This window comes from Pseudomonas sp. HMWF021, assembly GCF_003061005.1.
Classification (GTDB): Bacteria; Pseudomonadota; Gammaproteobacteria; order Pseudomonadales; family Pseudomonadaceae; genus Aquipseudomonas.
On record NZ_QAIK01000180.1, the window covers coordinates 1 to 43,508 of the forward strand.

General features: G+C 60.3%; 42 protein-coding genes. 27 read left to right on the forward strand and 15 right to left on the reverse strand.

Translation table 11 applies throughout. The features are described from left to right. The 8 genes from DBR18_RS25690 to DBR18_RS25725 form a co-directional block, all read left to right on the forward strand. A partial coding sequence (locus tag DBR18_RS25690) for an acyclic terpene utilization AtuA family protein (protein WP_146188798.1) occupies positions 1–885 on the forward strand: 885 nt, incomplete at its 5' end. 12 nt (positions 886–897) lie between these two features. Further along, positions 898–1,767 carry an SDR family oxidoreductase gene (locus DBR18_RS25695; protein WP_108592417.1) on the forward strand — a complete coding sequence of 290 codons (870 nt, stop codon included), beginning with the start codon at positions 898–900 and terminating at the stop codon, positions 1,765–1,767. Between the two features lie 3 nt (positions 1,768–1,770). Beyond that, complete coding sequence (atuC, locus tag DBR18_RS25700; RefSeq protein ID WP_108592418.1) at positions 1,771–3,387, forward strand: geranyl-CoA carboxylase subunit beta; 1,617 nt, start codon at positions 1,771–1,773, stop codon at positions 3,385–3,387. Positions 3,388–3,417: 30 nt separating this feature from the next. Further along, positions 3,418–4,575, forward strand: coding sequence for a citronellyl-CoA dehydrogenase (atuD, locus tag DBR18_RS25705; RefSeq protein ID WP_108592419.1), 1,158 nt, complete (start codon positions 3,418–3,420; stop codon positions 4,573–4,575). Beyond that, positions 4,572–5,369: an enoyl-CoA hydratase/isomerase family protein gene (locus DBR18_RS25710; protein ID WP_108592420.1), complete on the forward strand. Its 798-nt coding sequence runs from the start codon at positions 4,572–4,574 to the stop codon at positions 5,367–5,369. Before atuD ends, DBR18_RS25710 begins: the two co-directional genes overlap by 4 nt. Before the next feature lie 109 nt (positions 5,370–5,478). Then, the gene (locus DBR18_RS25715) at positions 5,479–7,440 is read left to right on the forward strand and encodes an acetyl/propionyl/methylcrotonyl-CoA carboxylase subunit alpha (protein ID WP_108592421.1); all 1,962 of its coding nucleotides are present in this window, start codon (positions 5,479–5,481) and stop codon (positions 7,438–7,440) included. 70 nt (positions 7,441–7,510) lie between these two features. Next, a complete protein-coding gene (locus tag DBR18_RS25720) occupies positions 7,511–8,053 on the forward strand; it encodes an exonuclease domain-containing protein (RefSeq protein ID WP_108592422.1) in 543 nt (180 codons plus the stop codon). A 114-nt stretch (positions 8,054–8,167) separates the two neighbouring features. Beyond that, positions 8,168–8,452, forward strand: a complete 285-nt coding sequence (locus tag DBR18_RS25725) for a pyrimidine/purine nucleoside phosphorylase (protein WP_097088279.1) — start codon at positions 8,168–8,170, stop codon at positions 8,450–8,452. 71 nt (positions 8,453–8,523) lie between these two features. Here the strand turns inward: DBR18_RS25725 and DBR18_RS25730 are convergent, their stop codons facing one another. Further along, complete coding sequence (locus tag DBR18_RS25730; protein ID WP_108592423.1) at positions 8,524–9,330, reverse strand: MOSC domain-containing protein; 807 nt, start codon at positions 9,328–9,330, stop codon at positions 8,524–8,526. A 191-nt stretch (positions 9,331–9,521) separates the two neighbouring features. After that, complete coding sequence (locus tag DBR18_RS25735) at positions 9,522–10,457, reverse strand: chemotaxis protein CheV (RefSeq protein WP_025113180.1); 936 nt, start codon at positions 10,455–10,457, stop codon at positions 9,522–9,524. Positions 10,458–10,910: 453 nt separating this feature from the next. On the opposite strand from DBR18_RS25735, the gene DBR18_RS25740 reads away from it, so the two are divergent. The 3 genes from DBR18_RS25740 (at position 10,911) to DBR18_RS25750 (ending at position 13,421) form a co-directional block, all read left to right on the forward strand. Then, positions 10,911–11,381, forward strand: a complete 471-nt coding sequence (locus DBR18_RS25740; protein WP_108592424.1) for a hypothetical protein — start codon at positions 10,911–10,913, stop codon at positions 11,379–11,381. Positions 11,382–11,871: 490 nt separating this feature from the next. Next, positions 11,872–12,765: a sensor histidine kinase gene (locus DBR18_RS25745; protein ID WP_108592425.1), complete on the forward strand. Its 894-nt coding sequence runs from the start codon at positions 11,872–11,874 to the stop codon at positions 12,763–12,765. Continuing rightward, positions 12,762–13,421, forward strand: coding sequence for a response regulator transcription factor (locus DBR18_RS25750; RefSeq protein WP_108592426.1), 660 nt, complete (start codon positions 12,762–12,764; stop codon positions 13,419–13,421). The genes DBR18_RS25745 and DBR18_RS25750 overlap by 4 nt, the downstream gene beginning before the upstream one ends. Here the strand turns inward: DBR18_RS25750 and yegS are convergent. Then, positions 13,405–14,322 carry a lipid kinase YegS gene (yegS, locus tag DBR18_RS25755; protein WP_108592427.1) on the reverse strand — a complete coding sequence of 306 codons (918 nt, stop codon included), beginning with the start codon at positions 14,320–14,322 and terminating at the stop codon, positions 13,405–13,407. The genes DBR18_RS25750 and yegS overlap by 17 nt on opposite strands. A 306-nt stretch (positions 14,323–14,628) precedes the next feature. Here yegS and DBR18_RS28455 point away from each other — a divergent pair, with 306 nt between their 5' ends. Continuing rightward, positions 14,629–14,937, forward strand: a complete 309-nt coding sequence (locus DBR18_RS28455; protein WP_177482439.1) for a hypothetical protein — start codon at positions 14,629–14,631, stop codon at positions 14,935–14,937. Between the two features lie 53 nt (positions 14,938–14,990). Here the strand turns inward: DBR18_RS28455 and glp are convergent, their stop codons facing one another. Both glp and moaB read right to left on the reverse strand, forming a co-directional pair. Further along, positions 14,991–16,178, reverse strand: a complete 1,188-nt coding sequence (gene glp, locus DBR18_RS25765; RefSeq protein WP_177482442.1) for a gephyrin-like molybdotransferase Glp — start codon at positions 16,176–16,178, stop codon at positions 14,991–14,993. Positions 16,179–16,200: 22 nt separating this feature from the next. Further along, positions 16,201–16,740, reverse strand: a complete 540-nt coding sequence (gene moaB, locus DBR18_RS25770; RefSeq protein ID WP_108592429.1) for a molybdenum cofactor biosynthesis protein B — start codon at positions 16,738–16,740, stop codon at positions 16,201–16,203. Positions 16,741–16,822: 82 nt separating this feature from the next. Between moaB and mobA the strand changes: the two genes are divergently transcribed. Together mobA and DBR18_RS25780 are read left to right on the forward strand one after the other, a co-directional pair. Then, positions 16,823–17,425, forward strand: coding sequence for a molybdenum cofactor guanylyltransferase MobA (gene mobA / locus DBR18_RS25775; RefSeq protein WP_108592430.1), 603 nt, complete (start codon positions 16,823–16,825; stop codon positions 17,423–17,425). A gap of 78 nt (positions 17,426–17,503) precedes the next feature. Further along, positions 17,504–17,725, forward strand: coding sequence for a YgdI/YgdR family lipoprotein (locus tag DBR18_RS25780; RefSeq protein WP_003226722.1), 222 nt, complete (start codon positions 17,504–17,506; stop codon positions 17,723–17,725). Between the two features lie 76 nt (positions 17,726–17,801). On the opposite strand, the gene DBR18_RS25785 is transcribed toward DBR18_RS25780, so the two are convergent. The 3 genes from DBR18_RS25785 to DBR18_RS25795 form a co-directional block, all read right to left on the reverse strand. Beyond that, positions 17,802–18,692, reverse strand: coding sequence for a pseudouridine synthase (locus DBR18_RS25785; RefSeq protein ID WP_108592515.1), 891 nt, complete (start codon positions 18,690–18,692; stop codon positions 17,802–17,804). A gap of 81 nt (positions 18,693–18,773) precedes the next feature. Then, positions 18,774–19,091: a transcriptional regulator gene (locus DBR18_RS25790; protein WP_108592431.1), complete on the reverse strand. Its 318-nt coding sequence runs from the start codon at positions 19,089–19,091 to the stop codon at positions 18,774–18,776. 145 nt (positions 19,092–19,236) lie between these two features. Then, a complete protein-coding gene (locus DBR18_RS25795) occupies positions 19,237–19,473 on the reverse strand; it encodes a glutaredoxin family protein (RefSeq protein WP_108592432.1) in 237 nt (78 codons plus the stop codon). A 201-nt stretch (positions 19,474–19,674) separates the two neighbouring features. Between DBR18_RS25795 and DBR18_RS25800 the strand changes: the two genes are divergently transcribed. Further along, positions 19,675–21,387 carry a monovalent cation:proton antiporter-2 (CPA2) family protein gene (locus DBR18_RS25800; RefSeq protein ID WP_108592433.1) on the forward strand — a complete coding sequence of 571 codons (1,713 nt, stop codon included), beginning with the start codon at positions 19,675–19,677 and terminating at the stop codon, positions 21,385–21,387. On the opposite strand, the gene DBR18_RS25805 is transcribed toward DBR18_RS25800, so the two are convergent. Then, on the reverse strand, positions 21,384–22,592 hold the full coding sequence (locus tag DBR18_RS25805) for an ammonium transporter (RefSeq protein ID WP_108592434.1): 1,209 nt from the start codon (positions 22,590–22,592) through the stop codon (positions 21,384–21,386). The two genes, DBR18_RS25800 and DBR18_RS25805, sit on opposite strands and share 4 nt — an antisense overlap. Positions 22,593–22,897: 305 nt before the next feature. Here DBR18_RS25805 and DBR18_RS25810 point away from each other — a divergent pair, with 305 nt between their 5' ends. From DBR18_RS25810 to DBR18_RS25845, 8 genes are all read left to right on the forward strand, one after another. Continuing rightward, complete coding sequence (locus DBR18_RS25810; protein ID WP_108592435.1) at positions 22,898–23,212, forward strand: YqjD family protein; 315 nt, start codon at positions 22,898–22,900, stop codon at positions 23,210–23,212. Positions 23,213–23,214: 2 nt separating this feature from the next. Next, complete coding sequence (locus DBR18_RS25815) at positions 23,215–23,601, forward strand: phage holin family protein (protein ID WP_108592436.1); 387 nt, start codon at positions 23,215–23,217, stop codon at positions 23,599–23,601. After that, the gene (locus tag DBR18_RS25820) at positions 23,598–23,936 is read left to right on the forward strand and encodes a hypothetical protein (RefSeq protein WP_108592437.1); all 339 of its coding nucleotides are present in this window, start codon (positions 23,598–23,600) and stop codon (positions 23,934–23,936) included. The genes DBR18_RS25815 and DBR18_RS25820 overlap by 4 nt, the downstream gene beginning before the upstream one ends. Before the next feature lie 124 nt (positions 23,937–24,060). Then, positions 24,061–25,224, forward strand: coding sequence for an EAL domain-containing protein (locus tag DBR18_RS25825; RefSeq protein ID WP_108592438.1), 1,164 nt, complete (start codon positions 24,061–24,063; stop codon positions 25,222–25,224). Positions 25,225–25,292: 68 nt separating this feature from the next. Then, a complete protein-coding gene (locus tag DBR18_RS25830) occupies positions 25,293–26,621 on the forward strand; it encodes a deoxyguanosinetriphosphate triphosphohydrolase (RefSeq protein WP_108592439.1) in 1,329 nt (442 codons plus the stop codon). Between the two features lie 350 nt (positions 26,622–26,971). Next, a complete protein-coding gene (locus DBR18_RS25835) occupies positions 26,972–27,598 on the forward strand; it encodes a response regulator transcription factor (RefSeq protein ID WP_108592440.1) in 627 nt (208 codons plus the stop codon). Positions 27,599–27,606: 8 nt separating this feature from the next. Next, positions 27,607–31,245, forward strand: coding sequence for a transporter substrate-binding domain-containing protein (locus DBR18_RS25840; RefSeq protein WP_108592441.1), 3,639 nt, complete (start codon positions 27,607–27,609; stop codon positions 31,243–31,245). A gap of 46 nt (positions 31,246–31,291) precedes the next feature. Then, positions 31,292–34,237, forward strand: coding sequence for an HD domain-containing phosphohydrolase (locus DBR18_RS25845; protein WP_108592442.1), 2,946 nt, complete (start codon positions 31,292–31,294; stop codon positions 34,235–34,237). Here DBR18_RS25845 and DBR18_RS25850 read toward each other — a convergent pair whose 3' ends face one another. Together DBR18_RS25850 and DBR18_RS25855 are read right to left on the reverse strand one after the other, a co-directional pair. After that, positions 34,238–34,720 (reverse strand): GAF domain-containing protein, encoded by a 483-nt coding sequence (locus DBR18_RS25850; RefSeq protein WP_108592443.1) that lies wholly within the window; start codon positions 34,718–34,720, stop codon positions 34,238–34,240. Then, on the reverse strand, positions 34,717–35,607 hold the full coding sequence (locus tag DBR18_RS25855; protein ID WP_108592444.1) for an ATP-binding protein: 891 nt from the start codon (positions 35,605–35,607) through the stop codon (positions 34,717–34,719). The genes DBR18_RS25850 and DBR18_RS25855 overlap by 4 nt, the downstream gene beginning before the upstream one ends. Positions 35,608–35,773: 166 nt before the next feature. On the opposite strand from DBR18_RS25855, the gene DBR18_RS25860 reads away from it, so the two are divergent. Continuing rightward, positions 35,774–38,095, forward strand: coding sequence for a response regulator (locus DBR18_RS25860; RefSeq protein ID WP_108592445.1), 2,322 nt, complete (start codon positions 35,774–35,776; stop codon positions 38,093–38,095). Here the strand turns inward: DBR18_RS25860 and DBR18_RS25865 are convergent. From DBR18_RS25865 to msrB, 3 genes are all read right to left on the reverse strand, one after another. Then, the gene (locus DBR18_RS25865) at positions 38,079–38,540 is read right to left on the reverse strand and encodes a MarR family winged helix-turn-helix transcriptional regulator (RefSeq protein WP_108592446.1); all 462 of its coding nucleotides are present in this window, start codon (positions 38,538–38,540) and stop codon (positions 38,079–38,081) included. The two genes, DBR18_RS25860 and DBR18_RS25865, sit on opposite strands and share 17 nt — an antisense overlap. Then, a complete protein-coding gene (locus DBR18_RS25870; protein WP_095137311.1) occupies positions 38,537–39,022 on the reverse strand; it encodes a glutathione peroxidase in 486 nt (161 codons plus the stop codon). Before DBR18_RS25870 ends, DBR18_RS25865 begins: the two co-directional genes overlap by 4 nt. A gap of 206 nt (positions 39,023–39,228) precedes the next feature. Beyond that, positions 39,229–39,624, reverse strand: a complete 396-nt coding sequence (msrB, locus tag DBR18_RS25875; protein ID WP_108592447.1) for a peptide-methionine (R)-S-oxide reductase MsrB — start codon at positions 39,622–39,624, stop codon at positions 39,229–39,231. A 223-nt stretch (positions 39,625–39,847) separates the two neighbouring features. Between msrB and DBR18_RS25880 the strand changes: the two genes are divergently transcribed. After that, a complete protein-coding gene (locus DBR18_RS25880) occupies positions 39,848–41,059 on the forward strand; it encodes a pyridoxal phosphate-dependent aminotransferase (protein ID WP_108592448.1) in 1,212 nt (403 codons plus the stop codon). 303 nt (positions 41,060–41,362) lie between these two features. After that, entirely contained in the window at positions 41,363–42,250 is an 888-nt protein-coding gene (gene htpX, locus DBR18_RS25885; protein ID WP_041069582.1) for a protease HtpX, read from the forward strand. Positions 42,251–42,449: 199 nt separating this feature from the next. On the opposite strand, the gene DBR18_RS25890 is transcribed toward htpX, so the two are convergent. After that, the gene (locus DBR18_RS25890) at positions 42,450–43,097 is read right to left on the reverse strand and encodes a thiopurine S-methyltransferase (protein WP_108592449.1); all 648 of its coding nucleotides are present in this window, start codon (positions 43,095–43,097) and stop codon (positions 42,450–42,452) included. A gap of 104 nt (positions 43,098–43,201) precedes the next feature. On the opposite strand from DBR18_RS25890, the gene DBR18_RS30005 reads away from it, so the two are divergent. Continuing rightward, a partial coding sequence (locus DBR18_RS30005) for a dioxygenase (protein ID WP_371921161.1) occupies positions 43,202–43,508 on the forward strand: 307 nt, incomplete at its 3' end.

Here is a 43,508-nt window from a genome sequence, read left to right on the forward strand (position 1 = left end):
AGCGCGGCGCTGGTGCATGAATTCGGCTGGGCGTGGCACGACTACGACAAACTGGCCCAGGCCGCGCTGGCCGGGCACATCATCGAATGCGGCGCGCAGTGCGTCAGTCAGGCAATCATCGACAAGACCTCGGAAATGTTCAGCCAACGCAACTGGCCACCCTACAGCGAAGTCAACATCGAACTGCTCGGCAGCGAAGCCACCTACGGCCCGCACGGCCAGCGTCGCGACAGCCGCGAGGTGGTGATCAAACTCGCCGTGCGCCATCCACAGAAACAAGCATTGATCCTGTTCTCCCGGGAAATCGCCCAGGCCGCCACCGGCATGGCGCCGGGGCTGACCGGCATCGTCGGCGGGCGGCCGACGGTGTATCCCTTGATCCGCCTGTTCTCGTTCCTGATCGATAAAACCGCCTGCACCCTGCAAGTCGCCATGGCCGGCGAACAACATCCCTGCGCCCTGCCCGCGCACACCCCGCTCGACAGCCACGACCTGCCAACCCCCGAGCAGCCCCCCAAGCCCCAGGGCCGCGCCGACGCCAGTGTGCCGCTGGTCAAACTGGCGGTGGCGCGCTCCGGTGACAAGGGCAACCACAGCAACATCGGCGTCCTGCCGCGTCGGCCCGACTACCTGCCGTGGATCGCCGAAGCGCTGACCCCGGCGGTGATCGTCGACTGGATGCGCCATGTGCTCGATCCAATTCACGGTCGGGTCGAACGCTGGTATCTGCCCGGCACCCACAGCCTGAATTTCCTGCTGGAAAACGCTCTCGGTGGCGGTGGTGTGGCAAGTCTGCGTATCGATCCACAGGGCAAGGCTTTCGCCCAGCAATTGCTGGAAATCCAGATCCCGGTGCCGCAGAGCATCGCCGAACAACTCGACTAGAGGTTGGGCTTCATGGCTTACGCATCGATTTTCAAAGCCGATCTGTTCAGCGGCCAGACCCTCATCGTCACCGGTGGCGGCAGTGGCATCGGCCGCTGCACCGCCCATGAACTGGCAGCGCTCGGAGCCAATGTGCTGCTGGTCGGGCGCAAGCCGGAAAAACTGCAAAAGGTTGCCGCCGAAATCGCCGAGGACGGTGGCCGCGCTCACTGGCAAGCCTGCGACATCCGCGACGAAGACGCGGTAAAGGCACTGGTTGCCGAACTGATCGCCGAACACGGGCCGATCCACGGTCTGGTCAACAATGCCGGCGGCCAGTACCCATCGCCATTGGCCTCGATCAATCAGAAAGGTTTCGAAACCGTACTGCGCACCAATCTGGTCGGTGGTTTTCTGATGGCCCGGGAAGTGTTCAACCAGTCGATGAGCAAGCACGGCGGCAGCATCGTCAACATGCTCGCCGACATGTGGGGCGGCATGCCCGGCATGGGTCACTCGGGTGCGGCACGTTCGGGGATGGACAATTTCACCAAAACCGCCGCGTTCGAATGGGGTTATGCCGGGGTGCGGGTCAATGCAGTGGCACCGGGCTGGATCGCCTCCAGTGGCATGGACACTTATGAAGGCGCGTTCAAAGCGGTGATCCCGACCCTGCGCGAACACGTGCCGCTCAAACGCATCGGCACCGAATCGGAGGTCAGTGCAGCGATTGTTTTCCTGCTCAGCCCGGCGGCGGCATTCATCAGTGGCAGCACCTTGAAAATCGATGGCGCCGCCAGTCTCGGCAGCCGCGCATGGCCGTTGCACAAGGCAAGCCACAGCGAGTCGTTCAACGGTTTCCATCGGGCGTACCTGCCCGACGTGCTCAAGGACAAGGAGTAAGCCATGCCGCAGATCCAGTCCGAACTCGATCCGCACAGCGAAGCCTTCGCCCGCAACCGCGCGGCGATGCTCACGGCCATCGAGCACGTCCAGCAACTGGAACAGAACCTGCTGAACAAGGCTGCCGAAGCCAAGGCAAAATTCGACAAGCGCGGGCAACTGCTGCCCCGCGAACGCCTGAACCTGTTGCTCGACCCCGGCGCACCGTTCCTCGAACTGGCGAGCCTGGCCGGCTACAAACTGCACGACGACAAGGACGGCAGCGCCGCCGGCGGCGGCCTGATCGCCGGCATCGGTTATGTGTCCGGCATTCGGGCAATGGTGGTGGCCAACAACAGTGCGATCAAGGGCGGCACCATTTCCCCCACCGGCCTGAAAAAATCCCTGCGTCTGCAGCAGATCGCCCAAGACAACAAACTGCCGGTGATCACCCTCGCCGAAAGCGGCGGCGCCAACCTCAACTATGCCGCTGAAATTTTCGTTGAGGGTGCGCGCAGCTTCGCCAATCAGGCGCGGATGTCGGCCATGGGTCTGCCGCAGATCACCGTGGTGCACGGCTCGGCCACCGCAGGTGGCGCCTATCAGCCGGGGTTGTCGGATTACGTGGTGGTGGTGCGCGGCAAAGCCAAGCTGTTTCTTGCCGGGCCGCCGCTGCTCAAGGCTGCAACCGGCGAAGTCGCCACCGATGAGGAACTGGGCGGCGCCGAGATGCACGCGCAGGTCGCCGGCACCGCCGAGTACATGGCCGAGAACGATGCTGATGGCGTGCGACTGGTGCGCGAAATCCTGCGCATGCTGCCGTGGAACGAACAGCTGCCGTGGCTGCCGGAGCCGCAATACAAAGAGCCGCTCTACCCGATCGACGAACTGCTAGGGCTTATTCCCGACGATCCGAAAAAACCCTACGACGTGCGCGAGATCATTGCGCGGATTGCCGACGAATCTGAGTTCCTCGAATTCAAGGGCGAGTTCGACCAGCAGACCGTGTGCGGGCAACTGAAAATCCACGGCCGCGCCTGTGGCCTGATCGGCAACAACGGCCCGATCACCCCGGCCGGTGCGAGCAAAGCGGCCCAATTCATTCAGCTGTGCGATCAGAGCCAGACGCCTTTGCTGTTCTTCCACAACACCACCGGCTTCATGGTCGGCACCGAGTCCGAGCAGCAAGGCGTGATCAAACACGGTTCGAAACTGATTCAAGCGGTGGCCAATGCGCGCGTGCCTAAACTGACGATTGTGGTCGGTGGCTCCTACGGTGCCGGCAACTATGCGATGTGCGGGCGCGGTCTCGATCCGCGGTTCATCTTCGCCTGGCCCAACAGCCGCACGGCGGTGATGGGCGGCGCACAGGCCGGCAAGGTGCTGCGCATCGTCACCGAGGCCAAACAGCTCAAGGAGGGACTGGTGCCGGACCCGAAGATGCTCGACATGCTCGAACAGGTCACCGCGCAGAAACTCGACAGTCAGTCCACCGCGCTTTACGGCAGCGCCAATCTATGGGACGACGGCCTGATTGACCCACGCGAAACCCGCACCTTGCTCGGTTACCTGCTGGATATCTGCCACGAAGCCGACATCCGCACGCTGCAACCCAACAGCTTCGGCGTCAGCCGCTTCTGACCGCCACGGATCCCAAGGAGAACAATAAAAATGATCTTCACCCCGGAACACGAAGCACTGCGCCGCACCGTCCGCCAATTCGTCGAACACGAGATCAATCCGCACGTCGAAGAATGGGAAAAGGCCGGACGATTTCCGATCCACGAGATTTTCCGCAAGGCCGGCGACCTCGGTCTGCTGGGTATTTCCAAACCGGAAAAATTCGGCGGCATGGGCCTCGACTACAGCTACTCGATTGTCGCCGCCGAAGAGTTCGGCACCATTCATTGCGGCGGCATTCCGATGTCGATCGGCGTGCAGACCGACATGTGCACCCCGGCGCTGGCCCGCTTCGGCTCCGATGAGTTGCGCGACGAATTTCTGCGCCCGGCCATCACCGGCGAGCAGGTGGGCTGCATCGGGGTTTCGGAGGTCGGTGCCGGTTCCGACGTCGCCGGGCTCAAGACCACGGCGCGCAAGGACGGCGACGACTACGTGATCAACGGCAGCAAGATGTGGATCACCAACTCGCCCAGCGCCGATTTCATCTGCCTGCTGGCCAACACTTCGGACGACAAGCCGCACATCAACAAGTCGCTGATCATGGTGCCGATGAACACGCCGGGGATCAGCCTCAGTTCGCACCTGGACAAGCTCGGCATGCGCAGTTCGGAAACCGCCCAGGTGTTTTTCGACAACGTGCGTGTGCCGCAGCGCAACCGCATCGGCCACGAAGGCGCCGGCTTCATGATGCAGATGCTGCAGTTCCAGGAAGAGCGCCTGTTCGGCGCGGCAAACATGATCAAGGCCCTGGAATATTGCGTCGACAGCACCATCGAGTACTGCAAGGAACGCAAGACCTTCGGCAACGCGCTGATCGACAATCAGGTGATCCACTTTCGCCTCGCCGAATTGCAGACCGAAATCGAATGCCTGCGCGCACTGGTCTATCAGGCCACCGAGCAGTATGTGAAAGGCCAGGACGTCACGCGCCTGGCGTCGATGGCCAAACTCAAGGCCGGACGCCTCGGTCGTGAAGTCAGCGACAGCTGCCTGCAATACTGGGGCGGCATGGGCTTCATGTGGGACAACCCGGTGGCCCGCGCCTATCGCGACGTGCGGCTGGTATCGATTGGCGGCGGCGCTGACGAAATCATGCTCGGCATCATCTGCAAACTGATGGGCATCCTGCCGGGGAAAAAGAAATGAGCCCCCTGCCCGATTGCCAGACGCTGTTGCTGGAACAGCACGGCGGTGTGCTGCACATCACCCTCAATCGCCCGGACAGCCGCAATGCGATGAGCCTGCAAATGGTCGCCGAACTGCGTGCGGTATTGGCGGCGGTGCGCGATGAGCGCAGGGTTCGCGCCCTGGTGCTTAGTGGTGCCGGCGGGCATTTCTCTGCCGGTGGCGACATCAAGGACATGGCCAACGCCCGTGCCCGGGGCGCCGATGCCTATCGCGATCTGAACCGCGCGTTCGGTGCCTTGCTGCAAGAAGCGCAGCACGCGCCGCAAGTGCTGATCTGCGTGTTGCAAGGCGCGGTGCTGGGCGGTGGACTGGGCCTGGCATGCGTCAGCGATATCGCAATGGCCGATCATCAAGCGCAGTTCGGTCTGCCGGAAACCAGCCTTGGCTTGCTGCCGGCACAGATCGCTCCGTTCGTGGTGCAGCGCATCGGCCTGACCGAAACCCGCCGTCTGGCGCTGACTGCGGCGCGCTTCGATGGCCATCAGGCGCGGCGGCTGGGGCTGGTGCATTTTGTCGAGCAGGATCCGCAGGCACTGGCCGAGCGCCTCGATGAAGTGCTCGATCATGTGCTGTGCTGCGCACCGGAAGCGAACGCGGCGACGAAAAAACTGCTGCTCGCCAGTGCCGGGCAGCCGTCGAGTGAATTGCTGGATCAGGCTGCGCAGATGTTTAGCGAGGCGGTGACGGGCGAAGAAGGGATCGAGGGCACCATGGCTTTCGTGCAAAAGCGTAAACCTGGGTGGGCCCCTTAAAAGCTTCGCGGGCAAGCCCGCTCCCACATTTGGAACGCGTTCCGTCTGTGGGAGCGGGCTTGCTCGCGAAGAGGCCAGCACCGACATCGCAAATTCCGAGGGAACAACCATGCCCACCATCCACAAAATCCTGATCGCCAACCGTGGTGAAATCGCCTGCCGCATCCAGCGCACCGCCCAGGCCCTCGGCTACCGCACCGTCGCCGTGTTCAGCGATGCCGACGCCGATGCCCTGCACGTGCAAATGGCTGATCAAGCCGTGAACATCGGCCCGGCTCCAGTGCAGCAGTCTTACCTGAACATCCCGGCGATCCTCGACGCCGCCCGGCGCAGCGGTGCCGATGCGATCCACCCCGGCTATGGCTTCCTCTCGGAGAATGCCGGATTCGCCCGCGCCTGCGCTGAGGCCGGCCTGACTTTTATCGGCCCGAGTGCCGAGGCGATCGAACTGATGGGCAGCAAACGCCTGTCGAAAATCGCCATGCTCGATGCCGGCGTGCCGTGCATTGCCGGCTATCAAGGTGCCGAGCAGGACGATGCCACCTTGCTGCGCGAAGCCGAGCGCATCGGTTATCCGCTGATGATCAAGGCCAGTGCCGGCGGCGGCGGACGTGGCATGCGTCTGGTGCACAGCAGCGAAGATTTACCAGCGCAATTGCGCACGGCGCGCTCGGAGGCGCTGAACGGTTTCGGCAGTGACGAACTGATCCTCGAGCAGGCGCTGATCGAACCACGCCACGTCGAGGTGCAGTTATTCGGTGACCACCATGGCAACCTGATCTACCTCGGCGAACGCGATTGCTCGGTGCAGCGCCGGCACCAGAAAGTCATCGAGGAAGCGCCCTGCCCGGTGATGACCCGCGAGCTGCGTCAGGCCATGGGCGAAGCAGCGCTCAAGGCTGGCCGGGCGGTGAATTATGTAGGTGCCGGCACCGTCGAGTTTCTGCTCGATGCCCGAGGGCAGTTCTATTTTCTGGAAATGAATACCCGTCTGCAGGTCGAACACCCGGTGACCGAACTGATCACCGGGCAGGATCTGGTCGCCTGGCAACTGGCGGTCGCCGAGGGGCAGCCGCTGCCACTGACCCAGGATCAGGTCACGCTGGATGGCCATGCCATGGAAGTGCGTTTGTATGCCGAAGATCCGACGCAGGATTTTCTGCCACAAACCGGCCGCGTCCAGGCCTGGGAACCGGCCTTGAGTCCGGGTGCGCGAATCGATCATGGTTTGCGCGAAGGTCAATCGATCAGCCCGTTCTACGACCCGATGCTGGGCAAACTGATAGCCCATGGCGCCACCCGCGAAGAGGCACGGCGCAAGCTGTTGCGCGCGGTGCAGGACAGCGTGCTGCTCGGCGTCCAGAGCAACCAGCGTTTGCTGGTCAGCCTGCTGCAGCATCCGCAGTTCATCAGCGGCGAATTCAGCACCGCGTTCATCGCGCAGCATTTCACTGACCACCCCTGTTTACACACTTACGCACCCGGCGCCGAGGAACTGGCGATTGCCGCCGTGCTGTTCTATCAGGCCGGCGCACAGGCGCATCGTGCATCGCTCAAAGGCTGGCGCAACAATGCCGGCGTACCGCTCGATTACCGCCTGGGCCTTGAACAACAGGACTGGAGCGTACGCTTGCTTGCGGGCATCAACGGCCTCTTCACCGTGAACACCATGGAGCGCGCGCTGGAACTGAAAGTCATCGATGGCGACGAGCGCTCGGTGACGCTGGAAATCGACGGCTTGCGCCAGCGCCACGCCTGGCGGATCGATGGCGAAGCACTGTGGCTGTTCACCCATCCCGGCAGCCTGCGCCTTGAGGACCGAACTCATGCGCTGATCAGCAGTCAGAGCAGCGTCAGCTCCGGCACGCTCAAGGCGCCGATGGACGGTGCCATCGTCGACGTGCTGGTCAGCGAAGGCAGCCCGGTCAGCAAGGGGCAGTTGCTGGTGGTGCTGGAGGCAATGAAAATGGAGCACCCGCTCAAGGCCGGTATCGACGGCGTGCTCAAGCGGGTGCAGGTCAAGGTCGGCGATCAGGTAAAGAATCGTCAGGTTCTGTTGCAGGTCGAGTGAGTCGCCAGGCGCAAACGCAAGGTTTGACTACGCTCTGATCTATCAGGACGCGTAAATCAGGAAACCTGCGATGCCCCATTGGCTGGTCATTGATCTGGAAGCCACCACTGATGAAGGTGGCTGGCCGGTTACGGAAATGGAAATCATCGAAATCGGCGCGACGCTGGTCGATCGTGCCGGTCGCGAGCAGGATCACTTTCAGCGGTTCGTCAAACCGACCCGGCGGCCGTTGCTGACGCCGTTTTGTCGTGAACTCACGCACATCACCCAGGCCAACATCGACGCCGCACAGCCATTGAGCGAAGTCTGGCCGGCGTTTGAACGCTGGCTTGGGCAGCACCAGCCACGGCTCGAGGGCTGGGTCAGCTGGGGTGACTACGACCGCAAGCAGTTGCTTCAGGAATGGCAGCGCCTGCAACTCGACAGCGCGTTGAGCCGGGTGCCGCACATGAATCTCAAGCAGCGCTTCGCCAAGGCCCGCCGCCTGGAGCGGCCGCTGGGGCTGAACGGTGCGTTGCAACTGGCCGGCATGCAGTTCAGCGGTCAGCAGCATCGGGCGCTGGAAGATGCGCGCAACACCGCGCGATTACTGCCGTTGGTGCTGCCACTGTGAAGTCAGAGCGAGAACTCACCGGACACGCTCCGGGCAGGTGACGGCGCCAGGAGCCTTGTGCATACTGGCCGGCCCTTTTTAACCCTTTTAAGCCCTATTCGAGAGGAATCGCCCATGTTCAAAGTCAACGAGTACTTCGACGGCACCGTCAAGTCCATCGCTTTTGGCACCGCTGAAGGTCCGGCGACCATCGGCGTCATGGCCCCGGGCGAATACGAATTCGGCACCGCTCAGCGCGAGATCATGCATGTGGTCTCCGGTGCGCTGACCGTCAAACTGCCGGACAGCAGCGACTGGGAAACTTTCGCCGCCGGCAGCCAGTTCAACGTGCCGGCCAACAGCAAGTTCCAGCTGAAAGTCGCCGTTGAGACTGCTTACCTGTGCGAATACCGCGGCTAAAGCAACGGCTTTTCCCAGCGCAAAAAAATGCCCGTGTCCATGGACACGGGCATTTTCATTTGCGGCATCGGTTATTCGAGGATTTCCACCGCCATACCGACTTCCAGACGCCCATTGCTGTCGTTGACCAGGTTCTGGCCGAACATCGCACCATCGGCCTGGGCACGGTATTTCTGCAGGGTTGCCAGCGGTTCGCGGTCGGCACTGCGTTCACCGGTCTGCGGATCGATGGTGGTCAGGATGCAGCGCGAGCACGGTTTGACCACCCGAAACTCGACATCGCCGATGCGAATACGCTTCCAGCCATCTTCGGCAAACGCCGTACTGCCTTCGATCACCAGATTCGGTCGAAAGCGCAACATCTCCAGCGGCCGCCCGACCTTTTGCACCAGATCCTGCAGCGATGCCTCGCCGATCAACAACAACGGGAACCCGTCGGCGAACGCCACCTGATCGTCTTCACGGCCATAACCGGCCTGCGTCATGCGCGCGCGATCAAGCGGCACCTGCACCAGCCGGGTCGGCTTGCCAATGAAATCGCTGACCCAACGGGCCGCTTCGTCACCAGCGTCCGGAACCCGTAGCGTGTCGCGCCAGATCGTCACGCCGCGCAGTTCGGCCTCATCCCCGGGCAACGGGATATCCAGCGCTGCCTGCTGCGGCGCACTGAGGGTCAGACCACCCTGCGCATTCCACAGTGCCGACAACTGGCTCATCTTCGCCTCGGCCCGCTGGGTCAGGAAGCGACCACTGGCTTCATCCACGAGCATCCAGCGTCGGTCCCCTTCAAGGCCCAGCTTGTCCAGGCCAATCGACTGCAGAATCTCGGGCTTGCCGGATTTCAACGGGTAACGATAAAGCGCGCTCAGACGCAGCATGTCCAGCTTCCTGATGGGCAAAAATGCCACCCTATACGAGCTTTATCTGCGAATCAAAGCCTGAGTTCGAGCACTGCACGACAAGGTAGGAGCTGCGGCACGCTGCGATCTTTTGCCGTTGACTTTAAGGATCAAAAGATCGCAGCCTCGTTTCACTCGACAGCTCCTACAGGGGCGGTGTGGTTTTGTGGTCAGGCAGGCACTTCATCGAGCATCAGACGCTGGCGCACCACGTCGACCAGTTTGTCCGGCTGGAACTTGGAGAGGAAATTGTCACAGCCGACTTTCTTCACCATCGAATCGTTGAAGCTGCCGGACAGCGAAGTGTGCAGCACCACGTACAGGCCACGCAGGCGTGGATCGTTGCGGATCTCGGTGGTCAGGCGATAACCGTCCATCTCTGGCATTTCCGCGTCGGTGAACACCATCAGCAGCTTGTCGGTCATGTTCACGCCGGTATCGGCCCAGGCCTTGAGCATGTTCAGCGCTTTCAGACCATCGCTGGCGATGTGCATTTTCACGCCGAGCTGGCCGAGGGTGTCGCGCAATTGCGAGAGCGCTACGTTGGAGTCGTCCACCAGCAGCACTTCGCGGCCACGGGCACGCTCCAGTACCGGATCGTCGAGCTTGTCGCGCGAAACCTTGGCGTTGTACGGGACGATTTCGGCGAGGACTTTCTCGACGTCGATGATTTCCACCAACTGCTCGTCGACCTTGCTGATCGCGGTCAGATAATGCTGGCGGCCGGCGCTGGTCGGCGGCGGCAAAATGGCTTCCCAGTTCATGTTGACGATGCGGTCTACGCCACCGACCAGGAAAGCCTGCACCGAGCGGTTGTACTCGGTGACGATAATGGTGCTGTTGGGGCCCGGCACCAGCGGTCGCATACCGATTGCCTGGGACAGGTCGATCACCGGCAGCGTCTGCCCACGCAGGTTGACCACACCGCAGACAAACGGGTGGCGCTGGGGCATCAGGGTCAGCTTGGGCAGTTGCAGAACTTCCTGAACCTTGAACACGTTGATCGCGAACAATTGGCGTCCGGCCAGTCGAAACATGAGAATTTCCAGGCGATTCTCACCCACCAGTTGCGTGCGTTGGTCTACCGTGTCGAGAATGCCGGCCATCAATGACTCCTGGGCTTGTGCTGATAAATTCACTATTGGGGGTTATCGGCTGTTTATGGCGATTCTTGATCCCCATAGAAATCACCCTCAAAATGCCATACACAGGCATTGATGTCACATTAACATCATGCTTTACTGGCTCGGCAATTTCATCTGCTACATTCTTTCCTGGCGCGACCACAGTTAGCGCCACAGGTTCCCGCGTGTAAGGGAATCCCCTAGTATCAATCAGGCCCAACCTGATGTTCGCAATTTCCAATAGCCATTAATGTGACGCCATTCTCATTGCATGAACGGAGTCAGGCTATTGTGTGCGATCGCAGTTCAGTGGAAACACACCCTCTGGAAAACCTCGGCCAGTGCACTTGTGCGGCGGGGCGCGATCTGCCGACGGTTCATGATCGTCGACACACACGGCATTCCCTCATCAGACATGACGCTGTGGAGATAAGCATGCCAATCGACCGCAAAGACTGGGCACAACGCTTTCCCGAATTTCTCGTCGAGGCTGAACAACTGCTGGCCAAGTCCGAGGAATGCCTGAGCCATCTGCAATTGATCAGCAACGACAAGGATGCGATCGACTGCATGCGCAGCACTCTGCTCAAGCTCGCGGGCCGCGCTGAAGCGTTGGCACTGGAGGCGATTTCCGAGTTTTCCCTGCACATTCATAGTCTGCTCGACCATGCGCCGGAACCTATCGACCTGCACGCACCGGCATTGGAAGCGCTCAAAGACTGTTTCACCCTGATGGCCTGGCAGATCGAACTGGTCGATCACAACACCGGTCAATTGAGCCTTGATGACAGCGAGCAGACTTCGCTGATCGAAGCCTTCGCGTTCCAGGTTGGCCAAGGCCGCTTTCAGCCGCCACTCTCGACTCAGTCACTTGCGCTATTGACCTATTCCGAGCGCCAGGCTTGATTGGCAGCGATCAATACGCCAATCGAGGCGGTAGATCCGAATCATAGAATGTCGCAATTGAATAGTTCATACCTGCCAGCGACAAAGCGAATTAAATAATCTCACCCTGACACCTGCGAATATTTTCCCGTGGCCTCAGGGTTTGCCTGTGTCTGTTAACGTTGAACTTCGGGCGACATCGATATCTGTCGAGCACACTAAACCGACTTTTTCCATTATGGAACTCGAGTCCAACATGGCGTCTTTCCTGACTCAATGGACATATATGGCAACGCGACCAACGGTATCTTAAGTGGTATTATGCCGGCCGTTAGTTGCTCTCAATTAATGGCACAGTGATTCAATGACCATCATCATCCAAAGTTGATGATCAAATAGCGTTCGCTGAGCCTCGTTAAAATCAATAACATAATTGACAGCATTTTCAGACAGAGACCCGCCAGCCACCGGCCGGTCTACCCGCAGCGAACATCCATTGGCTCCATCCGCTATGTACGCCAGCCTCAAGTCAATCACCACATGGCCACCCTCCCGGGAAAATGCACGCCGGTTCACACTCATATTGAGTGTCATCGCCGCCGTCGGCAGCCTGCTGACCTACGGTTTGTCGGCGCCACTGTCACTGGGCCTGCTGCTGCTGAACATCGCTGCCACCGCTTGTGTCTGGGTGCAATATCGCCTTTCGCGCAAATCTATCAAGTTCCAGCCCCAGGAACTCGCCGACCGTTTGCTGGAAGTCCAGGAAAACGAACGGCACCGGCTCAGCCGCGAACTGCACGACGACATCGGTCAGTTGCTGACCGCCGCCAAGCTGCAAAGCGAATGGTTGAAGAGGCGTCTGCCACAGGATCTGCAAGAGCAATGCTCGACACTCTGCGACACCCTTGAAGAAACCCTGAACAAGGTGCGCGACGTTTCGGCCATTCTCAATCCGCGACAACTGACCAGTCTCGGGCTGGAAGCCAGTCTGCGTGCGCATCTGCTCAAGACCCTGGCCAACACGCCAGTGCACTGGAGCCTCGATTGTCAGCAACGGCTCAACGGCATCCCGGAAGAGATGGCGGTTGCCGCCTTTCGCATCACCCAGGAAGCGGTTACCAACATTCTGCGACACGCGCAGGCCAGCAACCTGCTGATCCGTGTGCAACGCCTGCCGCAAGGCCTGACGCTGTTGATCAGTGACGATGGCCAAGGGTTTGCGCCCGCCGTCGATCCGGGCCGGGAAGGACAACGCGGCATGGCCGGAATGGCCGAAAGAATCGAACAATTGGGCGGCACGCTGAATGTCATCAGCGAGCCGGGCAAAGGCACTCAAATCGAAGCACTATTCCCCTGGGCGCCCCGTGCACTCGAGCGGGCCAGTACGAATAAGGTTATGCGTTGACTTGTAACTTACTTCTGGTGGATGACCACTCGCTGATCAGGGCCGGCGTGCGCGCTCTGGTGCTCGATATTCCCGGCTACGCGGTCGTTGGCGAAGCCAGTGACGGCTCGCAACTGCTCGAAATGGTCGAGCAACTGGCGCCTGATATCGTCTTGCTGGATATCTCGATGAAGGAAACCGGTGGCCTGGAAGCCCTGCAACGGCTCAAGCGCGTGCGACCGCAGAGCAAGGTGCTGATTCTGTCGATGCACACCGACCCGGCGCTGATCATGCAGGCGCTGGAGTCCGGAGCGTACGGTTATCTGCTCAAGGACACCACGGCCACCGAGCTTGAGCATGCCCTCGAAGCCCTGCGCAACAACGAACGCTACCTGAGCCCGGCGATTGCCCATACGGTAATCAACCAGGCACTGATCCGCACACAGAAAAGCCATACGGAAGCAACCGACTCCCACAACCTGACAGCACGTCAGCTGGAAATCCTGCGGTTGATCGTACGCGGCAAATCCACCCGGGAAATTGCCAACGGCCTGGGCCTGAGCATCAAGACCGTCGAAACCCACCGCTCGCAGATCATGAAGCGCTTGCAGATCTACGATGTGGCGGGCCTGGTACTGTTTGCAGTACGCGAGCAGATCATCAGCCTGGACGACTGATCGACGGCGCCCTCCCCAGCAACGGTGAGCCCGCCGGCAAGTGCACTGACAACGCACCCGGCCGCGCCTCGAATCGCAGACTGTCACCTTCCAGCGGTTCGCCATCCAGATTGATGCACAGCCCTTCAGCGACCTTGATCTCGACCCACGGCAAGCGGTTGCGGACGAACATGTTGTCGATCCCGAACCCATCGCTCAGCAGGTTCTTGAGCGTGCCGACCAGCTCCTGCGGTGCCGGGAGAATACTGATATCCAGCAAACCGTCATCGACCAGCGCCTGCGGACACAGCACGTGTCCGCCACCCGCCTGCCGACCATTGCCGATGCCCAGCGCCAGCAAATCACCGCTCCAGTGAAAATCCGGCCCCTGCAACTCGCCATAGGCTGCATGCAGCTCGCTGAAGCGTGACAATCCGGTGAAGAGATAAGCCGCGCCGCCCAGGACTTTTTTCAGATCTTCCGACGTATTGGCGGTGACATTACTGCCAAAGCCCCCAGTGGCCATGTTGAGAAAAATCTGTCCGCCCACCTCGCCCAGATCGATGGCATGTGCAGGCGTATCCAGCAAATCCAGCGCCTCGGCCGGTTCCAGCGAAATGCCCGCAGCACGGGAAAAATCGTTGGCGGTGCCCAGCGGCAGGAGCACCAGACTGGCTTCGCCAGGACGCGCAGCGAGTGCCTGGGCAATGTCGCGCAACGTGCCATCCCCGCCACCGGCGATGATCTGCTTGAATCCGGCTGCCAGGGCCTCCTCGACAATGCGCTGGGCATCCCCCGCCTCCCAGGTCAGACGCACCGCCAGTTCCCACCCCTGCTCGCGCTTATGTTCCACAGCGGCGCGAACTGCTTCGTTGAGTGCCTGCTTGCCATGCAGAATCAACAGCGCCTTGCGTTCACTCATAACGGTTACTCCGCAGTTTGAATCGATATGAGACATGTTGACCGCGCGCACTTGCAAAAAAGTCGCAAAGATTTGAATAAATTCGATACAGATGAGCGGGGATCTACAACACGCAGACCTTTCCTACGAATCTTGATGAATCGGCTTAATTGACCTGGTTCTGGCATTGGTACACCTTGTGTGGGCAGTATCAATCAACGAGGCAACACAAGGATGTGCAGGTAATGAGCGGATTCACGTCAAGCGCGAAAGTGAGCGCAAGGCAAGGTGTTGGTTGTCCGGCTGGGTGCAGTACCGGGAGCCATCATGCTGAACCATGAAGCCAGGGCGCCGGTGAGCCCTGTTCCACCGCAGGCCGAAAAGCGCGCCTATAAAAAGTCCGATTTCAAAAGCAGCGCCAAGACCACCGGAGAATCAGAAATGGAACCTCGTGTTACCGAGCTGGAAACCCACCTCAAGTACATCCGAAGGGACATGGATGAAATCAGGAGCGACGTCAAAACCATCAAGCACCGACTTGCCTATGCCGCCGGTGCGACGGCCGTCGCAATGGGGCTGCTCGGTTGGGTAGCCAACAGTCGGTTCGATCAAATGGTGGCTTTACTGAGCCATTGATGCCCAGGGCATGGCGAGGATGCCTGCAGGCATCCTCGCTACGGATCCGGGAGTCAATCCAGCAGATCGCTTAACGGTATGAACATGACGTCTTCCCCGACAACCAGTGTGCGGCCCTCCATTACCTCCACCAGGCCATCGGCCCAGGCAGCACTGCGCAGGACGCCGGAACTCTGGTTGCGATAAATCGTAGCCCGCCCCTGCTCAAGACGACCACGCAGGTATTCGCGACGATTACCTGCCTGTGGCCAGTCGAATCCCGCCGGCACACGGAACTTCAAAGGCTCCACAGCCTGCACGCCTTGCCGCCGCAAAAGGTATGGACGAGTCAGCAGTGCAAAGGTCACCAGGGTTGACGCCGGGTTACCGGGAAGTCCGATCACCGGAACATTGCGAAAATGCCCGAACGTCAATGGTTTTCCTGGTTTGATGGCAAGCTTCCACAGGGTCAGCTCACCTTCTTCGCGCAAGGCGATACCAAGGAAATCAGCCTCACCTACCGACACCCCACCCGTGGATAGAATCAGGTCGACATCCTGCAGTTCGCCGAGCCGCTGACGGGTCCTGGATAAATCATCGGGAAGAATGCCGGCGTCGACCACTTCGCAACCCAAACGCTGTAACCAGCTGCACAGCAGCACGCGATTGCTGTTGTAGATCTGTCCCGGCCCCAATGCCTGACCCGGCTCGACCAGTTCATCCCCCGTGGACAACACCGCCACCCGCACCTTGCGTACGACGGTCAGTCCGGCGCAACCCAACGACGCCGCCAACCCCTGCTCGATCGGCCCCAATCGGGTTCCGGCAGGCAGTATCAACTCACCTGGGGTTGTTTCCTGGCCTTGCGGGCGAATGTTCTGCCCAATGGACATGGGCTCGATGAACTTCACGCTGCCATCGGCCAGAATCTCGGCGTTTTCCTGCATTTCGACACAGTCGGCACCCGCCGGGACGGGCGCCCCGGTGAAAATTCGTGCGCAGGTTCCAGGTTTCAGCGGCTCAGGCGACTGACCGGCGAACACTTTCTGGCTGACCGGCATCGGCTCGCCGGTCCAGTCGGCGAGGTTCAGCGCATAGCCATCCATGGCACTGTTGGGCCAGGGCGGCAGGTCCAGCGTCGATACCAGATCCTGCGCCAACACTCGCCCGTCAACTTGCGCCAGGGGCAAATATTCGCGCTCGAGAATGGGCGTGGCCTCGGCCATCTGCAGCAGGCGCGCCAAGGCTTCTTCGACCGGCATGAGGCTGCCGGTCTTGCCCGGCTTACCCACGGGATTCACAAGGAGCCGCCTGCTTCAAATGAGCAACGAAGTTGCATGGACGGTGCCGCGAATCCAGTTGTTCGGCCAGAATACCGTCCCAACCGGTGCGTACCGCATTGGTCGAACCCGGCAGACAGCAGACCAGCGTACCGTTGGCCAGACCGGCCAGTGCCCGCGACTGCACGGTCGAAGTGCCGATATCGGCCACGGAAATCTGCCTGAACAGCTCACCAAAACCGTCGACCTGTTTGTCGAGCAGGCAAGCGACAGCCTCCGGCGTGCTGTCACGTCCGGTGAAGCCTGTGCCGCCGGTAATCAGCACAACCTGCACCACGTCCTCGGCAATCCAGTGGGCAACTTGCGCGCGGATCTTGTACAAGTCATCTTTGAGCAGAACCCGTTCGGCCAGGTAGTGGCCAGCAGCAGTCAAGCGGTCTACGAAGACCTGGCCTGAGGTGTCGGTTTCCAGTGTTCGGGTATCACTGACAGTCAGCACCGCAATGTTCAGCGGCGCAAAAGGTACATCGGCCTTGGCTTTCATCAGGCTCGTCCAGTTGTAGAAGAAACAGCCCGGTGTTATATCACAGCGCCTGAATTTTTCGCCGCCCTGCCGGAGAGCCGAGATGATCACGAGTACGCCACTGCCCCCCTGTTCCATTCTGCTCCTGGCAGGCGGACGCGGCCAGCGCATGGGCGGCCAGGACAAGGGGCTGATCGAATGGCAGGGCGAGCCGTTGATTGCACACTTGCAGCGCAAGGTGCGACCGCTGACCGACGACCTGATAATCTCCTGCAACCGCAATCGCGAGCGTTATGCCGCCTACGCCGACCAATTGGTGAGCGATGGACAGAGCGACTTCCCCGGTCCGCTCGCCGGCATCCTCGCCGGTCTCACGGCCGCCCGCCGGCCACACCTGCTGGTCTTGCCTTGCGATGTGCCGCGAATCGACGCAGCGCTGTTGCAGGACATGCGTGAAACCGCCAGCCAGTTTCCTGAAAAACCTTTAATGTTGCGTCACGACGACCACTGGGAACCCCTGCTTTGCGTGATCCCCGTCGCGCTTCTGCCCACGTTCGAGGACGCCTGGAACGCCGGTGAACGCAGCCCTGGCCGGATCATGCGCAATCTCGGTGCGACTGCCCTGCAATGTCCGGACAATGACCCGCGACTGGCCAACCTGAACACCCCCGAACTGTTAAATGCGCATAACACTGTGTCAGACTGACAGCATTCAAGGAACTCTCACGCCTTGTATACGTCTCAAGCTCAGTAACCAAAAGTATTCCCATTCGGAGACACACCCATGACTCAACGGACCCTCGCCACTTTCATGCTCGCACTGGGCCTGGCAACCCTCGCTGGTTGCTCGTCGCCAACAGTGATCACCTTGAATGACGGTCGCGAAATCCAGGCCGTCGACACCCCGAAATATGACGAAGATTCGGGGTTCTATGAGTTCAAGCAACTGGACGGCAAAGAGACCCGCATCAACAAGGATCAGGTTCGTACCGTTAAAGAGCTGTAAGCTCCAGGTCGACACCGGATACGAAAAAGCCCGCATTCATGCGGGCTTTTTCATGGGCGCTGGAAAATCAGTGGCGTCACCACTGCAAGGTGATCCTGCTCTCGAACTCGCGTTGCTCACCGGTCACCGGGTCGATAAACCGCAGCCCCTGCGCCAGCAGCTTCAGCGGATTGGCGTAGTCGTCCTCGACGTCTTTCAACACGTCCGGATAAAACGGATCGTTGCAGATACTCGCCCCCAGCGCGGTCATGTGCACCCGCAACTGGTGTTTCTTGCCAGTCACCGGGTACAGGCCGTAGCGCCAAAGATCGCCGTTCTTCTCCCGGACTTCCACAGCGGTTTCGGTATTGGCAACCCCCGGCCCTTCCTGCATGCGGAAGAACGGTTCGCCGTCGATCAGACGACTTTTGTGTACCAAGGGAAACTCCAGATCCGGCAGCGCACGGGCGATCGCCTCATAGCGTTTGTCGATCTGCCGGGTCGGAAACAGCGACTGATAAGCCGAACGGGTTTGTGGGTTGGCCGAGAAGATCACCAGCCCGGCGGTGTGCCGGTCGATGCGGTGCAATGGCACCAGATGCGGATTATCGAGGCGACGGATCAGGCGACGCAGTAACGTCTGCTCGACGTACTCACCGGCTGGCGTGACCGGCAGAAAATGCGGTTTGTCCGCCACCACCAGATGCTCATCCGCATACAGAATCGACTCAAGCACCGGAATCGGCTTCTCATCTGGCACTTCACGGAAGTAGTGAATGCGCAGGCCTTCCTTGTACGGCAGATCCACCGCGATCGGCTGGCCCTGACCGTCCAGCACCCGCCCTCGGGCGATCCGGTCCAGCCACTGCTCGCGACTGATTGCGCGGAAATGCTGACACAGGCAATCGAGCACGGTCGGCCATGTGCCAGGCGGCAAGTAAAGGGTGCTGGCCTGATTCTGTGCAGCAGAAAATGATGGAGTGGACATACGGAAATTCGAACCCTCGATGCAGGCCGGCATTATCCAACACTGAGCGAGGCGAACCTAGCGCAGAATCTGCCGCCCGATTCAGGCCGGTACAGACTTGAGTGCAGCGGCTTCGGTGAACTCCTTCAGCCAGCGCAGCACATCGACCGCCTCCCAGCGCCCCGGGTCATACAAGGCGTACAACAGGCCCTGATAGCCGACCACGTCCAGCTGTTTGTGATAACCGGCGCGCTGGAACAGCGCTTCGATCTCGGCAAAACAGGTGTTGAAATGCAGTTTGTTGAACGGCGTCTTGCCCTCCGTGACCAGCCCGTCCAGACGCAACTCGAGGACCGCCTCGCGCACCACGTCAACCGACATCCGGTTCACGCTGTTCTTCAACTGTTCGACATTGACCACGGTTCGTCCCTCTGACTGCCGGATTCACCTGCTCAAGTCATCAAAAGCAGCAGGCCAACCCAATTACTGTATGCGCATACAGTAAACGAATAATCCGCAGAGTGCCAACGGGAGGATGGCCGCTCACGACCAGTGGATGACCCATTCAGCGCAGGAAGGCCACGACCTGATCGGCACTGAAAGGCCAGCTCAGCTCCGCGCCGGTGTCAATTCGACGCAGTACCGGAATCCGCAGGCTGTAAGCCTCGAACCAGGATTCATCGTCAGCAATATCCACCAGTTCCACCAGCAGGCCGTGCTCGACAAACGGCATCAACTCGGCTTCTGCCACCTCGCACAGATGGCATCCCAAGGTGCCGAACAACTGACATTCAGGAAGCATGATCGCTCAACCGGAAAAATGAGCACTCATTCTAGGCCTGCCTCGAAAACCCGTCGAGCCACGGCAGCCCACAGGCCCTTGCATGGCAACGAGCATGCAAAACCCTGACGCAAATCAGCCCGCAAAAAACCCAGTCAGGCGATGCTCCCGGACTTTTTGCCTCTACGCTTGAGAAGCCTGAACCTGACATCGGAGTGCCTTGTGTTTGCCAACCTGTTGATCATCCTCGCCTCATCCCTGGTGATGATTGCCCTGTTCCGCCGCCTGCGCCTGCCGCCGGTGCTGGGCTATCTCTGTGTGGGCCTGATGGTGGGACCGACCGCATTCAACTGGGTCAACGAGAGCGAACACCTGCCCGACGTGGCCGAGCTGGGGGTAGTGTTTCTGCTGTTCTCGCTGGGTCTGGAGTTTTCCCTGTCGAAAATGATCGCGCTGCGCAAAGTGGTGTTTCGCCTGGGCAGCCAGCAAGTGTTGCTCAGCACCGGATTGCTCGGGCTGGTGCTGATACTGCTGGGCATGCCGCTGGCCCCGGCCCTGTTGCTTGGCGCCGGGCTGTCGCTGTCGTCGACGGCGATTGTCACCAAGGAGTTGAGCAGCCTGGGCGAAGTGTTCAGCAGTCACGGGCAGAATGCGGTCGGGGTGTTGCTGTTTCAGGACGTGGTCGCGGTGTTGCTGCTGACCCTGGTGCCGGTGTTCGCCGGCAGCAGCACGCAAGCCTGGTACTGGGCCTTGCCATTGACGCTGGTGAAGACCGTGGTGCTGTTTTTCGGTCTGTTGCTGGCCAGTCGCTGGTTGTTGCCACGGCTGTTCCATGAAGTGGCTGCCTCACGTTCGGCGGAGCTGTTCGTGCTGCTGGCGCTGGTCATTGTGCTGCTCACCGCATGGTTGACCCACCTGCTGGGCCTGTCCCCTGCCCTCGGTGCTTTTCTGGCCGGGATGCTGCTGGGCGAGAGCCACTATCGCCATCAGATCGAAGCCGACATCCGGCCCTTTCGCGACATCCTGCTCGGGGTGTTTTTCGTCAGCATCGGCATGCTGATCGACCTGCAACTGTTCGTCAGTCACAGCTTGCTGATTCTCGGCCTGACCCTTGGTCTGATGCTGATCAAAGGCATTGTCGTCGCGCTGTTGGTGAAGTGGCGCGGCAGCGATCACGAAACGGCCTGGCGCAGCGGCCTGGCCTTGGCGCAGGGCGGGGAATTCTGCTTCGCGTTGATGGCGCAGATGCAGCAAAACCGCATGTTGCCTGACGAGTTGGGCGCCCTGCTGCTCGCGGCCACCTTCTGTTCGATGCTGCTGACGCCACTGCTGTTGCGCGCCGCGCCACGCATTGCCGCAAGCCTGCATCGCAAGCCGAACCAGGAGGCGCAAATCGAGGAAATCAGCGCCCTCAACGCCGGGCTGAATCAACACGTGGTGATCTGCGGCTACGGCCGTGTCGGCCAATCCATCGGCCGTTTCATGCGCAATGCCAGCCAACCTTACATCGCTCTGGATAATGATCCGGTGCGCGTGCAGGAAGCCGCTTGCAGCGAAAGCGATGTGCATTACGGCGATTCCTCACGAGGCGATTTGCTGACGGCGGTCGGGTTGTTGCGCGCCAGATTGCTGGTGATCGCCGTGGATCAGAGCGATGTCAGCCTGCGGATTCTCAAGGAAGCGCGCCGGCTCAATATGCACATCCCGATTCTGGTACGAACCCGCGACGACAGCCAATGGGCCGAACTCAAGGCCGCCGGCGCCACCGAAGTGGTGCCGGAGCTGTTGGAATCGAGCCTGATGCTCGCCTCCCACGCGCTGATCATGCTCGGCTTGCCGGCCCATCAGGTGCAGGAAAAAATCGATCAGGTGCGCATCGACCGTTATCGCCTGCTGCACGGTTTCTACCCTGGCGCCGAAGACCAGGAAGCTTAATCCTGACTCACCGCGCCGATCTTGTGCAGCGACAGGTCGGCGCCGTAATACTCTTGCTCCTGACTCAGGCGCAGGCCGTGCAACGCTTTGATCACGCCGTATACGGCAAAACCACCCAGCAACGCCACCAGCACTCCGAGCGCAGTGCCGATCAACTGGCTGATCAGGCTGACACCGCCGAGGCCACCCAGCGCAGTCTGGCCGAAGATGCCGCAGGCAATGCCGCCCCACACACCGCACAAACCGTGCAGCGGCCAGACGCCGAGCACATCATCGATACGCCATTTGACTTGTGCTGCGGTAAAGCACCAGACAAACAGCGCGCCGGCAATCGCGCCGGTCACCAGGGCACCGACCGGATGCATCAGATCGGAACCGGCGCAGATCGCCACCAGCCCGGCCAGCGGGCCGTTGTGCAGGAAGCCCGGGTCATTGCGCCCGACAATCAACGCCGCCACCGTGCCACCGACCATGGCCATCAACGAGTTGACCGCCACCAGCCCGCTGACGCCCTGCAAGGTCTGCGCGCTCATCACGTTGAAGCCGAACCAGCCGACAATCAGAATCCACGAACCCAGCGCCAGAAACGGAATGCTCGACGGCGCGAACGCCACCAGACGCCCGTCGCGATAACGCCCGTTGCGCGGACCGAGCAGCAGCACCGCCGCCAGCGCCAGCCAGCCGCCCATGGCGTGCACCACCACCGAACCTGCGAAGTCATGGAACGCCGCGCCAAAGCGTGCCGTCAGCCAGGCTTGCAGACCGAAGTTGCCATTCCAGATCATGCCCTCGAAAAACGGGTAGATGAACGCCACGATCAGCGCCGTCGCACACAATTGCGGAACGAACCGAGCGCGCTCGGCAATGCCGCCGGAGATGATCGCCGGGATCGCTGCGGCAAAGGTCAGCAGAAAGAAAAACTTCACCAGCCCATAACCGTGATCAGCACTCAGCACCGCCGCCGGTTGCATGAAGGTCACCCCGTAGGAGATCCAATAGCCTATAAAGAAATAGGCCAGAGTCGAAACGGCAAAGTCGCTGAGAATTTTCGACAGCGCATTGACCTGGTTTTTCTGGCGAACCGTGCCGACTTCAAGGAAGGCGAAACCGGCGTGCATCGCCAGCACCATCACCGCACCGATCAGAATGAACAACGTGTTGGAGCTGTGAACCAGCGTGTCCACAGCGCTTTGCAGATTTTCCATAAAGAGGCAGACCTGAAGGCTAAAAAGGCACCAAAGCGGTTCGCGCGAACAATTCATGCACCAAGTTGCGCCCCGTCCGCCCCCGCACTGCAACTGCGACGAACCGATTTGGCGCACATGGTTGATGTCCTGACACGAACCAGGATTATTTGAGTTAAGGTTTTGCTGCATGCACGCCCGCCAACAGCGCACGGCGGCAGCAGGACGCACCACGACATAGCAAAAGCTGTACCAGTCATTTGTACTGAACCTTCGCGCAAGGCTCATACTCGAACGCTTCAGATGTCACTTACGGAGATCCACCCATGGCCAGCATCAAGGCAAAGACTGCTCAAGAAATCCTCATGAACGACTTCCAGACCCTGGTCGCCGACACCGAAAGGTTGCTCGAGCACACCGCCACTCTGGCAGGCGATCAGGCCGATGAATTGCGCGAACAGATCCACGACAGCCTGCTGCGCGCACGGGAAACCCTGAAGCTTACCGAAGACACGATCCGCGACCGTGGCCAGGCTGCAGTGGCCGCCACCGAAGACTACGTGTCGGCCAACCCTTGGCAGTCGGTGGGTATCGCCGCCGGTGTAGGTTTTCTGATTGGCCTGCTGGCCACCCGGCGCTGATCATGTCGATCGGCGAACATGGCCCGGCGTCGGGCACTGCATCTTCCACGCGGCGTCTGGGCGCCGCAGTCCTTGGCTTGCTGCACAGTCATGTCGAGTTGTTCGGCATTGAGTTGCAAGAGCAGAAGGCACGCACCGTCAGCCTGTTGCTGTTCGCAGGGCTGGCACTGGTGTTTGCGCTGCTGTTGCTGGTCGGTCTGTCGACTCTGGTGCTGATCGTGTTCTGGGACACCTACCGTCTGGCCGCGATCATCGGCCTGTGCGTGTTCTACACCCTGGCGGCCGCCTTCTGTGGATTGCGCCTGAAGGCAGCGGTCTTCGATGAATCCTCGCCCTTCCATGGCACCCTGGAAGAGCTGGCTAACGACCGGGAGCGCCTGCTGCCATGAGCCTGCCTGAACTGCCACATAACAGCTCGCGTCGGGAAATGCGCAAGGCCTTGATCCGCTTGCGCATGGAAATGCACCGTCAGGAAATTCGCCATGAAACCGGTCAGGTGCTGGCGCCGTTGCATCGTATGCGCGGCATGACCCAGAACCTGCAAGGCGGCTTCGGCGTCAAACATGCGCCGCTGTGGGGGATGGCGGCGGTGACGTTGCTGGGCTTTCTGACCGGCAAAGGAGCCAAGAGCGGTGGTGTTGGCGGTTTGACCCGTCTGATCCGCCTGGGCACAAGCCTTGGTCCCTTGATCAAACTGGTCATGCAAAGCTCGCCCAAACGCTGAGCCCACGCTTCTGGCTGCATTCTTGCAATATCCGCGGGATTGAATCTGCTTATCTGCAGATTCAATCCCGTGCGCCTGTCCGCCGGACGGGATTGAACCCGAACCCGCCCACTAAGGAGGCCCCGTGATCGACGGGCAACCGCTCGCCTGCTTCCAGCCCTTCATCGATACCGCCACGGGGCGGATTGCCGGCGTCGAAGCCTTGGGTCGTCTGCGTCAGGCCGATGGCCAACTGAACTCGGTCGGGCCGTTGTTCGCTGACCCACGCACACCCGCCGTTGCCCTGCGCCGTCTCGATCGCCAGATTCGCGACAATGCCCTGAGCCGCTTGCAGGAAGCCCCGCACGACTGGTTCCTGAGCCTGAACATGTCGCCGCGCTGGATCAGCCGACTGCGCAGCGATCAGGCTTTGCCCAGCCTCCAGCAGATGACGCGACACGGCGTCGATCCGCGACGCATCGTGTTCGAGATCACCGAACTGGGCGGTAATGGCCAGCGTCTGGCTGAAGTGGTGGCGCGTTATCGCCAGGTGGGGGCAAGGATCGCCATCGACGATTTTGGTGCCGGCTACTCGCATCTCGACCGGGTGCTTGCGCTGCAACCGGACATACTCAAACTCGATATGCGCTTGTTCCAGGCCGCCGCACTCGGCGGCCCCAGCAGCGATGTGGTCAAGGCGCTGGCGCAGATGGCGGAGAAGACGGGCTGCTGGATCATCGCCGAAGGGGTCGAAACCGAAGCGCAATTGGATTTCGCCCTTGAGTGCGGCTCGCGCTACGTCCAGTGGTTTCTGTTCGCCCGCGCACAGGAGGCGTTCTATCCCGCTGATGCTTTCGTCCAGCGTTTCGCGAAATTGCGCCAGCGTTACGTGAATCAGAAACTCGCCGAACACGCACGCCTGATGCAAATGCGCCAGCAACTGGCCGAGCTCATGACGATCCTGCAAGCCTGGGCACAAGCGCATGCGCCGTTGAGCGCGCTGCCGCAACCGGGAGCTTTTCCCTGGCTATTGCGCTTCTATCAATGCGATCGGCATGGCACCCAACTGACACCCAATCTTGAATGGCGCCCGCATGGCTGGGTTGCCGACAATCGATACCTGGGACACAACTGGTCATGGCGCCCGTACTTCTATCATCTGCTGGCCGAAGGCTGGGAAGAGCGGCGGCTGACTCTGTCCAGCACATACCGCGATGCGACCAGCAACCAGTACTGCCTGACCGCCGGCCAGTTTTTCGATAACGGCGAGCGCCTGCTGTTGATCGATATTGACGCGGCCGGGCTGTAGTTCCGCTTGCAGCCCGAGGCGCGAACCGGGAAGCTAAGGCACCAGTCACCCGACGGAGAGAATCAGCCTTGGATTGGCAAACCCTGCTCAACCGCGAACGCCTTGGAAAACCGCTGCACAGCCCGCAGGAACTCGGCCGCAGCCCCTTTCACAAAGACCATGACCGCATCATTTTCTCTGGCGCCTTCCGCCGCCTCGGGCGCAAGACCCAGGTGCATCCGGTGTCGAGCAACGATCACATCCACACGCGCCTGACCCACTCGCTCGAAGTCAGTTGTGTTGGCCGTTCGCTGGGCATGCGCGTGGGCGAGACCCTGCGCAGCGCCCTGCCCGACTGGTGCGACCCCAGCGATCTGGGCATGGTTGTGCAGTCGGCCTGTCTGGCCCATGACATCGGCAATCCGCCGTTCGGGCATTCCGGTGAAGACGCGATTCGTCACTGGTTTCAACAGGCCGCCGGGCGCGGCTGGCTCGACGGAATGAGCGAGACCGAACGCGGTGACTTCCTCAATTTCGAAGGCAACGCCCAGGGCTTTCGGGTCCTCACTCAGCTTGAGTATCACCAGTTCGATGGCGGCACCCGACTGACCTACGCCACCCTGGGCACCTATCTCAAGTACCCGTGGACGGCCCGCCACGCCGATTCGCTCGGCTATAAAAAGCACAAGTTCGGCTGTTACCAGAGCGAACTGCCGCTGCTTGAGCAAATCGCCCACAAGCTCGGCCTGCCGCAACTGGAAGATCAACGCTGGGCTCGGCATCCGTTGGTGTATCTCATGGAGGCCGCGGATGACATTTGCTATGCGTTGATCGATCTGGAGGACGGCCTCGAGATGGATTTGCTCGAATACGCCGAGGTCGAGTCGCTGCTGCTCGGTCTGGTCGGTGACGACTTGCCGGAAACCTACCGCCAGCTCGGACCGCAGGACTCGCGTCGGCGCAAACTGGCCATTCTGCGTGGCAAGGCCATCGAACATCTGACCAACGCTGCAGCGCGGGCATTTGTCGAGCAACAGGACGCGTTGCTCTGCGGCACCCTGCACGGCGATCTGGTGGAACATATGCACGGCCCGGCAAAACGCTGCGTGTTGAACGCCAAGGACATCGCTCGCAAGAAAATCTTCCAGGACAAGCGCAAGACCCTGCACGAGATTGGCGCCTACACCACGCTGGAAATCCTCCTGAACGCGTTCTGCGGCGCGGCACTGGAGCAACACAATGGACGCACGCCGTCGTTCAAGAGCCGGCGCATACTCGATCTGCTGGGCAACAACGCGCCGGATCCCCACGGCCCGCTGCATACATCGTTCCTGCGCATGATCGACTTCATCGCCGGCATGACCGACAGTTACGCCAGCGAAATGGCGCTGGAAATGACCGGTCGTTCCAGTCACTGACGACATTTGCCTCATCCGGGTCAGAACCGCTGCCCGGTGAGGTATTCGTGACGCCACAGGTTAAAGCCGGATCAAGCTCAGCGGCTGCAACAAGATAAACATATTGTTTAACACTTGTTGACAGCCAAACCCATTAACGGCAGAAGCAGCCTCCTCCAAACAAACTAAAACATCAATTAAACAAACAAGCACAGAACTTCCTTACGTCCCTCCTAGTTAGACCGTAGTCAAAATCCTTTAAGTTTGTAGGAATAGTCCTATATTGCTGCCAAGGCCATGTCAGCTCATGCGAGCGCCCGCACTTCTAAGCTAAGGTGCGCGCTTTATTCGCGCACGTATGGGATTTGATTATGAACTCCGTTTTTATTGTCGATGATCACCCCGTCATCCGGCTTGCCGTCCGAATGCTGCTCGAACATGAAGGCTACAAGGTCGTCGGCGAAACCGATAATGGGGTCGATGCCATGCAGATGGTCCGCGAATGCATGCCCGACCTGATCATTCTCGACATCAGCATCCCCAAGCTCGACGGGCTGGAGGTGCTGGCCCGCTTCAATGCCATGAGCACTCCGCTCAAGACACTGGTATTGACTGCACAATGCCCGACCCTGTTCGGCATTCGCTGCATGCAATCCGGTGCATCCGGTTATGTTTGCAAGGAAGAAGACCTGAGCGAACTGGTCAGTGCGATCAAGGCGGTTCTTTCCGGTTACAACTATTTCCCCAGCCAGGCATTGAACCCCGTGCGCAGCGATGACGTGCGTTATGCCGAACTTGAATTATTCAAATCGGTAAATGACCGCGAACTTATGGTCTTGCAGTTGTTTGCACAGGGTCGCACCAACAAGGAAATCGCCAAGGGCATGTTTCTGAGCAACAAAACAGTCAGCACTTACAAGAAACGCCTGATGCAAAAACTCAAAGCCAGATCATTGGTAGAACTTATCGAGATGGCCAAACGTAACGCACTAGTGTGAGAGCCAGGATGCCCAGTTGTCTGAAAGCCTGTTTCGCCGGTTTGAGCATGATTCTGTGCCTGGTCACGCAGGTCACGGCTGCTGCTGCACCAAAAGACTATACGTTGCGCAGCCGTTCGAGCCAGGATGCGCTCAACGTTGCCCTGATTCCCGAACAACAGCAATGGCTGGAAAACCGCAGCCAATTGGTACTGGGCACCTCCGCCCCCGACTATCCGCCCTTCGACATGACTGCCAGCGGTCAGGACTACGAAGGTTTCACCGCCGACTACGCCGGCCTCCTCAGCCGGGCCATCGGCCTGCCGATCCGTATCCAGCGCTTTGCCTCACGCGATGCCGCTTTGCGGGCGTTGCTCGAGGGCCGGATCGACCTGCTCGGTACGGCGAACAGTTTCGAAGCCAGCGAGCCCGACATCAGGCTTTCCGCTCCGTACGCCATCGACCAGCCGGTGCTGGTCACCCGTCAGGACGAGACACGCTCGCTCACCGATGGCCTGGCCGGTTTGCGCCTGAGCATGGTCTACCACTATCTGCCGCTGAATGAAGTCAAGGCGCTTTACCCCAAAGCCATCATCACGTCCTATCCCTCCTACCAGAATGCAATCAATGCGGTGGCGTTCGATCAGGCCGATGTGTTCCTTGGCGACACCATTTCCACCCATTACATGATCAACAAGGGTTACCTGAACAACATTCGCATGGCCAATTTCGGCAAACAGGAAACTCAAGGTTTCAGTTTTGCGGTGCGCGCAGACAACCAGCCCTTGCTCGGCATCATCAACAGCGTGCTAGACGGCATCCCCACCAGCGAACGCGACAGCATCGCCAAGCGCTGGAGTGCCGGTAGCGACATTCTGCTCACCGATCAGAAACTGCAACTGACCCGACACGAAGAACAATGGCTGCAGCAGCACCCGGTGATACGAGTGGTGGTGAACGAAGCCTTCGCGCCACTGACGTTCTTCGACAACGACGGAAACTTCCGCGGTATTACTGCCGACCTGCTCGAAATACTGCGCCTGCGTACCGGATTGCGCTTCGAAATCCGCCGCAGCCGCAGCGACGGCGAAATGATTGAACAGATCAATCATGATCAGGCTGATCTCATCGCCGCACTGCTGCCAACCCCGCAACGTGAGCAAAGCCTGCAGTTCAGCCGTCCCTATCTGGAAAACTCCTACGTGCTGTTGACGCGTAAATCCACCGACAGCCCGACCCATCTGACACAGCTCAGGGAAAAAAACCTGGCGATCGCCCGTGGCAGTCCGCTGGGCGATTATCTGCGCCGCGAGTTTCCTTTCATCCACCTTATCGAGACCCCCGACACCTTCAGTGCCGCGACCTTGCTCGCAGAAGGCAAGGCCGACGGCGCCGTCAGCTCACTGGTCATCGCCAACTATCTGATCGCGTCACGGATCTTCGACCATCCGCTACAGATCACCACCACCCTCGGTACGCGTCAGGCAGCCTTTTCGCTGGCAACCGCGAGGGGGAACACCGAACTGGGGTCGATCCTCGACAAGGCGCTGCTGAGCATCACCCCGGAAGAACTCGGCGTGATCAACAACCGCTGGCGAGGCTTTTCCACCGCAGCACAAAGCAACTGGCATCACTACCAGCGCCTGTTCTACCAAGTCATTGCCGCTGCGTGCCTGCTTCTGCTGCTATCGCTTTTCTGGAACGCCTACATGCGCCGCCAGATCAAGCAGCGCAAAGCAGCCGAGCGCGCTTTGAGCGATCAGTTCGAGTTCATGAGTTCACTGGTCAACGGCACGCCCCACCCGATCTATGTGCGCGACCGCCAAGGCGTGCTGCAAAGTTGCAACGACAGCTACCTGCAGACGTTCAATGCCCGACACGAAGATGTGATCGGCAAGAGTGTCATGCAGGGCGCATTGAGCAACGCTTTCGAAGCCCGCGCATTCGAAGCCGACTATCAGCGCGTGATTGCCGAAGGCACGCCACTGGTGCTCGACCGCCCCTTGCACATCGGTAACCGTCGGCTGACGATCTACCACTGGATCCTGCCGTACCGCGACTTCAGCGGCGACGTTCAAGGGATCATCGGTGGCTGGATCGACATCAGTGAACGCCGCCAACTGTTCGATGAGTTACGTCTGGCCAAGGAGCAGGCGGACGACGCCAACCGCGCCAAAAGCACTTTCCTGGCAACCATGAGCCACGAAATCCGCACCCCGATGAACGCCGTGATCGGCATGCTGGAACTGACACTCAAACGAATGAGCGGCCAGCATCCGGATCGCACCTCGATAGAAACCGCCTACCACTCGGCCAGGGACCTGCTGGGTTTGATCGGCGATATCCTCGATATCGCCCGCATCGAATCCGGACACCTGAGCCTGAGTACGGAACGGGTCAATCTGGTCGAAACCGTGACCTCGGTGGTGCGTATTTTCGAGGGTCTGGCGCGCCAGAAAAAGCTCGGCCTGCCGCTCACCGTTACGCCCGCCGGGCTGGATGTCGACGTTCAACTGGACCCGTTACGCTTCAAGCAGATCCTGTCCAATCTGATCAGCAACGCAATCAAGTTCACCGAGCAAGGGCAAGTACGGGTCAGCCTCCACGTTCTTCCCGGCACGGCCGAGTGTCCGATCATTCAGCTGACGATTCAGGATACCGGCGTAGGCATCAGCGCCGAAGATCAACAGCGTTTGTTCGAACCCTTCGCCCAAGCTGAAAGCGGCCGTCAGCAGGCCAGGGGCGGAGCAGGACTGGGGTTGGTCATCAGCCGCAATCTCTGTGAAATGATGGGCGGCCAGTTGCAACTGAGCAGCCAGCCCGGGATAGGTACTCAGGTCTGCCTGTCGCTACCACTGCAAACGCTGCCCAGCGAGGTGAGTACCTCGAAGACCGAACCAGACATTCAGGTTTCGGCCGCGCCACTGAATATCCTGGTGGTTGACGATCACCCGGCCAACCGTCTGTTGATGTGCCAGCAACTGGAGTTTCTCGGACACCGCTTCAGCCTTGCCGAGGAAGGACGCAGTGCCTTCGAAAAATGGCAGGCCGACGAATTCGACCTGGTGATCGCCGACTGCAATATGCCGCTGATGAACGGCTATGAACTGACCCAGGCAATTCGTCAGCACGAAAAGCAAACGGGTCGCGCACGTTGCACGGTGCTCGGTTTCACGGCCAATGCACAACCCGAGGAGATCCAGCGCTGCAAGCAGGCCGGCATGGACGACTGCCTGTTCAAGCCGCTGAGCCTCAGCGCCCTGAGCGAATGGGTCAACGCCCGGCAGCCTGTCTGCCATGCCCCGGTTTTCAACCTTCAGGGTATGCATCAGTTGACTGGCGGACATCCGGTCCAGACCGAGCGTCTGCTCACGCAATTGCTCAACAGTAGTCAACTCGACCGTCAGGAACTGCTGGCCTTGTCGCCTCAGTCTGATCGTCACGCGCTGGCGCTGGTTGCACACAAGATCAAAGGGGCGGCGCGGATTGCCCAGGCCACGCGCCTGATCGCCTGTTGCGATGCGCTGGAACTGGCCTGCACCGACGCCTCCCCTGCGCCTGTGATTGCCCGTTGCTGCGAAGCCACCGACGCCGCAATGCTCGATCTGGAACAGGCACTGCGCCAACAACTGCAGCGGGAGGCCAAAGGCAAAATGACCGAGCCTTAACTATGCTTGGCGCTGAGCAGTGTGTTTACCCTATGGAGAGTCCGCAATGCCCAGCCCACTGCGCCCCGATCAACGCCGGTTCCCCCTGCACGTCCATATCAGCGTGATGTTCACCTTCCTGCTGGTGCTGACCGGGATAGTTCTGGGGTTGTTCAATTATCACCAGACCACCCGCATCATTCTCTCGAGCAGTGAAAACCTGTTCAACCGCATCGAGCAGGATGTACGCGTGGACCTGCACGCGACCTACGAACCGATCCGGCACTTGCTCAGCCTGCTCGTGCTTGATCCCGCCGCACGTGCATCCAGCCTGCAACAACGGCTGGTCCTGCTCAAGCCGTTCACTCAGTCGCTGACAGACAATCCCGATCTCGCCTCGCTGTACCTCGGGTATGGCAATGGCGACTTTTTCATGGTTCGCCCCCTGCGCACCGCCGCGTTGAAAGCACTCGTCAGCGCACCCGATGCTGCGGCCTATCAAGTGTGGAGCATCGAGCACGACAGCAGCGGCAAGACCGTTTCACAATCACTGTTCTTCGATCAGGCGCTGGCACCGATCAGCCGCCAGGCCAATTCCGACGACAGCTACGATCCGCGCAGTCGGGCCTGGTACGCCAACGCCCTTGCGCAGGGTGATCAGATCACCACCGCGCCTTACGTGTTTTTCTCCACCCACGACGTCGGCACCACCCTCGCCCGGCGTAGCGGCGACACGGCCGTGATCGGGGCTGACCTGACCCTCGCGGCGCTCTCGGCGACCCTGACCAAACACGTCGTGACGCCATCCACCGAAATCGTCCTGTTCGACGCCGACGGCAACGCGGTGGCCTATCCCGACAGCAGCCGTCTGATCGTCGACGACAGCACAGCGCGCCTGGCTCGTGCGGCAGATCTGAGTCCGAACCTGCATGCCTTGCTGTCCGGCACGCATCAGGGCAAACGGCTGAAGGTCGATGACCGGCAATGGATCGTCGCCCGGAGCAGCCTGCAGGAGGGCGGACCGAAGGGACTGCAAATGGCCCTGCTGGTGCCGGAGGACGAGTTGCTCATCGATGCTTATCGCCTGCGCTGGCAAGGGGCATTGATCACTCTGGCGACCTTGCTGCTGTGCCTGCCGCTGGGCTGGGTGATCTCGCGCACACTGGTCAAGCCGTTGCATGCGCTGGTCAAGGAGGCCGATGCAATCCGCAGTTTCGATTTCAATTTTCCCGTCACCCGTCGCTCCCCGGTGCTTGAGGTCGACCAGTTGAGCCTGTCAATGGCGCGCATGAAGGACACGCTGGCGAGCTTCTTCCGCATCACCGACAGCCTGTGCGCCGAAACCCGCTTCGCACCTTTGTTGCAACGCGTGCTGTTCGAAACGGTGCAGATTGCCCAGGCGCAGGCCGGGTTGATCTATCTGCGCGAAAGCGATGGCAACCGGATGGAACCCTACGGACTGGTGATTGATGGCGCCTCGAAGGAGCCGGGCGAGTTTGATGTGCTGGGCCGGGATCTCGTGGCCGATCAGGGGCCCGCATGGTTCCGGCAACTGATCAACGCAGACAATGTGGTCAGCAGCCTTGGTTTCGAACAGGCCGGGGACTTGCAGAAAGTGCTGCTGGCAATGGCGTCGCCGCGCATCCACCTGATCGGTATCCGCCTGCGCAATCGGCACAACGAAACCATTGGCCTGCTGATGCTGCTGATCAACGACAGCGGCAGCGCTCAGGATCTGGAAAAACTGCGCCCGGACCGCATCGCCTTCCTCCAGGCAGTGTCCGGCGCGGCGGCGGTGAGTATCGAAAGTCAGCGCCTGCAAGCGAAGCAGAAGCAGTTGCTCGACGCGTTCATCCAGTTGCTGGCCGGTGCCATCGACGCCAAGAACCCGTACACCGGCGGCCACTGCCAGCGTGTGCCGGAATTGACCCTGATGCTCGCGCAGGCGGCCGCCGCCAGTCAGGCGCCGGCGTTCCAGAGCTATCAACCCAATGAAGATGAATGGGAGGCCCTGCACATTGCGGCGTGGCTGCACGATTGCGGCAAGGTCACCACGCCGGAATATGTCGTCGACAAGGCCACCAAACTGGAAACCCTGAATGACCGCATCCACGAAATCCGCACCCGCTTCGAGGTGCTCAAGCGCGACGCCTGGATCAGTTACTGGCAGGCACTGGCGATGGGCGGCGACGAAGCGCAACTGAGCGAACGACGCAACGCCACGCTGATGCAACTGGACGACGACTTTGCCTTTGTCGCGCGCTGCAATCTGGGCGGTGAGGCGATGGCGCCAGCCGATCTGCAGCGTCTTGAGCGCATCGCCGAACGCCGCTGGACGCGCACCCTCGATGATCGACTGGGGGTGTCATGGGAGGAAAACCGGCGTCAGGCGCAAACGCCGGCGCCAAATCTGCCGGTCAGCGAGCCACTGCTGGCGGACAAGCCCGAACACCTGATCGAACGTGCCGACAGCGAACTGATTCCGGAAGACAATCCCTGGGGGTTCAAACTGGATGTGCCGCGCTACAAATACAATCGCGGCGAACGCTACAACCTGAGCATTGCCCGGGGCACGCTGACCCGCGAGGAGCGCTACATCATCAATCACCACATGGTGCAGACGATCCTGATGCTCAGCCACCTGCCCTTCCCCGGGCACCTGAACAACGTTGCGGAAATAGCCGGCGGGCATCACGAAAAAATGGATGGCAGCGGCTACCCCAAACGCCTTAAGCGCGAGGACATGAGCCTGCCGGCAAGAATGATGGCGATTGCCGATATTTTCGAGGCGCTGACAGCGGCGGATCGACCGTACAAGAAAGCCAAATCCTTGAGCGAGGCGCTGGGGATCATGGCCACCATGTCCCGCGAGTCGCACATCGACGCCGAGCTGTTTGCGCTGTTCATCAACGACGGGGTTTACATGCAGTACGCCACGCGGTTTCTCGACCCGCGGCAGATCGATGCGGTGGACCCGGCCAGCCTGCTGCGCAAGGCTGGCCTGAGCGCCTGATCAGCAGTCGGTCAGACGCAGGAAGATCGCCGCCAGTTGCTCGATACCGGCCTGATCGTCGATGCCGAAACGCGCCAGTTTCGGGCTGTCGAGATCGAGTACGCCGATCAGCCGGCCGTCCTTGACCAGCGGCACTACCAGTTCGCTGTTGGAAGCGCTGTCGCAGGCGATGTGCCCCGGGAACGCATGCACATCCTCGACGCGCTGAGTCTGCAGGCTAGCCGCCGCCGCGCCGCAGACACCGCGACCGAACGGAATGCGTACGCAGGCAATCTGTCCCTGAAACGGGCCAAGTACCAGTTCTTCATTGCGATTGAGGTAGAAACCGGCCCAGTTCAAGTCCTCGAGCTGGTTGAACAGAAAGGCCGAAAACTGCGCGGCGTTGGCGATGAAGTCGCGCTCGTCCGCCAGCAGCGATTCCAGCTGTGCCGCCAACATGCCATAGCCGTCGAGGCCCTGGCCGCTTTGTTGCAAATCAATCATGCCTTGTGCTCCAGCAGTTTCAGTCCCACCCAGTAACGGGCGAATTGGTACGCGCAACGTCCGTTGCGATTGCCGCGCCCGGTGGCCCAGCGCACGGCGAGAATGTCCAGCGCTTCATCGCGCTGCCAGCTCAGGCCGGCCTTGGCGGCCAACTGGCCGATCCAGTGTTCGACGACGTTGAGGAAGTGTTCCTGGGTAAACGGATAAAACGACAGCCACAGGCCGAAACGGTCCGAGAGCGCGATCTTGTCTTCCACCGCTTCACTCGGGTGCAGTTCGCCGTCGACGCGTTTCCAGTTTTCGTTGTCGCTTTCCTTTTCCGGCACCAGGTGGCGACGGTTGGAGGTGGCGTACAGCAGAACGTTGTCCGGGGCCTGTTCCAGGGAGCCGTCGAGCACGCTTTTCAGCACGCGGTAATCGCCTTCGCCGGACTCGAACGACAGATCGTCGCAAAACAGCACGAAACGTTGTGGCAGTTTGGCGATCTGCTCCACAACCCGTGGCAGGTCGGCCAGGTGATCGCGCTCGATCTCGATCAGGCGCAGACCCGCCTTGGCGTGTTCGGCCAGCAGCGCCCGCACCAGCGAAGATTTACCGGTGCCGCGCGAGCCCCAGAGCAGCGCGTGGTTGGCCGGCATGCCGTCGAGGAACTGCTGGGTGTTGCGCCCCAGTTGCTCCAGTTGCCGATCGACGCCGATCAGGTCGGACAGGCGCATGTCGAGGCTGACTTCCAGCGGCAGCAAGTAGCCGCTGCGCCCGTCACGCTGCCAGCGCGCGGCCAGGCAGGTGTTCCAGTCGATCAACGGACGCGGTGCCGGCAGCAGGGGTTCGATCCGCGCCAGAACCGACTCGGCACGTTCAAGAAAAGCATTCAATCGGGAATCCACGTCTTCTCCTCGGGCACGTTCACAGTGATGATGTCGATCCAGCGACGACAGAAAGAACTCAATCCCCGCTTCGAGCCTTGTTACAAGGCGATTCGGGAACCTCGGTATCCATACATGATCGACTATGCTTGAGCAGCGAAGGGAAACGGAAGTGGTTCAACACCCCATGGATATCAAATTCACCCACCGGCTGTCTTACAAGCAAGCCAGATTCACTGTGCTGGTCGGGTTCATTCTGGGCACGCTGCTCAGCCTGCTGCAAATCGGCATCGATTATGCCAGCGAAGACGCTTCCATCAACCGTGAAATCCTGTCTTTGCTGGAAATCAGCCACAATCCGGCGTCACGCATCGCCTACAACATCGACGCGGAACTGGCTCAGGAACTGACCCTGGGCCTGTTGCGTTCGCCGGCGATCATTTCTGCACAACTGACCGATAACAACCAGAACGTGCTGGCCAGCGTCAGGCGACCGGAACTGCACAGCGGATACCGGCTTATCAGCGATTTCCTGTTCGGCGCCAAGCGCGAGTTCCAGGACCGCCTGTACCTCGATCACTTGCCCGACGAATCGCTGGGCGTTCTGAGTCTGGAGGTCGACACCTATGCATTCGGCAGCCGCTTCCTGCGCCGCGCCGAAGTCACCCTGCTCAACGGTTTTGCCCGCAGCCTGATCCTCACCGGGATCCTGCTGGCGCTGTTCTACGTGATGCTGACCAAACCCCTGGTGCGGGTGATCCGCGAACTCAGCGGGCGCGATCCGCGCAGTGCCGAGCCGACCACGCTTGAATGTCCGAGCGGCCACGCCAATGACGAAATCGGTGTGCTGGTCAGCGTCGCCAACCAGCAGTTCGAAAACATCGCCACGGAAATCCAGCAACGGCGCAACGCCGAAAACCGTCTCACCGACTATCTCGGACAACTGGAACATATCGTCTCGGCACGCACGGCCGAGCTCAAGGCGATAAACGCCCGGCTCAGTCAGTCCAACGAGGAACTGGAGGTCGCCCGTAGCACCGCACTGGACATGGCCGAAGCGCGCTCGGCGTTCCTCGCCAACATGAGCCACGAGATTCGCACCCCGCTCAACGGTTTGCTGGGGATGATCGCCCTGTCTCTGGACGGGCCGCTCAACGCCGAACAGCAGCAACAACTGTCGATTGCCCACGACTCGGGCAAAGTGCTGGTGGAATTGCTCAACGATATTCTCGATCTGTCGAAATTCGATGCAGGGCAGCTTGAGCTCGAACACATCCCGTTCGACCTTGGTTCGCTGATCGAAGACACCGCCAACCTGCTGTCGCAGAACGCGGCACCGAGTGTCGAACTGACGTGCCTGATCGATCCACACTTCCCGGCACTCGTACTGGGAGACCCGACCCGCGTACGACAGATCGTCAGCAATCTGCTGTCCAACGCGCTCAAATTCACCCGGTTCGGTCGGGTCGATGTGCGCCTTTCTACCGCCAGAGGCGGTGTACGCATCGAAGTCTGCGACACCGGAATCGGCATCGCTCAGGATGCCCAGGTGAAGATCTTTCAGCCGTTCACCCAGGCCGGTGCGGGCATCACCCGTCAATATGGCGGAACCGGCCTCGGTCTGGCGTTGACCTACAACCTCTGCGAAGCCATGCAGGGACGCCTGACCATCAGTTCGGAAACCGGTTTCGGCAGTCAGTTCTGCGCCGAACTGCCGTTACCGTGCCACACCCCGGCGGTCACTCCGGCACCGTTGCGTGGCAAAGTCCTGGCGATCACTGCGGTCAGCAGCGGTCTGGCGGAGTTGCTCAAGCAGTTGCTGCCAGTCTGGGGGCTGGAGTATGAACAACGCACCATTGATGATTCGCTGCTGGGGCTTGACCCTGACGTGTTGATTACCGACTGCCCTGAGTGCCTGTTCGGCCTCAGACCTACGCTCAAGGCACCGATCCTGCTGGTGACCGCTTACGGCAGTTTCATGCCCAGCGAACAGGCGGCAGCCCTGGCACCGCTGCAACAGCAGGCGCGGCCTCTGGCGCGCAATGCGCTGTATCAGAATCTGCGCCGCACCCTGCAACCGGACAACGCCACGATCAACGATGAGCGCCTTGAAGCCGCACCTTCCCTGCGACGCGGACGGGTATTGCTGGTGGAAGACAACCCGGTCAACCAGTTGGTGGCCAAAGGCATGCTCGGCAAGCTCGGTTGCGATGTGGTGGTCGCTGCCCACGGCGCCGAGGCGCTGGATCAACTGGAGCATGATGAATTCGATCTGGTACTGATGGACTGCAACATGCCGGTGATGGATGGCTACGAAGCGAGCCGGCAGATCCGTCAGAGCGGGCGCTGGCCACACCTGCCCATCGTCGCGCTGACCGCCAACGCCATGTCCGAAGAACGTGAGCGCTGCCGTGCGGCCGGCATGAGCGATTATCTGGCCAAGCCCTTCCGTCGCGAAGAACTCGCGGCCCTGCTCGACCAGTGGATTCCGACTACGACAGCGCTTTGATCTGCCCCAGCAAGTGGTCGAGGCCGTTGCGCAAATCGCTGAGCCGATCGAGGTCCACCCCGCTGTCGCACAACAGCCGGGCCTTGAGCGGCCCGACCTGCTCGCGCAACGTCCGGCCATTCGCCGTCAGGCTCAGATGAACTTCACGCTCATCGCGCGCCGAGCGCTGACGCTGCACCAGGCGCAATTGCTCCAGGCGCTTGAGCAATGGCGTCAGAGTGCCGGAATCCAGCGCCAGCCGCTCGCCCAGCGCCTTGACTGTCGGTTGCTGCGGCGCACTGTCCTGCCATTCCCACAGCACCAGCATCGCCAGGTATTGCGGGTAGGTCAGGCCAAGCTGGTCGAGCATCGGCTTGTAGGCGCGAATCACCGCCCGGGACGCGGCATACAGCTTGAAGCACAACTGATTGTCGAGCTTCAGCGAATCGACGGGCAGTTTGTTCATTTGAGCAGGGCTTCGATCTCGCCGCTCAGTTCCTGCGGCTTGGTGGTCGGGGCGAAACGCTTGACCAGTTGCCCATCCTTGCCGATCAGGAACTTGGTGAAGTTCCACTTGATGCCCTGGGAACCAAGCAGACCCGGGGCGCGTTTTTTCAGTTGCACGAACAGCGGGTGCGCGTCACTGCCATTGACGTCGATCTTCTTGAACAGCGGGAAACTCACGCCATAGTTCAGCTCGCAGAACTCACTGATCGCGCCCTCGTTGCCCGGCTCCTGTTTGCCGAATTGATTGCACGGGAAACCCAGTACCACCAGGCCCTGATCCTTGTAGGTCTGCCACAGTTCTTCCAGGCCTTTGTATTGCGGGGTGAAACCGCACTTGCTGGCGGTGTTGACTACCAGTACCGCTTTGCCGGCGAAATCGGCCAGGGTCTTTTGCTCACCCTTGATGGTCGTGACAGGGATATTCAGCAGGTTGTCGCTCATGAGACGGCTCCACGGGTTATCGGGAAAGGCCAAACATAGCGAGCAATTAAATTGCGTGCAATTTAATTAATTGCAAATCCCCCCTGTAGGAGCTGCCGAAGGTTCGGGCCGCGTTCGGACGATCTTTTGATTTTCAAGATCAAAAGATCGCAGCCTTCGGCAGCTCCTACAGGGGGTGAATCAAGCGAGCCGGTCTAGCGAACAGTTCATTCGCGCGGCTCGAGATTCAGGCACACCGAGTTGATGCAGTACCGCAGGCCGGTCGGTGGCGGGCCGTCAGGAAAGACGTGGCCCAGATGCGCGTCGCAGCGGGCGCATTTGACCTCGGTGCGGATCATGCCGTGGCTGGTATCACGGATTTCCGTCATGGCGCTCTCGCCGATCGGCGCGTAGAAGCTCGGCCAGCCGCAGCCGGAATCGAATTTGGTCCTGGAGTCGAACAGCGGCTCGTTGCAGCAGACGCAGTGATAGACACCGTCAGTCTTGGTGTCGTTGTATTTGCCAGAGAACGGTCGCTCGGTGGCGCTCAGGCGACATACGTTGTACTGCTCGGGGTCGAGCATCGCACGCCATTCTTCCAGGGTTTTTTCCAACTTTTCCATCATCACACCTCAACGGCTGAAAAAGCCCGATCTGTACCTTTTCCACGGATCGGGTGGCACGTATGATTGCGCCTCGTCACACGCCAGTCTGGCAGCCAGACCGGGCGCATTCAAACGGATTCTCGGCGCCGCGGCGCAAGACTCCGCCTGTGCGAGGACGCAGGAATCCCAGTACGGTTGTCCATCCGCCGTCTGGATCGTTCATTTTCGGGATCACATCGCCATGCAGTTCAGCAAATCGAACAAGCTCGCCAACGTCTGCTACGACATTCGCGGCCCGGTGCTCAAGCACGCCAAACGTCTGGAGGAGGAAGGCCAGCGCATCCTCAAGCTGAACATCGGCAACCCGGCCCCGTTTGGTTTCGAAGCACCGGACGAAATTCTTCAGGATGTGATCCGCAACCTGCCGACAGCGCAAGGCTACAGCGACTCCAAAGGCCTGTTCAGCGCTCGCAAAGCGGTCATGCAGTACTACCAGCAAAAAAATGTCGAAGGTGTCGGCATCGAAGACATCTACCTGGGCAACGGCGTGTCCGAACTGATCGTGATGTCGCTGCAGGCGCTGCTCAACAACGGTGACGAAGTGCTGGTGCCGGCGCCGGACTACCCGCTGTGGACTGCGGCAGTAAGCCTGGCCGGCGGCAATGCCGTGCACTATCTGTGCGACGAAGGTGCCGACTGGTTCCCTGATCTGGCCGACATCAAGGCCAAGATCACTCCGAACACCAAAGCCATGGTGATCATCAACCCGAACAACCCGACCGGCGCGGTGTATTCGAAGGAAGTGCTGCTGGGCATGCTGGAAATCGCCCGCACGCACAACCTGGTGGTGTTCTCCGACGAGATCTACGACAAGATCCTGTACGACGATGCCGTGCACATCTGCACCGCTTCGCTGGCCCCGGACCTGCTTTGCCTGACCTTCAACGGCCTGTCGAAATCCTACCGCGTGGCCGGTTTCCGCTCGGGCTGGATCGCCATCTCCGGGCCGAAACACAATGCCCAGAGCTACATCGAAGGCATCGACATGCTGGCCAACATGCGCCTGTGTGCCAACGTGCCGAGCCAGCATGCGATCCAGACCGCCCTCGGCGGTTATCAGAGCATCAACGATCTGGTGCTGCCGCAGGGCCGCCTGCTGGAGCAGCGCAACCGCACCTGGGAGTTGCTCAACGATATTCCGGGCGTCAGCTGCGTAAAGCCGATGGGCGCGCTGTATGCGTTCCCACGGATCGACCCGAAGGTCTGCCCGATCCACAACGACGAGAAATTCGTCCTCGACCTGCTGCTTTCCGAAAAGCTGCTGGTGGTGCAAGGCACAGCGTTCAACTGGCCGTGGCCGGATCACTTCAGGGTGGTGACCCTGCCACGCATCGATGACCTGGAAATGGCCATCGGGCGCATCGGCAACTTCCTCAAGTCGTACCGCCAGTAACCGTTCGCAGGTGCGCAACGGCCCGAACGTTGCGCACTGTCTGATTCAGCAACACTTCTGCTCTCCCCGCCTTTCTGCGCCTTCTACACTTGCGATTCGTCTGGCCTACACGCCTCTGGCGTAGTAGCGGCGGGCGGCGGCTGACGGTTACGCCTGCGGTTTTGGTCTCGGAGCGCGACCTGCGAACCTCGGAATCCGCTGTAGGACACAGTTTGAAATAGTCACCCGGTTGAATCGCCCGGTGTCGCACCTTATATACCCCGCAGTACGCTACATCTTTAGCATGAGGAGATTTCTACAACCATGATGCGCATCCTGCTGTTTTTGGCCACTAACCTGGCGGTCGTGCTGATAGCCAGCATCACCCTGAGCCTGTTCGGCTTCAACGGGTTCATGGCGGCCAACGGGGTTGACCTCAACCTCAGTCAGCTGCTGGTTTTCTGTGCGGTCTTTGGTTTCGCCGGTTCGCTGTTCTCGCTGTTCATCTCCAAGTGGATGGCGAAGATGAGCACCGGCACCCAGATCATCAGCCAGCCACGCACCCGGCATGAGCAATGGCTGCTGCAAACCGTCGAGCAACTGTCCCGCGAAGCCGGGATCAAGATGCCCGAAGTCGGTATTTTTCCGGCCTACGAAGCGAACGCCTTCGCCACCGGCTGGAACAAGAACGACGCGCTGGTCGCGGTCAGCCAGGGCCTGCTCGAGCGTTTTTCGCCGGATGAAGTAAAAGCCGTGCTGGCCCACGAAATCGGCCACGTAGCCAATGGCGATATGGTCACCCTGGCGCTGATTCAGGGCGTGGTGAACACCTTCGTGATGTTCTTTGCACGGATCATCGGCAACTTCGTCGACAAGGTGATCTTCAAGAACGAAGAAGGCCAGGGCATCGCCTACTACGTGGCGACGATCTTCGCCGAGCTGGTACTGGGCATCCTCGCCAGCGCCATCGTCATGTGGTTCTCGCGCAAACGCGAATTCCGTGCCGACGAAGCCGGCGCGCGCCTGGCCGGCACCAACGCGATGATCGGCGCCCTGCAACGCCTGCGTGCCGAACAGGGCCTGCCGGTGCACATGCCGGACACCCTGAATGCCTTCGGCATCAACGGTGGCATCAAACAGGGCTTTGCCCGCATGTTCATGAGCCACCCGCCGCTGGAAGAGCGTATCGACGCGCTGCGTCGTCGCGGTTGATTCGACCGGTGTGACCCTGAAAAGGCCCGCAGTGATGCGGGCCTTTTTTATGGTCTGGATTATGGGTTGCCTGTTCTGCCGTCTTCGCTGGCAAGCCAGCTCCCACAGGGTTTTGTGGTGTTCTCTGAATCTCTGATACAACACGGATCACTGTGGGAGCTGGCTTGCCAGCGATGAGGCCGGCCCTGCCAATAGAAACCTATCGGCCAGAAACCCGATACACCCGCTCCTCCAACCGCGTCACCCCCGCCTGCAGAAACTTCCAGCTCTCCCCCAGCACATCCTGCTCTTCCAGCTGCTGCACCTGCGAGGCATGCCCCAACAACCGCTGCACTTCATCATCCCCCACCGCAAACGGTGGCCCTGGCATCTGCGCCTGATCGTAATCCAGGGTAATCAGCAGCCCTTGCACACCCTGCGCCAGGATCTGCTGAAGATGCGCCGCATAACGTTCACGCATCGGCGCTGGCAAGGCGATCAGCGCGGCGCGGTCGTATAACGCGGTGCAATCGGCTACATCGCTTGCTGTCAGCGCAAAAAAGTCGCCGCACCACAACTCGATGGCATCACCGCGATAGACCTTGAACGCACCCTTCTGGCTGATCTGCGGCTGCACCTGATGCTCATTGAAAAAGTCCTCGACGGCCTTTTCCGACAGTTCGATCCCGAGCACCTGATGACCGCGCCCGGCCAGCCACGCCAAATCCAGACTTTTCCCACACAACGGCACGAGCACTCGCGCCGTTGCCGGTACTGCCCAGTGCCGCTGCAGATACGGGTTCACCTCAGGCAGATGAAAGCCGATCTGATTGGATTCCCACTTCTTGTGCCAAAACTCAGGCTGCATGCATCACCCCAAAAAATTCGATCAAAAGGCGTTAAAACTTATATTAGATTTAGATCAATGATCTGACTGAAGATGAGGCCATCTTACCGCTCAGGAACCTTTCCATGTTTCCCAGCCTGTTTATCTCCCACGGCTCACCAATGCTGGCCCTGGAGCCCGGTGCCAGTGGCCCGGCTCTGGCGCGCCTGGCTGCCGAACTGCCGCGGCCGAAAGCCATCGTGATTGTCTCCGCGCATTGGGAAAGCCAGGAGTTGCTGGTCAGCAGCAACCCTCGTCCAGAAACCTGGCACGACTTCGGCGGCTTCCCGCGCGCCCTTTTCGAAGTGCAGTACCCGGCACCGGGCGATCCGCAACTGGCGACCGAGGTTGCCCAATTGCTGAACGCTGCTGATCTGCCGGCACGCCTCGATC

Excerpts from the sequence above, each read along its gene's own strand:
- DBR18_RS25870 (WP_095137311.1), bottom strand. The coding sequence starts at position 39,022 with ATGAGCGACAACCTGCTGAATATCCCTGTCACGACCATCAAGGGTGAG.
- DBR18_RS25835 (WP_108592440.1), top strand. The coding sequence starts at position 26,972 with ATGAACTCCGTTTTTATTGTCGATGATCACCCCGTCATCCGGCTTGCC.
- DBR18_RS25710 (WP_108592420.1), top strand. The coding sequence starts at position 4,572 with ATGAGCCCCCTGCCCGATTGCCAGACGCTGTTGCTGGAACAGCACGGC.
- DBR18_RS25740 (WP_108592424.1), top strand. The coding sequence starts at position 10,911 with ATGCCAATCGACCGCAAAGACTGGGCACAACGCTTTCCCGAATTTCTC.
- DBR18_RS25785 (WP_108592515.1), bottom strand. The coding sequence starts at position 18,692 with ATGTCCACTCCATCATTTTCTGCTGCACAGAATCAGGCCAGCACCCTT.
- DBR18_RS25745 (WP_108592425.1), top strand. The coding sequence starts at position 11,872 with ATGTACGCCAGCCTCAAGTCAATCACCACATGGCCACCCTCCCGGGAA.
- moaB (WP_108592429.1), bottom strand. The coding sequence starts at position 16,740 with ATGAAAGCCAAGGCCGATGTACCTTTTGCGCCGCTGAACATTGCGGTG.
- DBR18_RS28455 (WP_177482439.1), top strand. The coding sequence starts at position 14,629 with ATGCTGAACCATGAAGCCAGGGCGCCGGTGAGCCCTGTTCCACCGCAG.
- DBR18_RS25735 (WP_025113180.1), bottom strand. The coding sequence starts at position 10,457 with ATGGCCGGCATTCTCGACACGGTAGACCAACGCACGCAACTGGTGGGT.
- DBR18_RS25840 (WP_108592441.1), top strand. The coding sequence starts at position 27,607 with ATGCCCAGTTGTCTGAAAGCCTGTTTCGCCGGTTTGAGCATGATTCTG.
- DBR18_RS25730 (WP_108592423.1), bottom strand. The coding sequence starts at position 9,330 with ATGCTGCGTCTGAGCGCGCTTTATCGTTACCCGTTGAAATCCGGCAAG.
- DBR18_RS25805 (WP_108592434.1), bottom strand. The coding sequence starts at position 22,592 with ATGGAAAATCTGCAAAGCGCTGTGGACACGCTGGTTCACAGCTCCAAC.
- DBR18_RS25720 (WP_108592422.1), top strand. The coding sequence starts at position 7,511 with ATGCCCCATTGGCTGGTCATTGATCTGGAAGCCACCACTGATGAAGGT.
- DBR18_RS25725 (WP_097088279.1), top strand. The coding sequence starts at position 8,168 with ATGTTCAAAGTCAACGAGTACTTCGACGGCACCGTCAAGTCCATCGCT.
- DBR18_RS25815 (WP_108592436.1), top strand. The coding sequence starts at position 23,215 with ATGTCGATCGGCGAACATGGCCCGGCGTCGGGCACTGCATCTTCCACG.
- DBR18_RS25810 (WP_108592435.1), top strand. The coding sequence starts at position 22,898 with ATGGCCAGCATCAAGGCAAAGACTGCTCAAGAAATCCTCATGAACGAC.
- htpX (WP_041069582.1), top strand. The coding sequence starts at position 41,363 with ATGATGCGCATCCTGCTGTTTTTGGCCACTAACCTGGCGGTCGTGCTG.
- DBR18_RS25715 (WP_108592421.1), top strand. The coding sequence starts at position 5,479 with ATGCCCACCATCCACAAAATCCTGATCGCCAACCGTGGTGAAATCGCC.
- yegS (WP_108592427.1), bottom strand. The coding sequence starts at position 14,322 with ATGAGTGAACGCAAGGCGCTGTTGATTCTGCATGGCAAGCAGGCACTC.
- DBR18_RS25850 (WP_108592443.1), bottom strand. The coding sequence starts at position 34,720 with ATGATTGATTTGCAACAAAGCGGCCAGGGCCTCGACGGCTATGGCATG.
- msrB (WP_108592447.1), bottom strand. The coding sequence starts at position 39,624 with ATGGAAAAGTTGGAAAAAACCCTGGAAGAATGGCGTGCGATGCTCGAC.
- DBR18_RS25845 (WP_108592442.1), top strand. The coding sequence starts at position 31,292 with ATGCCCAGCCCACTGCGCCCCGATCAACGCCGGTTCCCCCTGCACGTC.
- DBR18_RS25865 (WP_108592446.1), bottom strand. The coding sequence starts at position 38,540 with ATGAACAAACTGCCCGTCGATTCGCTGAAGCTCGACAATCAGTTGTGC.
- atuD (WP_108592419.1), top strand. The coding sequence starts at position 3,418 with ATGATCTTCACCCCGGAACACGAAGCACTGCGCCGCACCGTCCGCCAA.
- DBR18_RS25890 (WP_108592449.1), bottom strand. The coding sequence starts at position 43,097 with ATGCAGCCTGAGTTTTGGCACAAGAAGTGGGAATCCAATCAGATCGGC.
- DBR18_RS25695 (WP_108592417.1), top strand. The coding sequence starts at position 898 with ATGGCTTACGCATCGATTTTCAAAGCCGATCTGTTCAGCGGCCAGACC.
- DBR18_RS25880 (WP_108592448.1), top strand. The coding sequence starts at position 39,848 with ATGCAGTTCAGCAAATCGAACAAGCTCGCCAACGTCTGCTACGACATT.
- mobA (WP_108592430.1), top strand. The coding sequence starts at position 16,823 with ATGATCACGAGTACGCCACTGCCCCCCTGTTCCATTCTGCTCCTGGCA.
- DBR18_RS25780 (WP_003226722.1), top strand. The coding sequence starts at position 17,504 with ATGACTCAACGGACCCTCGCCACTTTCATGCTCGCACTGGGCCTGGCA.
- DBR18_RS25820 (WP_108592437.1), top strand. The coding sequence starts at position 23,598 with ATGAGCCTGCCTGAACTGCCACATAACAGCTCGCGTCGGGAAATGCGC.
- glp (WP_177482442.1), bottom strand. The coding sequence starts at position 16,178 with ATGCCGGTCGAAGAAGCCTTGGCGCGCCTGCTGCAGATGGCCGAGGCC.
- atuC (WP_108592418.1), top strand. The coding sequence starts at position 1,771 with ATGCCGCAGATCCAGTCCGAACTCGATCCGCACAGCGAAGCCTTCGCC.
- DBR18_RS25795 (WP_108592432.1), bottom strand. The coding sequence starts at position 19,473 with ATGCTTCCTGAATGTCAGTTGTTCGGCACCTTGGGATGCCATCTGTGC.
- DBR18_RS25860 (WP_108592445.1), top strand. The coding sequence starts at position 35,774 with ATGGATATCAAATTCACCCACCGGCTGTCTTACAAGCAAGCCAGATTC.